The organism is Paenibacillus sp. P4_A9, from assembly GCF_056402415.1.
The window spans coordinates 1-57,671 of sequence record NZ_JBFUHL010000011.1; the positions used below are offsets into that span (position 1 = coordinate 1).

Sequence of the window (57,671 nt, forward strand, 5' to 3'; positions counted from 1 at the left end):
GTTGAACAACAGTCCGCTCATCCAAGAGGAGACCAAGGAGCGCATTCGTATCATCGCTGAACAGTTGGATTATACTCCGAATTATAATGCGAAGAGCCTAGTATTGGATCGTTCGTATAACTTGGGGCTATTCTTTACCACACTAAGCAATGGAACTTCTGCAGGCTTCTTTTATGAAGCTATTCGAGGGGTCAACTCGGTGATTAGAGATCGCTACCAGTTGATTGTCAAAGGGATTGATGATTACACAAGCTTTCATTCCATCACGAAAAAAAGCTTTGATGGTATCATCATTGTCAGCCAGAGTGATGACGATCAACCGATCATTGAGCACATTGCAGGCAAAGGGATTCCGCTCGTCGTATTGAATCGGCCAGTGGACACCGCTGGTGTACTAAATGTCCTTTCCGATGAAGAGCAAGGTGCTTTTCATGCGGGAGCCTTCCTGGTGAATCAGGGGCATAAGAAAATCGCCTTAATCGAAGGTCGTAAAGGCTTTAAATCCGCGCAGAATCGGAAGGATGGCTTTGAACGAGCTATGGGGCATTACGGGATCTCGATTCCACCTGCGTATTGCATGCCAGGACTGTATGATTTGGAAAGCGGTCATAAGGCGATGCAACAATTTTTGAGTCTTGAAGAGAAACCGACAGCTGTTTTTTGCTGCAATGATGAGATGGCATTAGGAGCCATTAAAGCGGTGTTTGAAGCTGGTTTGCAAGTCCCTAAAGATATTTCAGTTGTTGGCTTTGACGATACGGTTTTCGCAGCGTACGTGACGCCATCATTAACGACAGTACGAAGACCAATTGAACAAATTAGCAAAGAAGGCGCACTGCGTCTCCTAGGTAATATAGAAAACAAATTGAGTGAAACTGAGCAGCTGCTTTTGCGAACTGAACTTATTGTTCGTGAATCTGTGCAACCATTACAAGAATAAGGAAGTGGGAGAAGTCGATGAGTATTCTAAGAGAGCTGTTAAATGATATTCCGATTCCGCAAATGATCAAAATCCGTCAAAAATTTGATCGTTCCATTCTGGAAAATCCCTTGCAGGAGCTCGCAGATAAGCTGGAAAGCAGCGGCGTTATGCCCAGTATCCTTCCAGGACAGCAAGTTGCAGTTGCAGTTGGGAGCAGAGGTATTGCCAATATCGCAGGCTTCACGAAAACAACCTTGGATGCGATTAAGGCAAGAGGCGCACATCCATTTATCGTACCGTGCATGGGCAGCCATGGCGGGGCAACGGCAGAAGGTCAAACCGAGGTGCTTCAGCACTTTGGGATAACCGAAGAAACGATGGGAGCGCCGATTCGTTCTTCGATGGACGTGGTTAAAATCGATCAACTGCCGAATGGTTTGCCGGTTTATGTGGATCGCATCGCATCAGAAGCGGATGCCATTGTCGTGATTAACCGCGTGAAGCCACATACGGCATTCCGGGGACGAATTGAGAGCGGCATCATGAAGATGATCGCGATTGGCCTCGGTAAGCAAAAAGGCGCAGAAGCTTGTCATCAGCTAGGATTTAAATACATGGCTGAGAATGTGCCTGCGATGGCGAATTTGATGATCGAGAAGCTGCCGATCGTATTCGGTGTAGCCCTCGTCGAGAATGCTTACGATGAGACGTGTCAGGTAGAGGTATTGCCTGCAGCCGAAATTGAAGCGCGCGAGGAAGTTTTATTGGTAGAAGCAAAGTCGCGTTTGCCGAAAATTTTATTCGATGAAATCGATGTGCTCGTGATTGATTATATCGGTAAAAATATTAGCGGCGATGGGATGGATCCCAACGTGACAGGACGTTACCCAACGCCTTATGCACATGGCGGGCCAGAAGTATCGAAGATGGTTGTCCTTGATTTGACACATGAAACCAAAGGTAATGCCAATGGTGTGGGTACGGCTGATTTTACGACACAACGACTTGTTGATAAAACAAGCCTAGAGTTTACTTATGCCAACGGATTAACGTCAACGGTATGTGCACCAACGAAGATTGCTACGACTTTAGAGAATGACTTCTATGCCATCAAAGCAGCAGTGAAGACATGTAATATCTTAGATTACACAACCTGTAAATTAGTTCGTATCCAAGACACACTTCACCTTGGTGAAATTGAAATTTCAGTGAACCTCCTAGAAGCTGCTCGTCAGCATCCGGATATTGAGATTTTATCAGAGCCGTTTGAGCTATCATTCGATGCAGAGGGGAATATTTGCAAATGACGGAAAGTCAGAAGCCATATATCATTGCAGCCGATATTGGAACTACGAGCACCAAAACGCTTGTCATTGATCGGGACGGACACGTGCTTGCTTCCCATTCCATTGAGTATCCGTTATTCACACCTGCCGCAGATCGAGCAGAGCAGGATCCGGATCAAATATTTGATGCTGTGGTGCAGGGGATTGGCGCTGTCGTTCGCAAGCAAGGCATCGCACCTGAACAAGTGCTTTGCGTATCCTTCAGCTCAGCGATGCACAGCTTAATTGCCGTAGATGAGCACAATAAGCCGTTAACCCAATGTATTACATGGGCCGACAACCGAAGCAGCCAATATGCAGAGGATTTGAAGCTCAGCGGGCTTGGACAACAGATTTATGCGAGAACAGGCACACCGATTCATCCCATGTCACCGCTTCTGAAACTGAAGTGGTTCGGGGAGCATGAACCAGCGCTTGTTCGAAATACCTATAAATTTATTGGGATTAAAGAGTATGTGTTTGCCAAGCTGTTCGGTCAGTATCTCATCGACCATTCACTGGCGAGTGCGACAGGATTATTTAATCTGGAGCAGTTGGATTGGGATGCAGGAGCACTTGATTATGCAGGTGTAACACCGAAGCAGCTATCCACGCTTGTGCCAACGACGCATCGCGTTGAAGGGCTAAGCCCCGCCTATGCGGCTACGATGGGCTTGTCCATGGACACGCCGTTTATTGTCGGTGCTTCGGACGGCGTCCTTGCCAACCTTGGCGTAGGCGCTTTCGAACCTGGGGTTGTTGCCGTTACGATTGGCACGAGCGGAGCTGTGCGAAGCGTCGTTAACAAGCCGCAAACGGACCCAGAAGGGAAGTTATTCTGTTACGCGTTAACCGAAAACTTCTGGGTCGTTGGTGGACCGATTAACAACGGAGGCATCGTATTCCGCTGGGTGAGAGATCAAATCGCGACTGCGGAAGCGGAGGAAGCACGCCGCATAGGCATGGATCCTTACGATCATCTGACGGCTCTTGCTGCTGAAGTGGCAGCAGGCTCCGATGGATTGCTCTTCTTGCCGTTACTTTCCGGTGAACGAGCTCCTTATTGGAATGCCAATGCTCGCGGTGTCTACTTCGGTCTTTCACTCAGCCACCAGAAAAAGCATATGATCCGTGCTGCACTAGAAGGTGTCATGTTTTCCATTCAAGCCGTGGCCACATCGTTGGAGCGGATGATGGGACCCGCTACGGTCATTCGAGCTTCCGGCGGCTTCGCTCGCTCGGAGTTCTGGCGTCAGATGATGACCGATATGCTGGGTACGGCAGTTACCGTTCCAGACTCCATAGAGAGCTCAGGAATTGGCGCAGCTTTGCTTGGTTTACTAGCGATGGGCGAGATCGAAGACTTATCACATGCACACAAATGGATTCAAGTAGGCAAGGCTCACGAGGTGAATGAAAACGATTATCGCGTCTATCAACAATTGACATCTATTTATACGAGCGTATATCATCAGTTAAAAGATCAATTCGACGCGATCACCGCTTTTCAAGGTCAGCACCTTCGGAGTCCTCAATCATAATTCAGCATTTGCCAAGTAACAACAATCGAGAGGATGACGACAATGAACTTATTCGATCTTTCTGGGAAAACAGCAGTAATTATTGGCGGGAATAGTACACTTGGTGGCTCCATGGCATTAGCCTTGGCTGGACATGGCGCTAAAGTAGCTATTGTTGGGCGTAATCAAGAGAAAAGCGAGCAGGTTCGCGAGAGCATTGCTGCTATTGGCGGCGAAGCTCAGACCTTCCAAGCGGATGCCACGAAACGTGAGGATTTAGAGCAAGTTCTCCAGGATGTTATCGCTTGGTCTGGAAGTGCGGATATTCTTATGAATTGTCCAGGTAAAAATAGTGCGACACCTTTCTTTGACATTTCCATGGAAGAATGGGATTCTATTATGGAGGTTAATTTGAAAAGCGTCGTGCTAGCTTGCCAAGTGTTTGGGAAATACATGGTTGAACGCGGTGAAGGCGGAAGCATTATTAATATTTCATCCGTTTCCTCGGATCCACCACTTTCACGTGTATTCACTTACTCCGCTTCCAAAGYTGCTGTGAATAATATCACACAGAACCTAGCTCGTGAGTTTGCTCCGAGTCGCGTTCGTGTGAATGCGATTATTCCTGGCTTTTTCCCAGCAGAGCAGAATCGTAAGATCTTGTCGCCTGAACGGATCGAATCCATTATGCGTCATACGCCAATGAATCGATTTGGTGAAGCTGCAGAGCTTCAAGGTGCTGCGGTGTACCTGGCTTCAGAGAAAGCTTCGAGCTTTGTGACAGGAACAGTTTTGAGAGTAGACGGCGGTTTTGGCGCGATGACGATTTAAACTATTTATATATCGGAAGGGTGTAGAAGAGACATGTCTAAGCAACAAATTGGTGTTGTAGGTTTAGCAGTAATGGGGAAAAACTTAGCGTTAAACATTGAAAGCAGAGGTTTTACGGTATCCGTATTCAACCGTTCTGCTGAGAAAACGAAGGAACTTCTTCAAGAAGCACCAGGCAAACAACTTGTAGGTACATACACCGTAGAAGAATTTGTTCAATCCCTTGAAGTGCCGCGCAAAATTTTGATCATGGTCAAAGCGGGCGGACCAACAGATGATACAATCAACCAATTGCTTCCGCATTTGGATAAAGGCGATATTTTGATCGATGGCGGAAATGCATTCTTCCCAGATACACAACGTCGTAACAAAGAGCTTGAAGCACATGGTATTCGTTTCGTTGGAACAGGTGTTTCCGGCGGTGAAGAAGGCGCGCTTAAAGGACCTGCGATCATGCCAGGCGGCCAAGAAGACGCTTATAAATTGGTAGAGCCAATTCTTACAGCTATTTCTGCTAAAGTTGGCGAAGATGCTTGCTGTACTTATATCGGACCAGACGGTGCCGGCCACTATGTAAAAATGGTGCATAACGGCATTGAGTACGGAGACATGCAGTTGATTTGCGAAGCTTACCAATTGTTGAAGGATGTACTTAACGTAAGCACAGAAGAGCTTCATGAGATTTTCACAGAGTGGAACAACGGGGAGCTGGATAGCTACCTGATCGAAATCACACGTGATATCTTCACGAAATATGATGCTGAAACAGGTAAGCCAATGGTTGACGTGATCCTGGATTCCGCAGGACAAAAGGGAACAGGAAAATGGACCAGTCAAAGTGCTCTGGACCTTGGCGTGCCGCTTTCAATTATTACAGAATCCGTATTCTCCCGTTTCATCTCCGCGATGAAGGAAGAACGCGTAGCAGCAAGCAAAGTTCTCAAAGGACCTGATGCTCCAGCATTTACAGGGGATCGCAAAGCGTTTATTGAGGCTGTTCGTCAAGCTCTATATGCCAGCAAAATTTGTTCTTATGCGCAAGGCTTTGCTCAAATGAGAGCAGCTTCCGAAGAATATAAATGGGATCTGAAATACGGCAGCATCGCCATGATTTTCCGCGGCGGCTGTATCATTCGTGCTCGTTTCCTTCAAAATATCAAGGATGCGTATGATCGTAATCCTGAATTGAAAAACCTGTTGCTGGATTCCTACTTCACAGGTGTCGTTGATAACTACCAACAATCATGGAGACAAGTCATTGCAGAAGCTGTTACTCGCGGTATCGCAGTACCATCCTTCGCATCCGCGCTTGCTTACTATGACAGCTACCGTACAGAAAGATTGCCGGCTAACCTATTGCAAGCGCAACGTGATTACTTCGGTGCTCATACGTTCCAACGTGTGGACAAAGAAGGATCCTTCCACTACAACTGGATGGGTAACGAATAGGAATAGGCGTTAAGCCTCTTCCTCTAGGCCATAGGCGGCTTCTCTAAGCCACATCTTTAGTCGGTCAGCTTCTTGATCGAAGCCATTGCGACGATGGATGAGCATGAGAGAGACTTCGGCAAAATAACGAAAATTTCTTAATAATCGTGGTTGAGTGAGACCTTGCATCATCGGGTCTTCTTCAGCCACTTTTTTCTTAATAAATTCCAGAATCCAGACGACATCCTCTTTGCATAGCGTATAGCTTGGGTGCAAAATCTGCTCCAGTTTGCGTTGAGTGCGATTAGTAAAGGCGACAGTTTGGTTCAAAACAGAAGGGTTCAAAGCTCCATCTCTCCTTATCGGCGTGGTCTGTCTAAAATCTTTACTGTTTGTGCTAGAATTTATTCACACTACTATATGATTTTTGGATGGATTGTATTCATGTTGGAAGGGCTATGGTATGATGTTGGGAAAGTTTGTATGACTAGCATATGGGAAAAGGGGATTTGTGTGACAGTAAGAAATATAGTCCTTATAGGATTCATGGGTACTGGAAAATCAACCGTAGGCAGGAAACTTGCAGAGCGTTTAGGGTGGAGTTTTTGTGACTCTGATACTGTACTAGAAGAAGTGCAACAGACAAGTATTTCTGAGTTATTTCGGAATCAAGGTGAAGCTCATTTTCGCGCTTTGGAAACAGAGACATTGGCTCATATATTAGATAGTGAAGGACAAGTTGTAGCAACGGGCGGCGGGGCGGTACTTGCAGAGTCCAACCGATCGTGCATGCTGCAGCATGGCTTTGTCGTCGCATTGAACGCGACAGCAGAAACGATTATCCAAAGAGTAAGCGCAGATACTAATCGACCGTTACTGCAAGGTAATTTAGAAGAACGCGTACAAACACTTATGGAACAAAGAAAGCATGCCTATGATTTTGCACATATATCCATAGACACGACTGAACTAACTGAGGACCAAATTGCGGATCGTATCATACAGCAAGCTGGGCTTCATTAGAACGAGAAGACAAGCTTTTCAGCTTAGTCCTCCCACTCCAGCATGCCGCCAGTCATATTTTTGAGTCCTTTGATGCCATTGGCTTCTAAATAACTTAGTGCGCGTCCGCTGCGATTTCCACTGCGACAGACTAAGATGACTTCTTCGACTTGAGGGATCTCGCTCAGACGGTCTGGTAATTGGCCTAATGGGATATGGATAGCGCCTTGTATCATGCCTTCGGCTACTTCTTCATCTTCGCGAACGTCGACGAGCGTTAATTGCTCTCCTTGAGCAAGTCTTGCTTTGATCTCGGATGGTAGAATCGTATCCATGATGATGCCTCCATGTTTGTGATTTCGGAAGAATTCTCCTTACTTAGTATGATAGAAATATAACGCCCGGATGTCAAACGAAGCGTTGCTTTATCTAGCTTTTGTTCGATTGGCTTACAAGGGAAGTAGGTTTCCAAGTTAGATTTCGTATGGTACACTGTCAATAATCTTAGGATCTCTATCATCCCACTGATGATTGTTTTCTGACGTTCATCATGCCGGATACTACATATAAACTACTTGCGAAGGAGTTATCAAACGACATGAAAGCCATCGTAAAACCAACCTCCCAACTTCAAGGGGAAATTAATGCTTTATCCTCCAAAAACTACACAACTCGCTACTTGCTAATCGGTGCACTAGCGAATGGGACAAGCACAATCTATTATCCAGCTCATAGTGAAGATAGTGATGCCATGAGACGCTGTGTGCGAGATCTTGGCGCCATTATTGAAGAAGATGATGAAAAAATTGTGATCACAGGCTTTGGTAAGAATCCTAAGCATGTGTCTGAATTGAATGTAGGTAATGCTGGTGCGGTGCTTCGCTTTTTGATGTCTACGGCTGCCTTTTGCCCGGATGTGACATTCGTAAATACGTATCCGGAATCTTTGGGAAAACGTCCTCATGATGATTTAATTGATACTTTGCAACAAATGGGTGTGGAAGTACAACATAATAACGGCCGTTTACCGATAACTATTAAAGGTGGACAACCTCGCGGTGGTAAAATCACTGTTTCCGGTAATGTGAGCTCACAGTTTTTGAGTTCCCTATTGTTTATGACGCCTTTACTTGAAGAAGATAGCGAAATTGAAGTTCTGCACGATTTGAAATCTAAAATTATCGTTGGTCAAACGCTTGAGGTATTGGCGCAAGCAGGTATCGTTGTTCATGCAAGTGAAGATTTAATGCATTATCGAATTCCAGGAAGACAATCCTATGAAGCCAAAGAATATGTTATCCAAGGTGACTACCCTGGTTCCGCAGCGATTCTTGCTGCCGCTGCAGTTACCAATTCGGATGTGCGTGTGCTTCGTTTAGAGGAGAACAGCAAGCAAGGTGAGAAGGCTTGTGTGGATGTTCTGAAGGCCATGGGCGTTAATCTCACTCATGACAATGGTGTTGTTCATGTTCGTGGAAACCAACGTCTTGTAGCCGGTGAATTTGATGGTGATCATTTTACAGATGCTGTATTAGCTATGGTTGCAGCCGCTGTTTTTGCGGAAGGGACTTCGCGTTTCTATAATGTTGAGAACCTGCGGTATAAAGAATGTGATCGGATCACAGATTATTTGAATGAGCTCCGTAAAGCTGGAGCTGATGTAGAAGAGCGTCAGAGTGAAATTATTGTTCATGGTAAGCCACAAGGTGTTGAAGGCGGCGTAGAAATTAATGCGCACTTCGATCATCGCGTTATTATGGCATTAACTGTGGTTGGTCTACGCTCTGAAAAGGGTTTAACGATTCGGGATGCGCATCATGTGGCCAAGTCATATCCACAATATTTCGATCACTTGCGCTCGATCGGCGCACAGGTTGAGCTTGTGAGCGAGTCTTAGAATCTCAATTACAATGAATGGGTGAGTCAGCATGAGGATTATTTGGCAAGGATTGAAGGTGACGTTTGGATTATTTCTCGTAGCAGGTCTTACATTTGCAAGCAGTGTATTTGCTGTATTGCTGTATGCGAAGGCAACGGGGAAAGAGCCAGCTTTATTCGCGTCTGGTCCAGTAGTCTTAGCAGTTGATAAACCCGCCGCAACGTCGAAGGTCACTGTTAAGCCGACACCTTCGCCCACGCATGCACAAATAAAATCAGCGATGCTGGATGTCCCCATCTTTGAACAGCTGCCTGAATTGCCGGCAGGCTGTGAGATCACAAGTCTCACAATGCTGCTGCAGTTCTATGGTCTGAACAAAACGAAGATGGAGCTAGTCGCTGAAATGCCTACAGATAACACACCAGCAACAGTTGATTCCTCCGGTAACATCGTCTATTGGGGAAATCCAAACACAGGCTTCGTTGGTGACGTTACGCGACAGAAAAGAGGCTTTGGCATCTATCATGCCGGATTGTTTCCTCTTATGAAGAACTATATTCCCCAAGCTATTGATATAACGGGGGAGGCTTTTGAACTGTATGAGCAGCAAGTTGCGCATGGTATTCCGGTTATTGTTTGGACGACAATTGATTATAATCAACCATACAAATGGGTAACCTGGGATACACCAATCGGTCCACTAAAGACGACCTATTCCGAACATGCTGTTGTACTTGTTGGATTTGATGAAACAAATGTCTACTTAAATGACCCCTTGAGCGGGAAAAAGCAAGTGAAAGTGGGCAAAGCCCAATTTGTCGACACTTGGACAGCTATGGGCAAACAAGGTCTAACCTACTTGAATAAATAGGAGAGTGATCCACATGACATTTGAAAATCCGTCCAGGGAACATATCAAGGAATTGCTTGCTAAAGCAGGGAATATTGCAGTAGTTGGCTTATCGGATAAACCAGATCGCACTTCCTATATGGTTTCAGCAGCCATGCAAAGTCGAGGATACCGAATTATCCCTGTCAATCCGAATGCCGATGAAATTCTAGGCGAGAAATGCTATGCATCTTTATCGGACATCCCTGAGCCTGTGGATATCGTGAACGTGTTTCGTCGTGCCGATCAAGTTGTTCCTGTGGCCGAAGAAACTGTCAAGATTGGTGCGAAGGTATTCTGGTTGCAATTAGACATCGTGAATGAAGAAGCTGGGCGAATTGCAAGTGAAGCAGGCGTAGAGGTCATTATGGATCGTTGTATCAAAGTGGAAGATGCGATACTGAACCCGCGGAACAATTAATGCAGGACGAGGTCGTATAAATCAAATAAAACCGCTAATCGATATCCTTTGCAGGGAATCGATTAGCGGTTTTCTCATAAGTGGGAACTATGCCTTTAAAACATCGTGATCGACATAGCGCGCACCATTAAGCTCACTGATGACATTGATCGCAACTTTGGCGCCATCGCCAGCTGTAATGATCGTATGCATACTGACGCCAGCTGTCGTGCCGGCTGCCCATACACCTCTCAGACTCGTATTACCTTGCGCGTCGCAGTCGACAATCGCTTTGATTCGCGGTTCTGTTCCTGCTTTTGTCATGATGCCGGCTGCTTCAGCAAGCTCAACGGATAAACCTGTAGCTAGAATGACATGTTTCCCTGCATATGTACCATCTTCAGTAGAAACTTGGAAGCCATCATCGTTTTTGACGAGCTGAGTCGCTTGGCCTTGGACGAATTCCGTTCCAAATTTAGCGGCTTGTTTTTTACCAATTTCAACTAAATCAGGCCCGCCAATGGCTTCAACACCATAATGGTTCTCGATCCAAGCACGTTTCGTAACGCTTTGTTCGTTGTCGATCACGAGCGTCTTCTTGCCAGCTTTTGAAGTGAAAAGAGCTGCGCTTGCGCCGGTAGGACCTGCACCAATAATAATAACATCATAAGACATCAGAGTATCTCCTCCTAGGACCTTGAAATGGGGTACTCGTTTAGTATGACAGCATTTTAGTTACTTAGTCAACTTTTACGTTTACTATGTATGAAAACCCTGTTGGTATATGCGATTCGCTTATTTTTTTTGACAAAAGGACGAACAAGCTTTACGATTTGATAAGAGAATCTTATGATTAAGACGAAGATACTCTTCGAATTTGCTAAGGTAGATGCTTACGAAGTCAGTTTTCTAACGAAAACTTTAAGGAGGTAGCATTCGTTTGAACTGGATGGGGAACTTACAACAGCTTGGCCGCTCCTTAATGCTGCCTACCATTGCGCTTCCTATTGCTGCTGTGCTGCTTTGTCTAGGGGATTTACCTTGGGATGTCATACATGCTTCAGGCTTTGGGGAAATGCTGTCATTGGCTGGAAATACGATTTTTGATTATATACCCATTATCTTCGCAGTCGGTGTAGCATTGGGTTTAACAGAAAGTGCCGGTATAGCTGGTTTATCTGCCATGTTGGGGTATTTTATGTTTACCCGACTTATCGAGCATGGGCTAGGCCAACATTTTCAATTAGGCGTTTCTGGCGGGATCTTGATTGGCTTACTGGCCGCGATTATCTATCATCGCTGCAAGGAGATTAAACTCCCGGAGTACATACAATTTTTCGGTGGACCACGTATGGTACCGCTCGTCATGGGGCTATCAACGCTTATCGTCTCGTATATTATGATCGGTATTGGTCCTTATCTAGAGACGTTTATGGGTAAAATTTCAAGTGGATTGCTTGGATTAGGCGGCTTTGGTGCATTCATATACGGCATAGCTCATCGCTTGCTAGTACCTTCTGGCCTGCATCATATTTTGAATAACTTCCTTTGGTTTCAAGTTGGAGCTTACGAGACACCTTCAGGACAATATGCTTACGGGGATTTGCCAAGGTTTTTCGCAGGTGATCCGACGGCAGGAATGTATATGGCGGGCTTGTACCCGATAATGATGTTTGCTTTACCGGCCATTGCTTTCGCGATCATCGGAGAAGCTAGGGAAGATTTAAAGCCGAAAATCAAGGCTACTTTCTTAACGGCCGCATTAGCTTCCTTTTTAACTGGCGTGACAGAGCCGATTGAATTTGCATTTCTTTTTGTGGCTCCTTATTTGTTTATTATCCATGCCATCCTTTCAGGCGTGGCAATGTGGATAGCCTATGAGTTAAATATTCACCATGGATTCTCCTATTCAGCTGGAGCTATTGACTACATTATTAATTTGCACTTGTCGCACAATGGCTTATTGTTGATTCCGATTGGGTTGGTTTATGGTTTACTTTATTATTTCTTATTCCGATGGGCGATTCAGAAGTTTCGAATTCCTACACCTGGAAGGGAAGAAGGCTCATCGTTAGAAGAGTGGGCGGGGGACATTCCGTATCGTTCTCCGTTAATTTTGCAGGCACTTGGTGGGAAAGACAATATTAAGAAGATTGAGGCCTGTATTACCCGATTGCGACTTACGCTTGTCAATGATCGTTTGATGGACATCACGGCATTACGACACTTAGGAGCAGCAGGCGTCATACGTCTTGGAGGAGGCAATGTTCAAGTCGTGTTTGGAACATTTTCAGAGCTTATACGTGAAGAAATTATGAAAGTATTGCGTAAAGATATTCATGTTGTCTTGTTTACTTCTCCTATGCAGGGGCGTATGATCCCAATTGAAGAAGTACCTGATCGTATCTTTGCTTCCCGTTTAGTCGGTAATGGTGTTGCATTTATTCCTGAAAAAGGTGAGTTGGTTTCCCCTGTTGCAGGCACCATTATGCATATTTACCCGACTATGCATGCGTTAGGAATTTTAACGGATGAAGGGCTAGAAGTTCTGCTGCACATCGGAATCGATACGTCCAGCTTACCGGGTAAGTGCTTTAATGCGGTGGTGAAGGAAGGCGATCGCGTAGAAGCAGGGCAGCTCCTAGTGAAGTTCAATTTTAACAAAGTGAAGAAATTCGCTTCTTCTTTAGCGACACCCATGATTATTACAAATCCTGATATTGTGAAATCATGGAGTTTTGCTCCGTTTAAGCCAGTAAAGAAAGGCCAAGGCTCTGTTATKTCCGTAGTCCTTAAGCCAACCAAATCCGAGGGGGGGACGAACGGATGATTAGAGGTGTAGGTGCGTCATCAGGAATCGCAATGGGGCAAGCTTTTGTTATTCCAACATGGGAATGGGATTTTCCTGAGAAAATGATTGATGTGACGGATTTAGCTTATGAATTCGAGCGCTTATATGATGGCATTCGGCATTCAAAAGATGAGCTAGAACTAATCAAGCAAGAGATCAAAGAAGTCGTTGGGCAAGAACAAGCGTATATTTTTGATGCGCATTTAGCAATCTTGGAAGATCCCATTTTCATGAATGAGATTCAAGGAATTATAGAGCTGCAATATAAAGCCGCAGAAGTTGCGGTGAAAGAAGTCATTGATAAATTTGTAGGCATGTTTAATTTAATTGATGATGAATACATGAAAGAACGTGCGCTGGACATTAAGGATGTTGGGAATCGTCTCTTGAAGCATTTATTAGGGGATACAAGCACGACGGTGCCGCCAGTTGACCATCCGTACATTCTAGTTGCCAAAGAATTAACGCCATCGCAGCTTGCTCATCTGGACCCTACAAATGTGCTAGGACTTTTGACGATTCTGGGGGGCACCCACTCACACGTTTCGATTATGGCCAGAGCAATGTCTGTTCCTTATGTACTTGGTCTAGAAGGGAAGCTGCTGCGTCCTATTCAAAATGGGGATTTCCTGATTATTGATGGGCAAGAAGGCACTTTGTATATCAACCCTGACAAGATGACAATTGAACGTTATCAGGCACGTAAGAAAAACTGGTTGGAGTTTAGAGAAAGCTTACAAGGAATTGCTGATGTGGCTCCGCTGACTTTAGATAAGAGCTTTGTGAATTTGCATGCGAATATCAATTCTGTTATGGAAATTGACCAAGTGCTGCGAAATGGCGCCTCAGGTGTGGGGTTGTTCCGTACGGAATACCTCTACATGGATCGGGATTCATTGCCAAGTGAAGATGAACAATTCGAGGTCTATCGTCACGCGGCGATACAACTCAAAGGGCGTCCCATTGTAATCCGCACATTGGACATTGGCGGGGATAAGAAGCTCGACTATATGCCGCTAGCCAAAGAAGATAATCCATTCCTGGGTTACCGCGCCATACGTATCTCACTGGACCGCACGGATCTATTTATGACGCAGCTAAGAGCGATCTTGAGAGCTAGTCACTTTGGTAATGTGAAGATCATGTATCCAATGGTGACGTCCCTAGACGAAGTGCGTCAAGCGAAAGCGCATTTAGAAAGAGCAAAGCTGGAGCTTAGCAGCCTTGGTGTGCCTTTTAACGCCAATATTGAGGTTGGACTTACGATTGAAGTTCCTGCTGCAGCCATTATTGCGGATGTACTAGCAAGCGAAGTGAATTTCATGAGTATCGGTACGAATGATCTCGTCCAATATGTCTTAGCTGTGGATCGCATGAACGAGAATATTGCGCACTTATATAATCCATATCATCCGGCCATTATTCGATTACTTAAACTTGTGATCGACGCAGGTAAACGTGTTGGCATTCCTGTAGGCGTGTGCGGGGAAATGGCGGGAGATATTCGGGCGCTGCCTATTTGGCTAGGGCTTGGCATTGAAGAGCTGAGCATATCCGTCCAGACGCTCTTGCAGGTCAAGCATCGGTTACTTAGCAGTGATGCCGCGACATGCAAAGCATTAGTTGATCGCATATTAATTTGCAAAACCAGTGATGAAATCTTGGAACTACTTGCTCAAACGGAACAAACGGAATCTATTGTAGGAGGTAATTAGTATGGAATTAGCTGGCCAGAAGGTTCTTGCCTTTGTTGATGAAGAATTTGAAGATTTAGAAATGTGGTACCCGGTTTACAGATTGCGTGAAGCGGGCGCTATTGTAGATATTGTAGGACCTAAAGCCAAAACGGTATACCATGGGAAATATGGTGTTCCTATTACGACTGATTATGCTTTCGATGAAGTGAAGTCTTCTGATTATGTTGGCCTCTACGTACCAGGCGGTTGGGCGCCAGACAAACTTCGTCGCTACGCTGACGTCTTAAGACTCACTAAGGAGTTTCATGCAGACGTGAAGCCTATTGCACAAATTTGCCATGCAGGTTGGGTATTGATCTCAGCTAAAATCGTTGATGGCTACACCATGACGTCCACGCCAGGTATTCGTGATGATATCGAAAATGCTGGCGCAACTTGGGTTGATGAAGAAGTGGTTGTTGATCGCAACATCATTTCTGGGCGCAGACCGCCAGATCTTCCTGTGTTTTCCAAACGTTTTGTGGATGAGGTCATCGCGTTCAGTAAACAACAGGCAAAGTAACATTTCGCTCCAAAGGTGGCAAAAACTACTATGCATATTTCAGAAGGAAATCTGAAGGTATCGTAGAATAACATAGTACAAGCAATTTATGTACAGCCGCCTGTCAGTGAAGGAGTGTTAGAATGCAAAAGTATTGTAAGTGCGGACGCACGATGAACCTTCGTCTGCGTACGGTTATTTATCAAAGTAAAGTAGATATTGAGAATGTTCCTATCTATTCCTGTGAGGCCTGTGGACGAAGTGAGGTCGTACCTCATGTAAAGCCTGAACTTACCGGTCTGATCGGTAGGCTTGGTAGTAAGCCAGAGAAGCAGCAATTCTTCTTCCATGAAGTTTCGGAGGTTGCCTTTCTGCTATTGAAAGTAACAGAAAAAGAGCGTATGAATGATTCGATGGAGAAAATTGTTGAGGAACGAATCAATGAGCTTTTGGACATCTTATTATTAGCGCAATCGCTAGGCGATGAGCCATGGGCAGAGGAAATTCGTAAACGGTTATCCCAAATCACTCAAAGCGCAATTTCTACCTAAAAAATGGCGGCCAATCTCGTTACGAGGTTGGTTTTTATTCTTAATGTGAACCTTTTGAAAATAAAATGAAAATTATTTTCAAAGCATTTTCATTTTGCATTGCAAGATGGATTAATTTGTCGTATCATAACGATAATATACTAGGTTCGCAGAATACTTGTGAAAATGGAGAGAGTAACCGTGACCGTAACCATTTATGATGTAGCGAGAGAAGCAGGCGTTTCCATGGCAACCGTATCTCGGGTCGTCAACAACAACCCGAACGTGAAGCCGCAAACCCGCAAGAAGGTTTTTGAAGCCATTGAACGATTGGGTTACCGTCCAAATGCGGTAGCAAGAGGTTTGGCAAGTAAAAAGACGACGACTGTTGGCGTTGTCATTCCCGATATATCCAATTCCATTTTTGCTGAAGTAGCGCGTGGGATTGAAGATATTGCGAATATGTACCATTACAATATTATTTTGTGTAATGCGGACAAGAAGAAAGAGAAAGAAATTCGTGTTATCAACACGTTGCTAGAGAAACAAGTGGACGGGCTGCTCTTTATGGGTGGTGTTGTAACAGAAGAACATATTCAAGCTTTCCGTACTTCATCCGTTCCAGTTGTCTTGTGTGGCACGAAGGATGAGAACCAAGCGATGGCTTCCGTTGACATTGATCATGAAGCGGCAGCATTTGATGCAGTGAATGTTCTTATTGAAGCAGGTCATCGAGACATTGCTATGATTTCGGGAACATTGCAGGATCCTGCGAATGGTTTCGCCAGATATCAAGGCTATAAGCGTGCGCTTGAAACAGCTGGTATTCCTCTGCGTGATGAGTATGTACGGATTGGTAACTACCGTTACGAGTCAAGTGTAGATGCGGTGAACTACTTCTTGGAGCTTTCACCTAAACCTTCAGCGATTTTCTCTGCAACAGATGAAATGGCTATCGGGGCTATCCATACCATTCAAGACAATGGTCTTCGTGTTCCTGAAGATATCGCCGTGATCAGTGTGGATAATATCCGCATGGCATCTATGGTGAGACCGACATTGACGACCGTAGCTCAACCGATGTATGATATCGGCGCTGTGTCGATGCGACTTCTGACGAAGCTGATGAATAAAGAATCAACGGATAATATGCAAGTTATTTTACCGCATGAAATCATTAACCGTCATTCGGTTAAAGCCTAAGCTTAAGTGAAAAATAAACCTCTAATCGTGTCATTCCCATTGTGGAAGAGGCGCGGTAGAGGTTTTCTCATGTATGAAAAGAGAGAGAGGAAATCAATATGACGTGGAACAAAATAGCTCTAATCGGGGCAATGAATGAAGAAATTGAGCTGCTTGTAGCTCATATGACAGATATAAGAGAAACGGTAAAAGCCGGTATTACGTTCCGAGAAGGAATTTATTTTGGTAAAGATGTCGTAGTATGCCGTACGGGTGTGGGGAAAGTAAATGCTGCGGTTACAACGCAAATTCTGATTGATCAGTTCGGTGTTGAAGCTGTTATTTTCACTGGTGTAGCAGGGGCTTTAGATCCTGAGCTGCAAATTGGCGATCTCGTTATTTCCACGGAATGTGTACAGCATGATATGGATGTGACTGCACTAGGTTATCCGCGAGGCGTGATTCCATATGCGGATAATTCTGTTTATGCAGCGGACAGCAAGCTTGTTGATTTAGCCGTTGCTTCTGGCGAGAAATTGTTCGCGGGTAAAGTGAAGAAGGGTAGAGTACTGTCCGGTGACCAGTTCATTGCAAGCAGAGAAGTGGTTGCTAGTCTGTATCAAGAGCTGAACGGCGTTTGTGTCGAGATGGAAGGGTCTTCGGTCGCTCAGGTTTGTGCGATGAATGGAATTCCATATGTCGTATTGCGCTCTATGTCCGATAAAGCAGATGGCTCTGCGCATGTGAATTTCGCGGAGTTTACGGTGATTGCTTCGGAGAATTCGTATAAAATGGTAGAAGATATGGTTAAGCAACTGTAATTTTACTTGAAATTAATAAAAGCTCAGAGCATCGCTGATTCGGCGGGTTCTGAGCTTTTTATATCTAAGTTATTTTAAGTACATCATGGCGAGCTCTTTCGTCTGCCGATTCTTTTCGGTGATCACCTGGCGCCTTGGAATCGGCGCCCACGCTTCAACCGGGTCGAGCCACGTCTCCACGAGTGGGACGGGGCTCTTGCCCTGCCAGGCGTCCAGCCACGCTTGGGGCAGCCTCAGCTGGGGCTCTGCCTCCAGCTGACTCAAGATCGCCTGCTCGCTCATCACGAGCCAGAGCAGGCTCCAAGCCCGCGGTACGACACGCCAGATGTCGTACCCGCCGCCCCCGAGCGCGACCCACCGACCTTCGCACCATTGGTGCGCAAGTCGATGGATGAGCTCGGGCATGGCCTTGTACACGCGCATGGAGCAGTGCACATGCGCGAGCGGGTCGAAGGCATGGGCGTCGCACCCATGCTGCGAGATAATGACGTCTGGCTGGAAGCGGGCGATCAGCTCGGTCAACACCTCGCTGAAGCATTCCAGCCAGGAATCATCCTCGGTGTAAGGCTCCACCGGGATGTTTACACAAGTGCCGAACGCGTCGCCTTCACCGCGTTCGTTCACGGCCCCAGTGCCGGGGAATAAATATTTCCCCGTCTCATGAATGGAGAGTGTGCCGACCTGCGGATCTGCGTAGAAGCTCCACTGCACGCCATCGCCGTGATGCACGTCCGTGTCAATGTATAGCACCTTGGCGCCATACTTCTCTTTGGCGTAGGCGATGGCGGCAGATGCGTCATTATAGACGCAGAAGCCCGCGCCCTTGCTCTGCAGGGCGTGATGGAGACCGCCGCCTAAATGCAAGGCGTGCGGGGCTTTGCCGGACATTACTAAGTCTACGGCAAAGATTGAGCCGCCTACAACCTTGGCTGTGATGTCATGCATCCCAGGGAAGTAGGGGGTGTCATCCGTGTCGAGCCCGAACCTGGTCGCCTCACGCACCCAACGCTCTTCGGGCACAGGCGCACTAAGCGCCTTCACAGCCTCGATATAAGGGGCTGCATGCACGCGCAGCAGATCTTGATCTGTCGCTGAGTCAGCAGTGAGCACAGCGCTGTCTGGAAGAGCATTAGATTTGCGCAGCAGATCCACTGTCATGATAAGGCGATCCTGATTGAAGGGATGGTTATCATTAAATTTATACTGAATTTCTTGATCATCATATATAAACACAGGATGCGTTGACTTCATGTTCATTTTCCAAATTCCCCCGAATTGGCTAACAATTTCGATTGAAGTACTGCTTTTGACTCTATCTTCTGGAGCTAATACATAAATCGCTGCTGAAAACGCACACGATCGAACTGCTCGATCGACGAGATGGGTACTTGCTTTCCGATTCTCACCATGAGACAGTTGGCGGGATGTGAGCATATTTCAGGATCATCGGTTGCGAACCAGATCATATCGACGCTTTTCATGAGCTTCTCCATCATTTGACGATATTCCCAAACCGTTAATTTACTGGTTTCTAAATCCCAATGCCAATAATATTCCGTTGTGAAGCAAATCACATTTTCCATTTGATCGCTTTCGAAAGCGAGCTGGATCATCTTTTTGCCTAAACCAATCGCTCTGTAATCATCAGCCACCTCAATGGCGCCGAGTTCAATTAAATCCTTCATATTACCCTGTGACCAGCGCTCAATTTCGTCTGCATAATGGAAAGTGACGTAGCCGACTATGGTAGAACCATCCCTAGCTAGAATGATCCGTCCTTCAGGTAATTGCGAAATCTCGATAAGTGCTTCGAGTTGTTCCTTAGGCCTGCGAAAAGCATCGAGCTTCATGTGCATCGTGAGATCTTGAAGTTTTTCAGGTGAAACGGGACCTTCAATTATGATTTCGGGTTGATCGGGAGCAGTGCGCAAGCTTTGTGAGTGGTAGATTTTGATATGCTGCATAATCTTGGCTCTCCTTCTAAAAAACAGCATGATGGGCGTTTCCTTTGCGAAGATTCATAGTATTTATATACCAAACTTTCCATGGAAATCATAGCAAAACTTAAACATAGGCGAAATATTATGAGTATGTTATAATAGAACATGTCAAAAATCGATCACATTTTGCTCGAATTCATCAGTAAAGTGAAAGCGGTTTATCTCGTGAGGAGGGTTTTACGTTCATGGATCAAATCAAAGATGAACTCATTAAATCAGTATCCCTAAATCCTAACATGGGAAATTACGAACAAACACATGCGACATTTGATTGGACAGACATCGAGAAGAGCTTTTCCTGGTACGAAACAGGTAAAGTGAATATGGCATATGAAGCCATTGACCGCCATGCAGAAGGCGCGAAGAAGGATAAAGTTGCTTTATATTACAGCGACAGTACGCGAGATGAAGCGATTACATTTGGACAAATGAAAGAAAGATCGAATCAGTTCGGTAATGTGCTTAGAGGACTTGGCATTGGAAAAGGCGAGAGAGTCTTCATTTTCATGCCGCGGACACCTGAACTGTATTATTCTTTACTTGGATCTCTCAAAGTAGGCGCGGTGGTTGGTCCTCTTTTTGAAGCATTCATGGAAACAGCTGTAAGAGACCGTTTGGACGATAGTGAAGCGGTTGCGATTGTTACGACACCTAGTCAGTTATCGCGTGTACCTTACAACGAGCTTCCGCACTTGAAGCATGTGATCCTCGTTGGGGAGAACATTGAGCTTGGTGAAGGGCAAGTTGATTACCACAAAGAAATGGCAAACGCTTCAACGGAGCTTGAAATCGAATGGTTGGACCGTGAGGATGGCTTAATTATTCATTATACATCCGGATCAACAGGGAAACCGAAAGGTGTATTCCACGTTCAAAATGCGATGCTGCAGCACTATTATACAGGTCAAATTGTTTTGGATTTAAAAGAAGATGACATCTATTGGTGTACGGCTGATCCAGGTTGGGTGACTGGGACGTCTTATGGGATCTTCGCTCCATGGTTGAATGGCGCGACGAATGTGATCCGCGGAGGACGCTTCAGTCCACAGGATTGGTACAATACACTTCAAAAATATAAAGTAACCGTATGGTACAGCGCGCCGACTGCATTCCGCATGTTGATGGGGGCTGGTGACGATGTTTCTGCTGGGTACGATTTGTCAGCGCTTCGCCACGTATTGAGCGTTGGAGAGCCGTTAAATCCAGAAGTTGTTAGATGGGGAATGAAGGTCTACAACCAACGAATTCACGATACTTGGTGGATGACGGAGACAGGTGGACAGTTGATTTGTAACTATCCATCGATGACGATTAAACCAGGCTCTATGGGTCGTCCAATTCCGGGCGTTGAGGCTGCAATTATTGATGATGCTGGGAATGTTCTGCCTCCGAATCGGATGGGGAACCTTGCCATCAAAACACCATGGCCATCGATGATGCGTAAAATTTGGAATAACCCATCCAAATATGAAGAGTACTTCCGTTTGACAGGCTGGTACGTTTCTGGGGATTCCGCTTATCAAGACGAGGAGGGCTACTTCTGGTTCCAAGGTCGTGTTGATGACGTTATTAACACGGCAGGTGAGCGTGTAGGTCCATTCGAAGTGGAGAGCAAGCTTGTTGAGCACCCAGCCGTTGCAGAAGCAGGGGTAATTGGGAAACCTGATCCGATGCGTGGCGAAATCATCAAAGCGTTTATCGCTTTGCGTGAAGGCTATGTTGCTTCAGATGAACTGAAAGCTGAAATTTCTAAGTTCGTGAAGGAAGGGCTTTCTGCCCATGCTGCACCGCGTGAAATTGAATTCAAAGATAAACTGCCTAAAACGCGCAGTGGGAAGATCATGCGCCGTGTACTTAAAGCGTGGGAGCTTAACCTACCGACGGGTGACTTATCAACTATTGAAGATTAATTGGCTTAATCCCAAAGCTTTCTCCGCACCTCTCGTGGTGTAGAGAAAGCTTTTTTTATGTAACAGTGGATAAACAAAAGAACCTGGCCGCAGCCAGGTTCTTCAACATCTTTTATTTATTATAAGCGATTGTGGCAGAGAATTTAGACTCTCCGGCTTCATTGGTGGCTGTTATTTTGTAATAACCATTATATGCTGCCGCGAAGTAATGATACTCTGTTCCATTCGCAACGGTACCTAACTTTGTATAGGTGCCTTTTTCTTTATCGCTGTAATACACAATGTATTGCTTAACTTTGTCTTTGGCTTCGTTCGCTTTCCAAGAGAGGATTAACGAAGCGCCGTCTGCTTTCGCTTTAATGCCCGTTGGTGCAGCAGGTGCATCTTTCGAAATCGGCTTGCCAGTGCCAGTGCTGCCCGTTCCGCCATTCGGTGTCCCTGGTGAAGGGGACGTAAGCCCTGGCAGTGGATTGCCATTGCTATCGACACCTGGAATTAGCAAGGAATCTAGGGTACTTCCATCTGTATAAGAGGAACGGCTTGGCAGAGATTCTTTGCCTGCTACATCTACTGCAGTAACGTAGTACCCTGTTATAGCTGCCGTTTGAAGTTGGTCAACAAACTTCGCTTCAGCACCTGTTAGCACGACTTTTCCACCCATGAGCTGAAACTTTCCTTGGTTATCCGAACGATAAATGCGATAGCCAACGATATCTGCATCCGTGTTCGGCTGGAAAGTAATCGTCGCCGTGTCACCTGACTTGACCGTCACGACGTTGCTTGGTGCTGGTGGTACTTTCCCATCATCAACCCTTGGGTCCGCATCGGCTGGTGCATCTACGTCATAATCAGATGGCTTATAGAATTCGATTGGCTTTCGGGTTTTCTCTGGCAGCTTTTGCATAACCTCATCGATTTCTTTTAATAATTGGGTGATTGATTTTTGTCGTTTGATCACGACCTTTTCTTGCACGAAATCAGCAGGAGTAGTCTCTTGAGCTATGTAATTAAGCCCATTTAACGAACTGATTTTCATCTTTACCATGACATTATCTGTTTGCGTTGGTAAGTACTTTTTGTTGAAAATGTCAGTCACTAGTTTATCTGGACTTGTCGTTAATTCACTAGGCAACATACCAGATAAGTTGGAGACTGTTGCTGAAACGATTCCATCAGGCTTAGCAAATGTTTTGTTCGGGAAAAGGTCTGGTTTTTGTTCGATCGTTTTGTTCAAGATGAGAGCCCAGACATCTTTGGCATGATTGGTTTGACCTGTTTTGGACGAAAGTTTATTAATCGGTTGATCATAACCAATCCACACACCCACCGTGATATCAGGGGTAAAGCCCATAAACCATGCATCAGCATCATCTTGAGTGGAACCTGTTTTTCCTGAGATTTCGATTTTTCCATACGATTTAAATTTTTTCATAAGATCAGCAGCTGTGCCTTGGCTGGCATTACTGATGACCGTTTTCAGCATATCCGTAATGAGATAAGCAGTTTGCGGTGAGTACACCGTTTGTGGTTTTTGTTCATGTGCATAAATCGTTTTGCCATTCGAATCTTTAATTTCACGGATTAAGTAAGGTGCATTAAACACGCCTTTATTCGGAATGGAGGAATACGCCCCTGCTATTTCCTTGACAGAGGTACCTCGGCTCAAACCGCCAATAACGCCTGTTTGTGCTGCATTGTCTTCTTTGGTAAGTGATGTAATACCGAGCTTCTTAGCAAAGTCCCATGCTTGCGTAATGCCAACTTTATTGAGAAACACATCGATGGCGGGGATGTTATAGGATTGATTCAATGCGCGTCGAGCCGTCATCAGGCCATGGAACTTATGATCCCAGTTCTCAGGAAGATGGAAGCCTTTAACGCCGTCTTTTAGAATAATCGGAATATCATCCACGATGCTCGCAGGTTGCAAGACACCTTTTTCAAGAGCTGGAATGTAAGCTGCAATTGGCTTCATCGTTGATCCAGGCTGTCTGTAAGCTTGGGTCGCATGATTCAGCTGTTCATCGAAAAAGTCTCGGCCTTCAATCATACCTTTGATTGCACCCGTTTTAGAGTCAATCATAATGGCTCCAACTTGCTCGATGCCGCCTTTTTTCTCATCCGTTGGCGCGAAATTCTTCTCATTGCTTGAAATTTCATGCATCGAATCATAAATGGTTTTATCAATAGTCGTGTAAATTTGATACCCGCCTCTTAATAGCTGTGTATGTATGCTTTTGAGAGCTTCATTATAAGCGGTTTGATTCGTCTTCGGATCAAGCCCGGGCTGCTGAATCTTCAATAAGATTTCTGCTGCTTCCTGTTCGGTTTCGATCATCAGATAAGGGTAGGTTGTGTACGCTTTTTGAGCTGCTGAAGGCATCGATGCTTTTAGATCGAATTTCAAAGCATCTTGATATTGATCACTTGTAATTTTGTTTTCTTCCATCATCCGCTTCAATACTAACTGCTGTCGTGATACCGCTTTTTTGTAGCCTTCTTCATCGAAAGATGGCTTACTTGTAAATGCCGAGTATTGCGAAGGGGATTGTGGTAATCCAGCTAAATACGCGGCTTGCGCGATGTTCAATTTGTCCAAATCATCAATGTTGAATAGGCCTTTGGCGGCGGCTTTAATGCCATATAGATTATAGCCAGTTGCTCCGTTGCCATAAGGGATTTTGTTTAAGTACGCAAGTAAAATTTCATCCTTCGACATGATACGTTCCATCCGAAGTGCAAGCAGCAATTCTCTTGCTTTTCGACCGTCATCACGATCTAGTGTAAGAAAAACGCGTCTTGCTAGCTGCTGTGTGATTGTACTGCCGCCGGTTTGCACATCTTCATTAAGAAGCTTCTGCGTGACCGCACGGTAGAGTCCGCGAAAATCGATGCCGCGATGAATGTAGAAATCCTTGTCCTCAATTGAGAGGACTGCGTCTAACAGGGATTGCGGGATGTCGGCAAGCTGTGCAAGACGTCGATCTTCTTCTGTTCGTAATTGTCCAATGACAGCATCGTCATTGAAATAGGCGAATCCCGTGATCGCATTCTCTTGCATTTGCTGGCGAATCGCTTCTTCGCTGCGTATCGGATCTTTCTTAACAAGTGCACTGACGTATCCGAAAGCGGCGGATCCACCTAGCAGGCCAGCCAAAAAGACACAGATAATGGCCCATTTTAAGGTAATTCCAGTTACTTTTAGTGTCATTCTAACCCAGGGGCGATTCCATTTCGCGAAAAAATTGCGCATAAGTTCCAATATCCTCCTTACATGAACCCTAATAGTATACCATAACTGCACCTTTTGCGGTAATGCTGATGGGAGAAAGGTTCAGTTCAAGGTTTGACAAGCATCAGAATCCTGTGTTATAACAAGAACAAATGCGTTGATGGATCAGCAGTAGGTAGCTTGTGGATGCTTTCAGAGAGCCGGTGGAGGGTGCGAACCGGTACCTGCAGGTTAGTGAATTACGGTCTTGAGCAGTAAATGGGAACCTGCAGGAATGTGCCTGCACAAGTAGTATTTACCGATTAAACCCCGTTATCGGTTCTTGAGTGAAAATAGCATGCCGTGCCTACGACTTTCGTTATAGATGTACGTAAATGCTGTTTTAATTAGGGTGGTACCGCGAGTCAAGTCTTCTCGTCCCTTTGGGATATGAAGGCTTTTTTTGTTTTTATTTCATAACAAAGGATGGTTGAACATGAGTATTCTGAAGGATTTAGAGTTTCGTGGGTTGCTGCATCAAATTACGGATCGAGAAGGTTTGGACAAAAAGCTTAACGAAGAGCGCGTTGTCCTGTATTGCGGCTTTGATCCGACAGCGGATAGCTTGCATATCGGCAGTCTGCTGCCTATTTTAACCTTGAGACGATTTCAGCTTGCTGGACATATTCCATTAGCGTTAGTAGGCGGTGGGACGGGTCTAATTGGTGATCCTAGTGGTAAGGCGAATGAACGTACTTTGAATGGGCCAGAGGTTGTTGAAGCATGGTCGCAAAGTATCAAAAATCAGCTTTCTCGTTTTCTTGATTTCTCAACTGAAATTGAAAATAGTGCCGAGCTGGTGAACAATTACGATTGGTTAGGCTCCCTAAATGTGATTGAATTCCTACGTGATGTGGGCAAAAACTTTACAGTGAACTACATGTTGGCTAAGGATTCCGTGGATTCACGTATTACCAAAGGGATTTCGTTTACCGAATTCAGCTACATGATTCTGCAATCCTATGATTTCTTGAAGTTAAATGAAACGAAGAACTGTTCCGTACAAATTGGTGGAAGCGATCAATGGGGGAATATTACGGCAGGACTTGAGCTCATTGGAAAATCAACGGATCGACGCGCCTTCGGTGTGACGTTACCGCTAGTTACGAAGAGTGATGGTCAGAAGTTTGGTAAAACAGAAGGCGGAGCGATTTGGCTAGATGCAACCAAAACATCACCTTACCAGTTCTACCAATTTTGGTTAGGAACAGCGGATAATGATGTAATTCGTTTCTTGAAATATTTCACTTTTGAAACCCATGAAGAAATTGAGCGACTAGAAGCTGAAGTACAGAATGAGCCAGGGAAAAGAGAAGCACAGAAAGTCTTAGCTCGTGAAGTGACGAAGTTAGTGCATGGGGGGGAAGCCTTAGAGAGTGCGCTTAATATCACTTCTGCTCTGTTCAGTGGAGATATTCAGTCTCTATCACGTACAGAAATTGAAGAAGCTTTCAAGGATGTACCTTCAACAACTTTAGAGCAAGATGACGTCGCTTTAATTGATCTGCTAATTTCTGTAGGTGCTGCGCCATCCAAACGTCAGGCACGTCAAGATATTGAAAGCGGTGCTGTGACTGTGAATGGAGTTAAAGTGACGGAGCTTGAAGCGGCGACGAAGCAATTAGGCAGACTTGGAGATTCGTATCTCATTATTCGCCGCGGCAAAAAGAATTACTTCCTAGTCAAATTTGCTTAACCTATAAAGTAAAAAAATAACCCMCTTAGGGAATTCCCTAAGGGGGTTGCTTTTATTAACGGCTATAGAACTCGACGATTTGTTTTTCGTCAATTTCTTGTGGAAGCTCGGAACGTTCTGGTAGACGGATGTATTTACCTTCTACGCTTGCGTCGTTAAACTCAAGGTAAGTTGGAAGGTAGTTACGGTTAGCAAGAGCTTCTTTCACTGTGGAAAGGCCTTTGCTTCTTTCACGAAGTGAAATCACATCACCAAGGGATACAAGGTAAGAAGCGATATCAACTTTTTTGCCGTTCACAGTTACGTGACCGTGAGCAACGAGTTGACGTGCACCTGCACGGGAGTTGGAAAGACCAAGACGGTAAACCAAGTTGTCTAGGCGGCTTTCAAGCAATACCATGAAGTTCTCACCAGCAATACCTTTAAGCTTGGAAGCTTTGTCGAACAAGTTGCGGAATTGTTTTTCGTTCAAACCGTACATGTGACGAAGCTTTTGCTTCTCATTCAATTGTACGMCGTAACCGCTCATTTTTTTACGTTGTCCTGGGCCATGTTGACCTGGAGGGAATGGGCGTTTCAAGTCTTTACCGTTACCGCTCAAGGAAATACCAACACGACGGCTTAATTTAAATTTAGGTCCTGTATAACGTGACATTTAGGAAAAACTCCTTCTCATGACAATTAGTTTAGTAAATAGCATCTAGATGTCAGGGTGAAGACAAGTGCCCGATTTTGCTAATGAATCATAATGTGATTCCCTGTCAAGAGAGTTCAGCCGCTGTCTTGTCAGGAGCAAAAGCAGTGAGGGTGATCACAAATGGCATTCACCGAAATCATGGTGTTACTCGACTTCTAATTTTATTAAAAACAGGACCAAGTGTCAAGTCTCTCTCTGTCCCAATGAGAGGAAAATATCGTGCAATAGATGAAAAAAAATAGTATGATAGAATAAAGTAGTTTTAAATTGGTGCTTCAGGACTATTGTTAGTGAGTGAAGGAGAGCCTATGAGTGAACTTCGCAGTATACAAAAGCATAGTCGAGCAGAACACTTTGACGTGTTTCTTCGGCAAGGCTTTATACTTTCTGGCAACTTTTCTTACGAGGGTTTGCAAGTAAACCCAATTTTGCACCATGCCTTTGAAAACTGGAATCAGCAATTCGGCCCCAACATGCTGCCACCACAAACGGCTATGTTGTGCGCTAATGAGCATCTATCTGTGATCGATTCTTGTTCGAATGACACGCCTTCGATTGACAATTACCTGCAACCAGGTTTCTCATGGAAGGCTGCAGATCGTGTTGATAATCCGCTTTCTCGCTGTGAAAGTTCAGGTCATTTACAATTGCTGAATGGCGATGAATGGCATCTGCGAGAGTTGAAAGCATATCTGATTGCGGTTACGCCTGTTTTGGACAATCATGGCAAGGTTCAATTTTATTTAGGTCTTTTTACCCAATCTCGCATAAATATGAAAGATTTAGCACAATTGCTATACAGTCTTGCACTTTCCTTTCAGAGCTCCATTCTCCATGTGGAGGAACGCAGGAAGTTTGATCGCTTAAATAACCTTCACCATTTGAAGGAAATGGAATCTAAGAAGCATGTAATTCTTTTCGAAGCTTCTAAGAAGCTTCTCGCGAAGATTGATGTTCATTCTGTGTTGACAGAAGTCATTGAGTGCATGGGGCGTGTATATCCCAACACGCGAGTTGATTTATTACTCTCGCAAGATAATGATTCTACGAATTTATCTGTGAAGCCTTTGAATTTCCAACGGACTGAGTCGGATATTCGAACACGAGCTTTCATGGAAGGTCAAGTTATTTTTGAGCCGACCACAATAGGAAGCGCTTCGAGTTCAGGGAACATTGCGGCACCTTTATCAGGGAAGYAGGGCGTTTATGGTGTTCTGTACATGGAGTTTACGGATGAATTGATCGATTCATCAGATTTGCAATTTATTTCGCTGTTGGCTGACTCAGCTGGCACGGCATTTGAAAATGCGAAACTATACGAACAATCCAATCTCATGATTAATGAACTGCGACTCATTAATGAAATTACGAAGCAGCTTAATCAAAGTTTACGTCTAAATGAGATTTTCAATTCAGCTTCGAGCGAAATTTTAAGCATATTTGGTGCTGACTATAGCTGTATCCTTCAAAGCTCCAAAGAAAGTGATCAATTAATTGTTCAGGCGACCAATTTACCGGCCATGTTTCATGAGACATGTACGCTTGACCAAGGATTTTCAGGGCTGATCTATTCGTCTAAGGAACCGATTATTATATCCGATTATTGGAGTAATGATAAAGTAAACTCAAGCTTGATGCAACGAACGAATTCGCGCTCACTCATTGGATCACCTATCCTTGTGAACGGCAGCGTAGAGGGCGTCATCCTCATTGTGCATCGTTTACCCAACTTCTTCTCATATGACAACTATAAGCTTTTACAGGTGCTTTCAAGCCATATTGGACTGGCAATGACGAACGCCTCCTTACATGCAGAAGTGAAGCGAATGGTCATTACAGATAATCTAACGGGGCTATATGCTAGGCATTATTTKGATGAACAGGCTAATTTGATGCAGAAAAAAGATTTCTGCGGGTCCCTAATTGTTGTGGATATAGATAATTTCAAGAAGGTAAATGACACTTTTGGTCATCAAATCGGTGATAAGATTCTAATCCATGTCAGCCAGATCATTAAGTCCATTATTAGAGACATGGATATCGCGGCTAGATGGGGCGGAGAGGAGCTTGCTGTCTATTTGCCTCAAGTGTCCAAGGACCGGGCAATTCGGATTGCTGAACGGATTCGCAGGCGTGTGATGGAGGAGACACATCCACAAGTTACTGTATCCTGCGGTGTATCGGATTGGAATTGGGAAGAAGATAAAATTAGTGTGGAATCACTTTTTTACCGAGCAGATATGGCACTTTATCAGGCCAAACATAATGGCCGCAATCAAATTCAAATCGGTTGACGCATATTAAGTGCTTGTCTTCGGACAAGTACTTTTTTCATTCTTATGACTGGGCGAAGTGGAGAATTGGATAGGATAACGATCACTTGTTTGCTCTTCCTGAACCTGTTGTTACATGATACAATGATTTGGTCTAAGGGAGGTTGGTCGAATTTTGTCGGCATTAAAAAGTAAACGTACAGGTTTGATCATTTGTATTTTCATTGTGCTCGTTGGCATACTTTATTTCTTCTTCTATAATCCTGTAGGCATCAAACTTGCACATAGTAACATGCGGCAATTGTCCGAACATTTAAGAGACATTGGCTGGTCTGGTAAAATAATTGGCATGAGTTTGATTTTCTTTCAAACATTCTTCCCGTTTATTCCGTTCGTTCTTGTAGCGGGTACGAATGTTGCGATATTTGGGATTAAAATGGGTTTTCTTGTGAACTATGTGATGTCGTGTTTAGGCGCTATTGTTTCCTTCTATTTTGCACGTTATTATGGACATGATTGGGTAGAAAAAAAATTACAGCGGTTTCCGTTAGTTACGCAATTTAGCAAACGAATGGAGAGACACGGCTTCTTCTATGTATTAATTGGACGTCTGATTCCGATTCTGCCGTCTTCTGCAATTAACTTCGCCGCGGGCCTAACACGTATGAAATTTCGTCATTTCCTGTGGGGGACGTTACTTGGTAAGTTTCCAATCGTGTTCCTGGAGTCGATGATCGCTCATGATTTATTTCATTTTCAGAGGTATAAAGGTAGATTGCTCTTTTTACTTGGCATCTTAGTTTTGTTATTGATCCTTGGAAATAGTGTGAAAAGGGCGCTTGCGCCAAAGATAAAATAAAGAGCTTACATGGAGAATGCAGRAAATTTTCTAGTTGCTTTCCCTTCCTATTCCAAGTTATCATAGAGGAAGCAATACGACCAACTCATTTGTGACTATATTGGAGGAATGAAATATGCCAAGTGCTAATAATGCAGCAATTGTTGAGATTTCCCAAACAGCGAATAAATTCAGATCATCCATCGTTCTTCAATACGACAATAAGTATATCGATGTAAAAAGTATCCTTGGATTGTTTACGACACTACTTAGCTCCAGTAACTATGATTTGCATGTTCATGGACCAGATGCCGAAGAAGCGAAAGCAGCAATGGCTGAAGTATTCACAAAGCATAATTTGGGTGTAAACGTCGTTCAAGATTAGATTTGAAACAAGAGAAGGTATTCTCAGAATCTCTGAGGGTACCTTCTCTTGTATATTACGGCAATTTCGCTTAATATAGATCATATAAGGACGGATGACTTTGCGTATAGGGGGAAGTTGGGAATGTCTTCATCTGATTTATTGCTCGATATGAATCAAAAGGCGCTTAATCTTCTTCAAGAAGATGCAGATAAAATCGAAAAGCTGATCGAAGTACAGATGGAAAACTTGACGACACGTCAATGTCCACTTTACKAAGAGGTATTAGATACGCAAATGTACGGACTATCGAGGGAAATTGATTTTGCTATTCGGGCGGGACTGATCTCCGAATTGCCAGGTAAACAAATTCTCAATAAGCTTGAACGTAATCTTGCGCAGCTGTATGAAGCGTTGAACAATAAAAAGTAACCCCGAGGGGTTACTTTTTTTGTTTATTCCGGTATTTTCAGTTAAACGAGAAAGAATACAACACCGAGGATGATGTAGACGAACAGGAGAAGTAGTCCTTCATACCAGTTCGTTGATCCATCTTGTGTGATGGACTTCGTGATGAACACCGCGACTCCAATTGCTGCGATCTCATAAGTGGTAAAGACAATATTCATTGGTGTACCACTGATGAAGAAACTCAGAATGATAAGCACAGGTGCGACGAATAAGGCGATTTGCAATGAGCTTCCAATCGCAATTTCAACGGCTGCACCCATTTTATTTTTCATGGCCATCAGGACAGCAGCACTATGCTCAGCCGCGTTGCCGATAATGGCAATAAGGAATGCACCGACAAATAGATCGGATAACCCAAATTTATCTTTTACTTCCTCTAATGTTCCAACTAGCCATTCACTCGTAAAGGCAACCATAACAGTCGCCACGATGAGGAAAAGAATGGAGATCCCTTTGGACCAAGCAGCCTCACCATGTTCAATGGCTTCATCGGAAAGTACATTTTTGTGAGTGACCATGGAGAAGAATAACCAGAGTAGGTAAGCTACAATTAGGATAATAGCTACAATCAGACTCATGGAGGATGTTTCATTGGTTGTCAAACCGCCGGCGAATATAGCAGGGATGAAGAGGGCTACAACACCAAGAATCATCAGTGATGAATTGTGAGAAGCCAATTTAACATTAAAGGATTGTTCTTTGAACTTTAACCCACCTGCGAATAGGCTGAGCCCAAGTACAAGTAATAAATTTCCGATGATGGCACCAGTAAGACTGGCTTTGACAACTTCGAATAGCCCATCTCGGACTAAGAAGAAAGCAATAATGAGCTCTGCTGCATTCCCGAAGGTCGCATTAAGGAAGCCACCCATGCGGTCTCCTGCATAGTGAGCAACACTTTCGGTCGCTTTGCCTAAAAACCCAGCCACGAAAACGATTGCTACACAAGCGATAACGAATTGTAATGTTGTATTAAGGTGCAAGTAATGTGTGATGCCGGCTGCTACGAAAGAGAATAGCAACCCTATGTAGAACAATTTTCCTTTCAATGGGAACCCTCCGACTCTAATAGATTGGAACTTTTTAACTTCTTTTAATATACCTACTTTGTGTGCCAAAGTAAATTAAAATGGATATGTTCAGGCAGTTCTTGCTTTAAGCTTTTGTTCTTATTACAATAGATTTATACCAAGTTTAGGGAGTGATCCGTATGTCCGAAGACAATCAAACTGGCTTAATTCGAATTTCAGATGACGTAGTATCGACTATCGCAGGGCTTGCAGCCTTGGAAACAGCAGGCATAGCGGGCATGTCAGGTGGTATCTCAGAAGGCTTAGCTAAGCGTCTAAGCGGTAAAAATGTGCAACGCGGCGTCTCTGTAGAGGTAGGACAAGTTGAAGCTGCGATCGATTTACGAGTGATCGTTAAATATGGCTCCCGAATTCAGGATGTATGCAGGGATCTCCAAGAGAATGTCCGGGAAGCTGTTGAAAATATGACAGGTTTAAATGTTGTAGAAGTGAATGTGAAAGTGGAAGGTGTCGCATTTACGGAAGAAGAAACGGAAGATCAGCTCCGCGTCAAATGATTCCATAAAAAAAAGACCCGTTCGACGTTATATCATGTCGATAAGGGTCTTTTTTTATGTGTTTTCTGCGTTTTCTTCGCAGCTGGGAATTCTTTGTGCGATTGTTCGCGAGAAATCCCAAGGATAACTCCCATACTGATGAGGGATACCATCATCGAGGAGCCACCTGCCGAGATGAAGGGCAGCGTTACACCTGTTAGCGGTATGGTATTGGTAACACCGCCGATATTAACAAAGGCTTGAATGGCGAACATAACCATAATTCCGACACCAGATAACATCCCAAACATGTCTGGACAACGGACTGCAATGAGGATACCTCGCCAAATGAAGAGTAGATAGACGAGTAGGAACATAGAGCTGCCGATAAATCCTAGCTCTTCACCAATAATGGCAAAGATGAAATCGTTATACGCTAAGGGTAAATAGTGAAGCTTCTGAATCCCTTGTCCGAATCCTGCGCCAGTCAAACCGCCATGTCCAAATGCATACAAGGAATTCACAACTTGTAAGCCTGATCCTTGTGGATCATCGAAAGGATTCAAGAACGTATTTATGCGATTGAACCTAAAGTTAGAATCCGTATTCCCTAATTGCAGGTACAATAGAACGGCTATACTAGTAACAACCGTCAGAATAGCCCCAAGATAAAAAATGTGTTTGAGGTTAGAACCACCGACTATAATGACAATGGCTGAACACGTGAAGAGAATCATACAAGACCCAAAATCAGGCTGTAAGAGAATCAAACCGCACACGAAGCCAACGATCATGATAGCAGGGAGTAATCCCTTACGAAAACTCCTGAATTTCTCTTCTTTATTGCTAATCAGAGAAGCTAAATAGAGAATGACAATCAACTTGGCAAACTCTGTCGGCTGGATACCGTACTTTCCAAGATTGAACCAGCTGCTTGCACCATAGGCTTTACTCGTGAAGACGACGAAAATTAACCCGAGCACGATAAAGAAGAAAAGGGGGATGACAAGCTTCTTTAGCTTGGTGTAATGGATATTCATACAAAATAACATGCCAATCGTACCGATTCCAACAGCGAATATCTGCTTTCTAGTAAAGAACCAAGGATCATCCCACCGATAGGCACTTGTCATGGAACTTGCGCTGAAAACCATCACCAAGCCAAAACAGACCAATACAAAGGTTAATAAGAGCAGCAGAAAATCCGGCGTTCCTCTTCGAGGGGGATTCATGCTGATTCCCCGCCTAGTCTGCTAATAATTGTTGCAGTTGATCTAATTTTTGTTTGGAAATTTTGAGCACATTCTCAGGGATTGGTGAATTGTAATCCAAGCCATGTGGGAATGTTTCTTTGCCTATGTAAGCTTCTTCTAGATATAATACAGCATAGGGTGATTCTAGCTTGCCTGTTTCTACACGTGCATTTACACGCAGGAAGTAGACAGCCTTGCTTGCTTTATCTTCCATTTTAAAATCGTATGTAGCACGGGTGTATTCCCATTGCCAGCGAACGAAACCAAGTTTAGTTGTTACTTCGTCCAAATGAGCCAAATCGCTTTTTAGGCCCTTTAAGCCAGTTGCTTCAATAATCAATTTTAACGCCTCCATATTGTACGTATGCATTCTTTTCTCATGATAGTATGTTTCTATTGGTTCTGCAAGTCGATTACCGTGTGTAAATTCTAATATTTGATGGCACTTTAGAGATGAAACCATGGTTGATATTTGATAGAATAGGTTTCAAGAGATTATTTTAGATATATAGTTAGGTGATCACGCCTTAGGAGGTGGATGTATCTTATGAATCATTTTCATGAAGATCTCCAAGCCATATATGAAGAGATGGTGGGCTGGAGACGTTATTTACATCAAAATCCTGAGCTTTCCTACCATGAATATCAGACAGCAGAGTTTGTAGCGAAACATTTACTCAGCTGGGACATTGAAGTGCGTACAGGTGTAGGCGGGAATGGTGTTGTCGGTTTGCTTCGCGGCAGCGGCGAGGGGCCGACGGTTGCCCTTCGGGCAGACATGGACGCTCTTCCGATTCAGGATGAGAAGAACTGTGACTATACATCAACTAAGAATGGAATTATGCATGCCTGTGGACATGATGCACATACATCAACTTTGCTCGGAATTGCCAAGGTAGCTAGCCTGCATCGGGCGGAACTTAAAGGCAATTTGGTCTTTTTGTTCCAGCACGCAGAAGAAATTTCTCCTGGCGGCGCAGATTCGATGATTAAAGCAGGAGCGCTTGATGGCGTAGATGCTGTATTTGGTGTTCACTTATGGACACCGTTTCCGGTCGGACATGTTTACACGCGATCAGGGGCTTTCATGGCCGCGCCAGATGAGTTTACCATCCGGATACAAGGGAAAGGCGGTCACGGTGGTTTGCCGCACCAAACAATCGATAGTGTGTATGTTGCCTCTCAATTAGTTGTGAATATGCAATCGATTGTGAGCCGACAAGTAGACCCTGTTGAACCTTGTGTCGTTAGCATTGGCTCGTTCCATGGTGGTACTAGTTTCAATGTGATTGCTGAAACGAGTGTACTCAATGGAACAGTACGCACCTTTAATCCGGAACTAAGAAAAGATGTTAGAGAACGTATTGAAAGAATTGTGAACGCGACTTGTGATATGTCTCAAGCCACATACGAGCTGGAATATAAACTCGGCTATCCGACAGTAATCAATGATGCCAACGAAGCAGCTCGATTCTTTCAAGTAGGAACAGCTTTGTTTGGTGAAGATGCTGTTCATGAATCTCCTCTTATTATGGCCGGAGAGGACTTTTCCTATTATTTGCAAGCGAAGCCAGGATGTTTCATGTTTGTAGGTGCTGGTAATGTTGAAGCTGGTATTGTTTATCCTCATCATCATCCGAAGTTCGACATTGATGAAAGATCAATGCTAAACGCGGCGAGTTTGCTGCTTTCTATGGCCTTGGATTATATGGCATGAATGCTCGCGAAGCTTTGGTGAATGCTAATGTAGCATTAATTTGTTGCACAACATGACACCAAGGAGGATGRTGAAATTGCCTGACAAAAAAGTGAAGGACATCATGAGTAAAGATTGTGTGACCGTTACCTTATTGGATAATGTGTTCGAGATTGCCTTGAAAATGAAACAGCACGATATTGGATTTGTTGCGGTTCTCGATGGAGAGAAGTTCATAGGCGGAGTAACGGACCGGGATCTTGTTATTCGAGGTTATGCGGAAAAGCATTCGGGGTCTACAGCTGTCGAAACCGTAATGACGAAAAATATGACCACCGTGGATCCCAGTACGTCTGTTGATGAGGCTGCGAAAATCATGGCGCAAAATCAAATCAGGCGGTTACCCGTTCTCGAAAATGGTAAGCTTGTTGGTATTGTCGCTATTGGCGACTTGGCGATTAGAGGCAATTTTGAAGATGAGGCAGGAGAAGCACTCAGCCAAATATCTCAAGAACAAGAACGTACGCTTGTGGGTAGTCATTAAGTAAGCTAATCTTTAAATATAATAGCAGCTATTCCCGTTTTGAGGGAAGGCTGCTTTTTTTTGCTAAATCTCTTTACGGGGTGCGTCCATGTAAGTGATAATAAGAACGAAATGGGTGAAGGTGGTCCGTATACGAAAGATGAACAAGGTTGAAGACAGCGCTTCCATTTGTTTTATCATTTTAGATTCAAACTGATCAAGCTAATGGCGTCATATTGAAGTTTGTGGATCAAGGCCATGGCATCTCGGAGGAGAGGCTGCCGCGCATAGGTGAACCTTTTTACACGACGAAGGAAAAAGGAACTGGACTAGGCATGATGGTGAGCTTCACAATAATTGAGGAGCACCATGGGGGATTCGCTATCAAAGTAAGCTTGGGGTCGGTACAACGGTCAATATCCAATTACCAGCATCTTCATAGTAAATGTTGTCCTATGGGAATGTAACTGTCAAAGTTCGCATGAAGGTAGTCAATCTGCGACAAGATGCCTCCTCATAAATATGCTAAAGTGAAAACGTGCTTAATAATTGTGAATCTGACAAGAAAAAGGTGACGTACAGTGGAGAAAGTAAGGATTGGTATCGTAGGTCTGGGGAACATGGGAACCGGACATGCCAAATATTTGGTGAAAAATGAAGTGAAGGGCGGCGTACTTACCGCTATTTGTGAACCGAGAGCAGATCGTCTAGAATGGGCAAAAGAAAATCTAGGTGAAGGTGTTCAATTATTCGATAATCTTGACGATTTTCTGGCTTCTGGCTTGATTGACGGGGTTTTGATCGCAACGCCTCACTATGATCACCCTGAAACAGCTGTACGCGCATTCCAAGCAGGCCTGCATGTTATTTGTGAGAAGCCGGCTGGTGTGTATACCAAGCAAGTGCGTCAAATGAATGAAGCGGCAGAAGCTTCAGGTAAAGTATTCAGCATGATGTACAATCAACGCACTAATCCTTTATATAAAAAACTAAAGGATCTGGTTTCTTCTGGCGAGCTTGGTGAAATTCGCAGAACGAACTGGATTATCACGAACTGGTATAGATCACAAAGCTATTACGATTCAGGCGGCTGGCGCGCAACTTGGGCTGGTGAAGGCGGCGGAGTACTTATTAATCAGGATCCCCACCAACTTGACCTATGGCAGTGGACGATTGATATGATGCCGAAGCGTGTTCGCGCGTTCTGTTATTTCGGTAAACACCGTAATATCGAGGTTGAAGATGATGTAACAGCATTTGTTGAGTATGAAAATGGCGCTACAGGTCTATTCGTGACTACGACTGGCGAAGCTCCAGGAACGAACCGTTTCGAATTGTCTGGCGACCGTGGGAAAATCGTGATTGAAGACGGCAAATTGACGTTCTGGCGTTTACGCGTATCGGAAAGAGAATTCAATGAAACGTACAAAGGCGGCTTCGGTCAACCAGAATGCTGGAAATGTGAAATTCCAGTTGAAGGGACAGAAACAGGCCATATGGGGATCACGCAGAACTTTGTTGATGCCATCCTGCACGGAACGCCATTGATCGCACCAGGAGCAGAAGGTATTAAAGGTTTGATGATTTCCAATGCGATCATGCTCTCAACATTCACAGACAACTGGGTTGATTTACCGATCGATGAGGATCTGTTCGAACAGCATTTGCAAGATAAAATTAAAAATTCCAAAAACAATAAAGAGGCTGGCTCCTTTAAAACACTTGATGTCTAAGATTATGGGGGAAATTCAAAATGCAAAAGAATGATGGCATGAATTATGCTCCAAAAGGGATACCGAACCTTGTTGTTCAAAAAGGGGAGTTTACCTTCGCGGTCATCGCGCTGGATCATGGCCATATTTATGGCATGAGTAACGGACTTCTAGAAGCAGGCGCAGAGTTGAAATGGGTTTACGATCAAGATCCGGCGAAAGTAGCCGCATTTGTGGCGAAGTTCCCTCAGGCTCAGGTAGCTGCTTCCGAAGAGGAGATCTTTCACGACCCAGAAGTGAAGCTAATTGCTTCYGCAGCTGTTCCTTCTGAACGCAGTTCGTTAGGGATTCGTGCAATGGAGCATGGCAAAGACTATTTTACAGATAAAACACCATTTACCTCTTTGGAACAACTTGCAGCGGCTAAGGCTGTGGTTGCAGCAACGGGACGTAAATACGCGGTTTATTTCAGTGAGCGTCTTCACGTGGAAAGTGCCGTATTTGCGGGTCAATTGATCGAAGAGGGCGCAATTGGGCGCGTTGTCCAAGTCATTGGTCTAGGACCTCACCGTTTGAATGCATCAAGCCGTCCGGATTGGTTTTTTGAGAAGGATAAGTATGGCGGTATTCTATGTGATATCGGCAGTCATCAAATCGAGCAATTCCTCTTCTATTCGGGCTGTAAGGATGCGACAGTGGCTAGTAGTAAGGTAGCGAATTATCATGCGAAGGATTATCCGGAGCTTGAGGATTTCGGCGATGCGACACTTATTGGGGACAATGGGGCAACGAACTATTTCCGTGTAGACTGGCTGACACCAAATGGCTTGGGGACATGGGGAGATGGACGTACATTGATTCTTGGAACCGAGGGCTATATCGAGATGCGTAAATATATTGATATTGCTCGCGATCCGCAAGGGGATCAGCTTTATCTGGTCAACCAACAAGGAGAAAAGCACTACAGTCTGCATGGACAAGTAGGCTTTCCTTTCTTCGGTCAGTTGATTTTGGATTGCATTCATCGTACGGAAAACGCAATGACACAAGCGCATACGTTCAAAGCGGCTGAATTGTGCTTGCTTGCCCAAGAGAAAGCCGTTCGTGTGGAGTAGTTTGACACATCAATTGGATGAAGTTCTTTAACGGCACGGATAATTGCCGTTTGGCATGATAGCATAATTGCACATTTAACTTGAAATTCGGGTAGTTTAGCGGTAAGATCGCTAGCTGCCCGTTTTGTGTTTCCGTCGTCACCGTCGTTCTCGGCAGTAAGCATAAACCGAGCCCGTGCATGGCGCACTTTTTAATCGTTTCATAGTTATTGATCTCATACGTCAGTGTATATTGCACATTGTGCTTACGCAGCATCGTTTCGAATAACTTCCGGCAACGTCCCCCGGAGACGGACATCTGGATTTCAGAGCCATTGAGATCCTCCGGCACTATCACAGATTTCGCTGCTAAGGGGTGGTCAGGAGCTGACAAATTCCTCTTCTTGGATCGTCTTAAATATCAAATCAGGGTCGCTAAGCTCCCGATCGACGATGAACCCTAAATCGCATTCGCCTGCCTTCAGCGCGCGTGACGATCAAAGATTTCAATCCCGTATTCGAGCTCCAACTTTTGAATCTGAGAGGTCACACTGGACTGGGCATTGCCTAATTTTTCGGAGGCCAATTCCAACCACCACATTGGTACACCGAAGAGGAGGAAAAGGGTCTTCGCCCTGGCGTAGTTGCAAGTTGGGTGTCACTATTAGCTGTCCCTGTTATCGGATTTTTCACGGTTTATAAACTCTTTTGAGATACGTTAGCATGGAGTCCATGTTTAAATCAAGTACTTTCCCTTCATACTAAGGAAAAAGGAGGGAATACGCGATTGACTATGGATCCTTCAAGACCTCTGATCATTCAGAGCGATTTATCTATCCTCCTCGAAACGAATCATCCTGAATTTGAAAAGCTCCAGGGCAAGCTGGCTCGTTTTGCAGATCTAGTTAAAAGCCCGAAGCATCTTCACACCTATCGGGTTACACCGTTGTCCTTATGGAATGCAGCTGCTGCTGGTATGGGGCTGGAAGAAATGACAACTTGTTTGCAGCAATATGCCAAATTCGGTGTCCCTTCTGCTGTGCTAAGCACGATTCGTAAATATACGAAACGCTATGGGATTCTACGCATGCTGCATGTGGGGAAGGAGCTCTTCTTGGTAAGTGAGGATACCGTCGTTTTCAAAGAAATTTGTGCGTATGATTCTTTACAAAAATATCTCAAGGACACCCGTGGTGAACGGGCTATTGCTATATCACCGAGCTATCGCGGGATTTTGAAGCAAGAACTGATGAAGTTAGGCTATCCGGTGGAGGATTTGGCTTCGTACCGCAGCGGCGAATTTCTGAAGATTCCCTGGCGCGATGATGATCAGATGGAAGAGCCGTTCCAGCTGCGTGACTATCAAAAGCAAGCCGTAGAAGCCTTTCAGCAGGTAGGCCATGGTGGGAGCGGTGTGCTGGTGCTTCCTTGCGGAGCGGGAAAGACGGTAGTTGGTATCGCAGCTATGGCGAAAGCAAGCTGTGCGACACTGATCCTTACCTCCAATGTTACCTCGGTGAAGCAGTGGAAGCGCGAAATACTGAGCAAGACGGGCCTTACAAGCGATCAGGTAGGTGAGTATAATGGCACCACCAAGGAGATTAGACCGATCACCATTGCCACGTATCAAATTCTAACTCACCGTGGGAACAAGGAGGCCGAGTTCTCGCATTTGCGATTGTTTAGCGAGAGGGAGTGGGGCCTGATCATTTATGATGAGGTTCACCTTCTCCCTGCTCCTGTTTTCCGCGCGACTGCTGACATACAAGCTACACGCAGGCTCGGTTTAACGGCTACGTTGATCAGAGAAGATGGCCTAGAAGGTGACGTATTCTCCTTGGTCGGGCCCAAGAAATATGACATGGCGTGGAAGCAGCTTGAAACGATGGGTTGGCTTGCAAAAGTGACCTGCCAAGAAGTGCGCGTACCCCTGTCTATGTTGGACCGTGATCGTTATCAGGCATCAGAAGCAAGGCATCAGTTCCGAATTGCAGGGGAGAATGTAGCGAAGCTGGATGTTATTGATCATTTATTGAAGCTTCATCTAGATGAGCCAACACTAATTATCGGTCAATATATCGACCAGCTCGAACAGATAGCAGCCCATACAGGAGCACCTATGATATGCGGGAGTATCCCTCATGAACGCCGAGAGGAGCTGTATGAGAGATTCAAAAAGGGGCAGCTTCCGCTGCTGATCGTTTCCAAGGTGGCTAACTTCGCGGTGGATCTCCCAGATGCGGCGATCGCTATTCAGGTCTCAGGAAGCTACGGCTCAAGGCAAGAAGAAGCTCAGCGGCTGGGGCGTATCCTCCGTCCGAAAAGAAACGGCGAAAACACGGCCGTCTTTTATTCACTCGTTAGCTCAGATACGAAGGAACAGGATTTTGCGATGAAGCGGCAATTATTTCTCGTTGAACAAGGCTATCGGTATGAGATTACAAGCTGGCATCAAGCAGCAAGATGAGGAGGGAGGTACAGAATGAAGTACGAACAGGTGGAACGGAAAATGCCACTTTCGTTAAAGGAGCTCATTTTACAACAACCATGGTGCTCTGGACTTCGTACGCCTAGGGAGTCATTAGATGAGATTCTCACGCATCCCAATCATTTAAATGAACTCTATAGGGTACTCACTTCGGACGAGAGGCGCACATTACGTCTTGTGATGTCAATGTTCGGCTGCCTTCCTTTTACTAGTGAGAGGCTGGAGAAAGAAGCGGCACTTCAAATGGCTGGCTCTCAAGTAAACTTGGGGCTTTGGGGACTTCGTCGATATGGCGTCATTGTTGCTTTCCGAAAATCTTGGGGGGAACAGTTATTTATTTTGCCTGAGGATGCTTTTGCGGGTTGGCAGAGCATATTATTTTCTACTGTATTGAACCCCTTGAATGAGTCAGAAAGTCAGCTTATTCAAGTGGAATCAGGGGACATTGGCGATCATCACGTAGAAAAGGATGAAGGCATCGAAGTGAATCCAAGGGGACTAGCGCAGCAATTGTTTCATTTTATTGCAAACTGTTCGCGTCAGCCGGCACTTTCCCTTACGAATAAAGGAACCTTACATAAGAAGCAACTACAGAAGCTTACTGAAAATGTGAGTCTGCCCAAAAGAATTATCACAATGGCTGGACTTACTTACGCATTCACTGACGTGTATGAGGAGCCTGCCGCGCTGATACTTGAAATGGCCCTGCGGATGGGCTTTCTTTATAAAAAAGAAGCGGGCGACAGGTTCCTGATCAATCAGCGACCCTTTGATTCATGGCTTCAATGTTCTTACGAACACCAACAAGCTCAGCTATATCGTATTTGGCGACAAGCTGTAACTCCCGCGCCAGTTTGGCTAGAGCATGGTATAGCCTTCATGGAGAGGGGGGCGGCTTTGCAATGGTATAGCCTAAATGAGTTGACTCAAGCCATCTTTTCTTGCTGTTCAATCGTACGTAAACCTATGGACGAGGTCGTTCTTAAGCAGGAAATGATCTCTGTATGGTTCAAGCCGTTGACTGCTTTTCGCTTTATCGAACTGGCACAAGATCAAGAGGGGGGTCGTCTATGGTTCAGATGGCTCATCAATCCTCTGTTGGATGCAGATGTGAGGCCAGACTCACCTTACAATCTGTCGCTTAAGACTCCGCCTTCTCTCTACGTTCAGCCTGATTTCGAAGTGCTTCTGCCTCCTGATGCCTCACTTCACTTAGAGTGGAGGATTGCGGCGTTTGCTGACCTCCAGAACGCGGATATAGTACGAAACTATCGCTTGACCAAAGAAAGCTTTCAACGTGCGCTAAATCATGGGCTGAAGAGCGCAGATGTGATTCAGCTCTTGCAAGAGAATGCCTATTACGAAGTTCCAGAACAAGTGGTAATCACCTTGCAACAGTGGGAAGAGCAGAAGGACAAGCTCTATGTAGAGGATGTTACGCTGCTTCGCTGTCAATCCGTAGATGTTGCAGATGCCTTACTGCGACATGAGAAGTGCCGTACTTTGCTTGGTGAGCGCATTGGAGAAACCATTTTTATTATTTCTCGCGAGGATGTTAAACATGTGACGAAATGCTTGGAATCGATGGGGTTCCATCCCAACCGATGCTTAACACCGATTAACCCTACGGATGACGAAAGTGAGCTTAGAAATGAAGCAACCATAGGTCTATGTTATTCAAGAGATACGATTCAGCTCTATGAAATTGATCCTCATTTGCCGCATCGAGATGACTTGTATCCAGATATACAACAAATCCCGATGAGTTGGATTAAGGAGTTCCGCGACTATCATGCATCAACACGGAAAGATATGATTCGTAAAGCTATAGAATGGAAAAGTGTGCTGCAGCTGAGGAAAGAAGGGCGCGACTGCTTCATCATCCCTCGGATGCTGCGAGAAGATCGGACAGGTTGGATTCTGGAAGGTTGGGATGAATATCAGGAAATTTCTTGGACAAGCGAGGATTGGAAGGAAATGAAGCTCATATTACCAGGAATCAACGATGGATGTGTGTGAGAAAAGGAAGAAACTCTTGGCGAACTGTGATATGATAGAAGTGTTATAGACTTTTCGCTAGGAAGGATGGGGTTGTCATAATGTTACAAACAATGGAAACAGAAACACTGGATATGTCGGCTATCCTTATGCAGGCTTACGACATGGGTGACATGATTAATTCTTCTGCGGAAGTTGCAGATTATTTATATTGGAAGACCGCGGTTGAGAACAGTAAGGAAGTTAAAGATTTACAATATGTGTTTGCAAGGAAAAAAGATGCCTTTGAGGAATGCGAGCGTTTCGGGCATTACCATCCGAGCTATCACGACGCGCTTGCGGCTGTGAATGACGTGCAAGAGAAACTCTTAGCCGTTGAGGCTGTTCGCAAATATAAAGAAGCTGAGGATCGCTTGGACGACTTGTTGTTTACCGTCTCAACGACGATTGCTCACGCGGTGTCGGATTCAATTAAAGTGCCAAGCAACAATCCCTTGCCAACCGGCAARGGCTGCAGTTCCGGTGGAAGCTGCAGCGGGAATTGCGGTTAACACGCTCTTACAGTGCGTGTTCAAAAAGTCTAGTTTTCAGCACCGAGAAGATTGAAAGAAGCTAGGAAATGAGGAGCGGAGCGTAGTGGAAACTACGTGAGCACCGGAATTTCCGGCTGAATTCAATATTCGATGTCGAATAAGCTTCTTGGACTACTTCGTGATCAAAATTGGACTTTTTGAACAACCTCTTATAGGCAGAAATCGGGGAGGATTCGTCCGACCTCGGTTCCTTGCCAGTTTTGTACCACAGGCGTATGGAAAGCTGCCAGCTCGTTGACCTCATCTTCCGAGAGATAGCCTAGCTGCTTTAGCGCCTCAGTAACCGCGGGATACAGGGCACGAACATTTCCGTCAGCTACTTTTAAGACGAAGCCAATGGCTTGTTCTGGTATGGAAAGGGCGAAAATTCCTTCGGCACCCATTTTACCTACGACTCGACCCTTTGTTACCTCGATTAATCGCGTATCGAAGCGATCGCTTCCTGCGAGGAATTGAGGATATTTTCGAACAGCATCGACAATTCTCTGGCAAGCGTTTGCACGCTCTGCAGATAGCCCTTCAGGGCTGCCCAATCGGGCAAAGGCGAGTGCGAGATGGTTGATTGGCATTCCGAACACAGGAACACCACAACCGTCGATACCGAGCTCCATCTGCTCCTTAGGCACATCTGACATGGCGCTCACAGCATCCAACATCAATACCTGAACAGGATGATCTGGGCTCATGTAGGTTTCTGGCGAAGCGCCCAGATGGTTACTAAGGGATAGCATACCCGAATGTTTGCCCGAGCAGTTGTTGTGCAAGGTTGATGGGGACTCCCCTCGCTCGCGCATCGCTAGCGCGGTTGGGGCATGGAAAGGTTCATGCGCACCGCATTGAAGGTGACTGGCATGATAACCCAGCTTGCCCAGGATACCGCGGGCCGCGTCCACATGCTCAGCTTCCCCGTTGTGGGAAGCACAACACAAGGCAATTTCGGCCTCTGTTAGGCCGAAATGATCAGCGGCGCCGGATTCAATGACCGGCAATGCTTGAATCAGCTTCGCCGTCGAACGTGCGAAGGTGAGCAGGTGCGGATCGCCTGCGCTGTGCAGGAGGGTTCCCTGGGTGTCCACGACAGCAAGGTGGATACCATGTATACTTTCAGTTATGTTTCCGCGACATACGCGAACAATAGGGTCTGATGGCTTCATGTTGTGAAATCACTCCATACTAGGATTATTGAAAAGAGGTTGCAATCATGATGATTGAGCGAAGCGGATTAATCATTTGGGTGAACGATATCAAAGCTGCCAGAAATTTGGAGCGGTTTGGTTCCCTGCATTACATATCCAAGAAAATGAATTATGCAGTTTTATATATACATGCGAGTAAATTGGAAGAGACCACACGCAGTCTACTTAAGCTGCCTTACGTCAAAAAGGTTGAGAAATCGTACCGTAATGAAATTAAAACGGAATATAGTAGTGACGGTCCTGACAAAACTAGATTTTACACGCTTTGAGGCTGCAGTGCAAAATGAAAGCTTCGTGAGAAGCTTTTTTTGTTTTTTTAGGTCATATTAGACCGCGCTCGTTCATTCTTGGATGACATCGATATAAGTTTTCACAATTTTCCGAAAATTAGGCATAGTTTGTTATCTTCATAAATACTTATTAATAATTTTATATATTCTTACATGGGAAAATTAGTTATAATAAAGTAAAATATAACTTACAGAACTTCAATTAGTAGGTAGTAGGTCCCATTTAAATAGGAAAGGGGATGTGATCATGAAAGATAAGGTTATGGGGAGATGGAGTACTTATGAACCATTCTTCGTACAGCTAGGTGACAAGAAAGTGGCGGATATCGTGATCACGAATCATGCAAAGCTGAGATGGAGCGATCGTATTTCAAGCGATAACAACTCACTCGAGGAAATTTGCGCTTTTCTTTGGGAGAAGCTTAAAAATGATAGCATGGTCCCTTATTATCGAAATGAAGAAGACGTTTATCTAATTGACGATGATTTAGTGGTTGTAGCTGAATTCTCACATTTGGAACACGAGACGGATCTCGTAGGCAATCCGCTGCACAAAATGATTATAGTCACCTTTCTTGGTAAAATGTCAGAGACCATGGAGCTGCGCGATTTAAAGTCGTACTATTCCTGGTTAAGGCACTCTCGTCGTATGACCTTGATTAAGAATAGTCGCAAGCGTCGCTAATCATTCAATTGATCAGAGTATGTCTGGGGCAGACATACTCTTTTTTGGCGTCCTGATGGACTGTGCGTCTTCGATTTCATATAATGGAAGCAAAGAGAGGCGGTATACTATGGCACTTAATTTTCATCAATTACATATTTTCTATACCGTAGCGGAAAAAGGCAGTTTCTCACATGCAGCCGGTGCGTTACATATGACACAGCCTGCTGTGACGATGCAAGTACAGTCGCTCGAGGATTACTTTGGTGTGAAGCTGTTTCATCGCAGCACGAAGAAGATCGAATTGTCCGAGGCGGGACGAGCACTGCTGCCTTTTGCTAAGAATAGCATTGAGCTTATTCGTGACACCGATGTCGCAATGTCGAAATTTACAATGATGATTGAAGGACGGCTTCAACTAGGCGCCAGCTTAACGATGGGGGAGTATATTTTACCTCGCCTCTTAGGCCCATTTAGCAAGGATTATCCTAAAATTTCCGTATCGATGAAAGTGATGAATACGGCTCAGATCTTGGACGAGGTGCTCAGTCATCAACTCAATTTCGGTCTTGTTGAAGCACCCATTCATCATCCGGATGTTCACACGGAACCGATTCTCAGCGACGAGTTGCGTCTTATTGTACCTTCGGATCATCCGCTTGCGGATGTTGAAGTTGTTACCTTAGAGGAGCTATTGAAGTACCCTTTTGTGCTGCGTGAGCAGGGCTCTGGAACAAGAAGGGTCATGGAGGAAGAATTCGCTCGCTGCAACATGGATTGTTCCTCGATGAAGATCGTGATGGAGCTCGGAAGCACGGGAGCCATTAAATCTGCTGTTGAAGCGGGGTTGGGTATATCTATTCTTTCGCAATCGTCGGTGAAGCATGAGGTGACGCTAGGCCTCTTTAAAATGAAGAAAATCGAGAATATTGTGTTTGAGCGCAGCTTTTATGCGATTTACCTAAACTCGACCTTACTGCCCATTTCGGCTGTTAGCTTCATGACTTTCTTAAGACAAGAGGATTTAAGCCGTTTTCTATAAAAGGGATGAGATGGCCTGTTCTGCGAACAATACGTTCATTGATGGTTGTCTACGATAATTGGAGGAAATTATGGGGGATCGAATGGAAGCAGATTTACATTCACATACAACCGCTTCTGATGGGACGCAATCGCCGAGAGCGAATGTACAAATGGCTCTGGATGCAGGGCTGGGTGCGATTGCGATTACGGATCACGATACCATTTCGGGGGTAGCGGAAGCACTTGCTGCAGGCTCGGAACTGGGGATCGTCGTTGTTCCTGGGGTAGAAATCTCCACGGTTGCGAATGGCCAGGACATTCATATCCTCGGGTATTACATCAATATTGAGGATGAACGATTTCTACAGCGCTTGGCGTCTTTACGCGAAACACGGGACACCCGTAACGAGATGATTATAGCTCGGTTACAGGAGCTTGGCATCGAAATTACGATGGAGGAAGTCCTCAAAGAAGTTGCGAATGTAAAGCGAAAAGGGGATACGATCGGGCGACCTCACATTGCTGCTGTGCTCTTAAATAAAGGCTATGTGAGTACGATTACGGAAGCGTTTGATCGCTATTTGGCTACAGGAGCGGCCGCGTATGCGAATCCACCTCGCATTGAACCTGCGACGGCGATTACGTGGATTCATGAGGCTGGGGGCAGAGCGGTACTCGCACATCCAGGCATTTATCACGATGACGCGCTTGTTGAAGCCATTACCCTACAGGGGATAGATGGCATTGAAGTGTATCATGCCGATCATTCGCCAGAAGATGAAGAGCGATATAGGCTTCTTGCTCAGCGTACGGGTCTTCTAATGACTGCGGGCTCTGATTTTCATGGTGTACGAGATAACGTCGCGTTCCATGCGGCTATTGGTTCGAAACGAATAGGTATGGACGTCGTTGAGCGATTGAAGTCCATGAAGGAGGAGCATTCATGAAGAAAATTCGTAAAGCCATTATCCCCGCGGCGGGATTAGGTACTCGGTTCTTACCTGCAACCAAAGCGCAGCCGAAGGAAATGCTGCCCATCGTTGATAAACCGGCTATTCAGTATATTGTGGAAGAAGCGATCGAGTCTGGCATTGAGGATATCATTATTGTTACAGGGCGTAACAAGCGTGCGATCGAGGATCATTTCGATAAATCCGTAGAGCTGGAGATGATGCTTGAAGAAAAAGGGAGTACCCAGCTGCTTGAGATTGTGAAGTCTGTATCTAATTTGGCAGATGTCCATTATATACGCCAGAAGCAGCCGCTTGGTCTAGGTCACGCCATTCTCTGTGCGCGCAAATTCATTGGGGATGAGCCATTCGCAGTTCTGCTTGGTGATGATATTCTCCAATCTTCCCCGCCGGGACTTAAGCAGATGATGGATGTTTATGAGCAAACGGAAACCTCGATTATTGCGGTACAAGAGGTTCCTTGGGCTGATGTTAGCAAATACGGCATTATTTCTCCAGCGACGAGTTACGCCAACTACCGATTGATTGAGGATTTGGTTGAGAAGCCAGATCGTGATCAGGCGCCATCAAATTTAGCGGTAATCGGGCGTTACATCATCATGCCAGAAATTTTCCGCATTCTTGAGCGGCAAGAGCCTGGCCGCGGTGGCGAGATTCAATTAACGGATGCGCTGCGCGTACTGAATAAGGAACAGCAGATGGCTGCTTACCTGATGCAAGCGAAGCGGTATGACGTTGGGGACAAGCTGGGGTATATTGAAGCCACGATTGAGCTGGCTTTACAGCGTCCTGATCTGCAAGAACAAGTAAAGGCCTATTTACTTTCATTAATTAAACAATGGGATGAGCAGTAGTCTATTTATATGATAAAAAAACCTATCGAGATTTAGGATCCCGATAGGTTTTTTTGCATGTTTATTTAATCGTCACTTTCAACTGTTTGATCTCGTCCTCTTCCGGCGTCACATACAGTGTCTTTTGATTCACATAAATCACAAATCCGGGCTTCGAGCCGTTCGGCTTATGGACATGCTTAATTGTCGTGTAATCGACTGGAACTTGGCTGGAATTTTTGGCTTGACTGAAGTATGCAGCTAGCTGCGCGGCTTCGAGTAAGGTAGTGTCGGTGAATTCACCGCGTATGACGACATGTGAGCCAGGAATATCCTTCGTATGCAGCCACGTATCCATGGAAGAAGCAAGTCGATTTGTTAGATATTCATTTTGTGTATTATTTTTCCCGACATAGATAGGAACACCTTCGGTGGACTCGTAGCAGGCTAAAGCTGGCTTATCTTTTTTCTTTTTCTTGCGCTGCTTCTTGTTGCGGTCACGCACATAGCCTTGCTCCATTAGCTCATCGCGAATCTCTTCAATATCCGGCAGGGAAGCGACACTCAACTGCTGGAGCAGGGTCGTGAGGTATGTGATTTCTTGATGCGTTTGGGAAATTTGCTCCTCGACGATCGCCGTGCTGTTTTTCAATTTGCTGTACTTTTTAAAATAGCGCTGTGCGTTTTCCGCGGGTCCAAGGAGCGGGTCCAAGTTGATGTTGATCATCGCCTGATCCTCATCGTAGTAATTGATGGCTTGGACTTCCTTGTCGCCTTTCCTAATCGTATGAAGCGAGGCGGTCAACAGCTCTCCGAGAATTCGAAATTTATCCGCGTCCTTGGAGTCTTCGACGGTATCTTGGAGTTTTTCCAGTTTTTTAACATTTTTATTCACTTCATTTTGTAAAAATTTCAATAAATCGGACACACGCTGTTTAACCGTATCACGTTCAGCTTTGTCGCCATAGAACTGTTCCAAACACGCGCTTGGCGTTGGATACGACTTCGAAGTGCCGATGATATGCGTAAGTGGCGTCATTGCGAAGAACAGCTTGCCAGTCGTTTCTTGCTCCACAATTACCGGTTCATAGCGATCCTCACGCATGGCGGTCATTATTTCATTGAATGCCAGCCAAAGCGAAGAGGTATCGACTTCCGTTTTGCCTTGCAGACTGCGATACACAATTTCCTTCGCGATCAGAGGACTAAGTCCGCTGAATGCAGCAACCAATTGTTGCTCAGGTTTGACCGGAGTTGCGGAATCGGAATCCTCATTCGACGACGTTGGCCTCTCTAGCGCTTGCGCGAATGCTTCGGCATCCACTTCAAGTGGATTTTGCTTATCCTGCTCAGGCGGTGTCACATATTTGCTGCCTGGCATGACGACGCGATATGAGCTTATCGCTGGCGTGACATGATGAATGCCATCTAGGATCGTTCCTGTTTCAGGGTCTAGAAGAATAATATTGCTGTGACGTCCCATAATTTCCACAATAATATGCTTGAGGGAGACATCACCTAATTCATCACGATGACGAATTTGGAAACGAATCACCCGTTCCATGCCAATTTGCTCTACGGCCTCAATGACGCCACTCTCGCAATACTTGCGAAGCAGCATACAGAACATTGGAGCATCCATAGGATTTATAGATACCTGTTCTGTTGTTTGAACCCGTGGATAAGTAGGATTAGCAGAAAGCAGCAGTTTCACGTTCTGCCTTTGGGTGCGAATTTGCAGCACAATATCATTTTCGCTCGGTTGATGAATTTTATTAATGCGGCCTCCCACATACATTTGAAGCTCGTGAACAATTGCATGAAGGACGAGTCCGTCTAAAGCCATGATGCATACAACTCCATTCTTTGGGGCTAGCTGCCATTTGCGTCTTGATCGTGCAACCCGTTCAGTAGCCGACAACTTTGCTAATCTCTATGATGCCATACTTTTCACAAAAACTTAAGGGGCTCTGGGCAGGAAAGATGATTTCAGGGATATTTTCCTGCTTGTCTGAATACAAATACGTATAAGTGTGAGACAAGATCAAGTGGATGTGGGAGGGAGAAGGGCGGATGAGTCAGAATAAGTGGTACCAGTTGAACTCGGAGGATGTCTTGCAGGCACAGCAGGTGAATATGCAGCAAGGATTGCCCTGGGAAGAAGCTTGGAAACGGCAGGCTGAGGTAGGGCGAAACGAGCTCTCAGAGGGGCAGCGTGTATCACCAATCACACTGCTGCTGAATCAATTTAAAGATTTCATGGTGCTGGTACTATTGGGGGCGACTCTAATATCCGGCTTGCTAGGTGAATATTTAGATGCGATTACCATCGTCGTCATTATTGTGATGAATGGGATTTTGGGCTTTACACAGGAATTTCGAGCGGAACGCTCACTACGTGCACTGAAAGAACTGTCTGCGCCAAATGCGAATGTTTGGAGAGAAGGGGCCGTTCATCAAATTCCGGCTCGTGATCTGGTTCCAGGTGATATTGTATTTCTGGAAAGCGGCGACAGAGTCCCTGCAGATGTTCGGTTTCTGGAAACGAACGGCGTTTATATCGAGGAGTCCGCTCTAACAGGGGAGTCGATTGCCGTAAGTAAAATAACAGCTTCTATCCCGCACGAGGAAGTACCACTTGGTGATCAGCGCAACTTGGGTTTCATGGGTACGATGGTTTCTCGTGGAACAGCGAAGGCGGTTGTTGTTCGGATCGGGATGAGCACGGAAATGGGCAAAATCGCTGATCTGATTCAAAATACAGAATCCATGGAAACACCGTTGCAGCACCGTTTGGAGCAGTTAGGTAAAATTTTAATTATCGTTGCCATTGCGTTGACGATTCTTGTTGTTGTAGCAGGTATTATGCATGGACAACCACCGTACGCGATGTTCTTGGCAGGCGTAAGCTTAGCCGTTGCAGCTATTCCTGAAGGGCTCCCAGCGATTGTAACGATTGCTCTTGCTCTTGGTGTACAACGGATGATTAAGCGGAAAGCCATCGTCAGAAAGCTGCCTTCGGTTGAGACATTAGGGTGTGCTTCTGTCATATGCTCTGATAAAACAGGTACACTGACACAGAACAAAATGACGGTGACCCATTTGTGGGTTGGCGGTGACGTACTAGAGGTTACAGGGGATGGCTATGCGCCAGTAGGCAATATTCTTCTAAGCGGCCAGCATACGGACGTGCACAAGCATCCTTCTCTTACGAAGCTGCTCCATGTGTCTGCCCTTTGCAATAACGCAACCTTAATTGAAGAAAAACAAGAATCGAAGAGGAAGAAAGGCAAAGAGGGTACACAAGGACCTGCCTCGATTTGGCATATTAAAGGCGATCCAACCGAAGGGGCCTTAGTTGTTCTGAGTGCCAAGAGCGGGATTACCCAAGATTCGCTGCGGGAAAAATATAAACGGATCGCCGAGTTCCCTTTCGACTCGGAGCGTAAACGGATGTCTGTTCTGGTGTCCTCCGAGAATGGCCGCATGGCTTGTACGAAAGGTGCGCCAGACGTATTGCTGCAGCATTGCAGTTACATCTTGTGGGATGGTAAAGTCATTCCATTTACGTCAACCCTGAAACAAAAGGTCATCTCAGCGAATGAAGGCATGGCCAAATCGGCGCTTCGCGTGTTGGGTATTGCGTATAAAGAACTTAAAGTAAGTGATCGGTATGACGACCATGAGGATGTTGAAAATGGCTTAGTTTTTGTAGGCTTGACCGGTATGATCGATCCTCCGCGCAAAGAAGTGCGTGAAGCGATCTCCAAATGCCGTAAAGCCGGCATCAAGACCGTTATGATCACAGGGGATCACCAAACGACAGCAGAAGCGATTGCAAAGCAGCTTGGCATGATTCCAACTAATGGCGTCAGTATGAGCGGTCAGCAAATCGGACAGCTTTCGGATGATGAGCTCGATGCTAAAGTCAATGATACCTACGTCTATGCAAGGGTATCCCCTGAACATAAGCTAAGAATCGTGAAATCATTGCAGCGCAATGGACACGTTGTTGCCATGACGGGGGATGGTGTCAACGATGCGCCAGCGATTAAGGCGGCTGATATCGGGATTGCCATGGGGATTACGGGAACCGATGTATCCAAAGAGGCATCCTCTTTAATCCTTAGTGATGATAATTTCTCGACGATCGTTGCGGCGATTGAAGAGGGTCGTAGCATTTATGAAAATATTCGCAAATTCATTCGCTACTTGCTTGCTTCTAATGTTGGCGAGATTATGACGATGTTCATCGCCATGATGGCAGGGATGCCGCTTCCGCTCGTACCTATTCAGATTTTATGGGTGAATTTGGTCACAGATGGTCTGCCAGCGATGGCGCTTGGTGTGGATCAGGCAGAGAAAGACTTAATGCAGCACAGGCCGCGTTCGGCAAAGGAAAGTATTTTTGCAAGACGATTAGGTTGGAAAATTATTTCCCGTGGTATGCTCATTGGGGTATGTACATTGGGTGCCTTCTGGCTCATATTACGCGTCAATCCATCGGATGCGGAGACTTTATTGAAAGCGCAAAGTGTCGCGTTCGCGACCCTGGTTATGGCTCAGCTCATACATGTGTTCGATTGTCGCAGTTCACGTTCGATTTTCCATCGGAATCCTTTGCAAAATAAGTACTTAGTTCTCGCTGTTTTATCATCACTTATTTTAATGCTCGGCGTTATGTATGTGGATGCCCTCCAACCGATCTTCAAAACCGTTCCACTAGGCTGGAAAGATTGGATTCTTGTTCTAATTGCGGCTGGTATTCCGACATTCTTTATGGGGCTAGGCAGCGTGTTGTCGCCAAAACGGAGCAAAGGTTCAAGAGGTTCAAGCTCTTCTGTGTATAATAAATCATCAAAACCTAGCTTTAGATAAGCGAAGTGGAAATAGCTGCCGTTAGGCGGCTTTTTCTGTGTCTTTTGCCGGTAAGTAAGAATAAGGCGATTTGGCGACTATGACGTGCTGCGGTGGCGTAGGACTATGCATACTGTCGTTTTTACGCTATGATAATGGCTAAACCGCACATAGGGGTGCTTGACATGAATTTTACGAAAATGCATGGACTTGGCAATGACTTTATCGTCGTAGCCGGGGAGAAAGAGCTTCCTGTCGGGGCTGACCAGTTGGCCATCCAGCTGTGTAATCGATTTTTTAGCATCGGTGCCGACGGCGTTGTCTTTATTCTTCCTTCAGAGAAGGCTGATTTTCAAATGCGCATTATCAACTCGGATGGATCTGAGGCCGAGCAATGCGGCAATGCGATCCGCTGTGTTTCCAAATATGTGTACGACTATAAGCTCATTGATGCAACAGAGATTACCGTTGAAACCATTGGTGCTGGTGTACAGAAGGTTCAAGTACACGTGCAAGACGGTAAAGTTGTGACCGCTCGTGTGGATATGGGGGCGCCCATTCTACAAGGACTTCAGGTGCCAACGACGGTTGATGCTGATAAGGTGATTGATTACCCGATTGAGGTAGAAGGCAGAACATTTCGGTTCACAGCGGTTTCCATGGGGAACCCGCATTGTGTTATCTATGTGGAGGATGCTGTGAATTTTGACCTCGCAACTTGGGGGCCGAAGCTTGAAGCACATCCAATGTTTCCACGCAAAATAAATGTCGAATTCGCAACCGTTCGCGATCGCGCTTATACGGATATGCGGGTTTGGGAGCGAGGCGCTGGGCCTACGCTTGCATGCGGAACGGGAGCTTGCGCTACGCTGGTCTCCTCTGTGCTAAATGGTTTATCCGATCGTGAAGCAACGGTTTCACTCAAGGGTGGAGATTTGTTCATCGAGTGGCTGGAAGCGGACAATCACGTTTATATGACGGGACCTGCGGAAGAAGTGTTTACAGGGAAACTATAAGTCGGGTAGATAGGGGAAATGAGGCATGAAATTGGATCTTCGTGCAGCGCTGCAACGGGAAATTTTGACCGGTGACGGTGCTATGGGGACATACTTATATCAGATGGGATTTCCCGTCGGCATTTCATATGAAGAATTAAATTTGCTTAGACCGGAAACGGTCGCTGACGTGCACCGCCGTTATTTCGAGGCAGGTGCTCGTCTTATTGAAACGAATACGTTTTCGGCGAATCGCGAGAAACTGTCGAAATATGGTTTGGAAGGCGACGTTGAAGCCATTAACCGTGCGGGTGTTGAGCTGGCTCGGAAAGCTGTTGGAGACGACGCCTATGTTGTAGGTGCAATTGGCTCTATACGTGCTGGGAAACGTAAAAATGTACGTACTTCCGATGTGGAGGAGTCGCTGCGGGAACAAATCAGCGTTCTGTTAGACTCGCCTGTGGATGGGTTGTTGCTTGAGACCTTCTATGATTTGGAAGAGATGCAGCTTGCTTTACGGATTATCCGCAGCATGAGTCAGCTTCCCGTGATCTGCCAGTTTGCCAATGAGGGCACGGGCAGCACCCAAGACGGTGTTCCGCTGCAAGAAGCGTTCCTCCGACTGCGTGACGAAGGTGCTGATGTGATCGGCTTTAACTGCCGCGTCGGCCCGAACGGGATTCTGCGTTCGATGGAGAAGATCGCGCCGATTCCTGGTGTTCCGTTCTCGGCGTTTCCGAACGCAGGGTTGCCCGACTACATAGACGGGCACTATAGTTATACGGCGACGCCTCAGTACTTCGCCGAAAGCGCGCTGCGCTTTGCTGATCTTGGCGCGCGAATCATCGGCGGTTGCTGCGGCACGACGCCGGAGCACATCGCCGCTGTGGCGAAGGCGCTGCAGGGCTATGTACCAGCTGCTCCGGGCGCAGCCCCTGCGGAAGCCGCTGTGCTCGTGATCGAGCCCGAGCCGGCGCAGCCTGCCCCTCCAGCGGGTATTCCTTCGCTGCTGGACATCGTGAAGCAGCGCAAAACCGTCATTGTCGAGCTGGATCCTCCAAAGGATCTCGACATCGAGAAGTTCATGCAGGGGTCGAAGGCCCTGCAAGAGGCTCATGTCGACGCCATTACGATGGCCGACAATTCCCTTGCTGTGACGCGCATGAGCAACCTGGCACTCGGCTACCTCGTGCAGGAGCGTTTGGGCGCGCGTCCGCTCATTCACATCGCGTGTCGTGACCGCAACATGATCGGGACGCAGTCCCATCTCATGGGCTTGCACGCGCTTGGGATAGACCATGTGCTGGCCGTGACCGGCGATCCCGCCAAGTTTGGCGATCTCCCTGGGTCCAGCTCCGTATACGATCTCACCTCATTCGAAATTATTCGGATGATTAAACAGCTCAACGAAGGCATTGCCTTCTCCGGTAAACCTTTGAAGCAGAAGGCTAATTTCGTTGTAGGTGCAGCATTCAATCCGAATGTGAAGCATTTAGATAAAGCTGTGCAGCGCTTGGAGCGCAAAATCGAGGCAGGCGCGGATTATATCATGACCCAGCCTGTGTACGATGCCAAACTGATTGAACAGATTTATGAAGCGACTAAGCATCTGCAAATTCCTATTTTCATTGGTATCGCCCCGCTGGCTAGCGGCGGCAATGCCGAATATCTACACAATGAGGTCCCCGGCATTCGATTGTCAGATGAAGTTAGGGCGCGGATGGATGGATTGAAGGGTCCAGAAGGCCGTGCAATGGGTGTGGAAATTGCCAAAGAACTGCTGGATACCGCGATGCAATACTTTAATGGTATTTATCTGATGACCCCCTTTCTGGCGTATGAAATGTGCGTAGATCTGACCAATTATGTGTGGGAAAAGTCGAAAAGGCATGATTTCCACTTGTACCCACTTTCAAAATGAATTAAAATAGGGTAATGGATGTGATTAGAATGATTTGCAGTATGACCGGGTTCGGACAAGCGAATCGTTCTTTTGCGGGATACAACGTGTTTATCGATGTGAAATCGGTCAATCATAGGTATAGTGAAGTGTCGATTCGTTTGCCTAAGGAATGGGCGGCTTTCGAAGACGCTTTGAAGAAAACGGTATTGCAGGCTGTGAAGCGAGGACGTGTAGACGTCTTTATCACGGCGGAACGTGAAGCGGCTTCCCCGAAGAACGTAACGGTTAATTTTGCTTTGGCAGATGCTTATCTGGAAGCGGCTGAGCAGTTGAAGCAGCGGTATGGGATCACGGGTCAGGTAGAACTCAATGATTTATTGAAACTTCCTGAGCTGATTCAAATGAAGGATGTACGTCAGGAGCCTGATGACGAGATCGAACAGGAGCTATGCGCCTGTTTGCAGGAGGCTGTCGCTCAGTTATCCGCGATGAGACACCGCGAAGGGGATTTCCTAGAGCTGGATATTCGTGAACGGTTAACCGAGATGAAGCGAATTCACATTGAGTTGGAAGCGTTGGCTCCTCAAGTTGTTCAGGAGTATGCGGCGAAGATGACGAGTCGTATTCAGTCCCTTGTACTGGATGGGATTCCTGTGGATGAGCAGCGCCTTGCGACT

General features: G+C 45.5%; 52 protein-coding genes, 1 pseudogene and 1 other annotated feature (1 of these 54 running past the window's edge). Of the genes and pseudogenes, 39 read left to right on the forward strand and 14 right to left on the reverse strand.

Annotated features, from left to right (window positions below):
• From AC1DVJ_RS10670 to gndA, 5 genes are all read left to right on the forward strand, one after another.
• The coding region (locus tag AC1DVJ_RS10670; protein WP_477590556.1) for a LacI family DNA-binding transcriptional regulator at positions 1–940 on the forward strand (940 nt) is incomplete at its 5' end.
• Positions 941–957: 17 nt separating this feature from the next.
• Positions 958–2,229, forward strand: coding sequence for a nickel pincer cofactor-dependent isomerase, group 22 (locus AC1DVJ_RS10675; RefSeq protein WP_477590557.1), 1,272 nt, complete (start codon positions 958–960; stop codon positions 2,227–2,229).
• On the forward strand, positions 2,226–3,788 hold the full coding sequence (gntK, locus tag AC1DVJ_RS10680) for a gluconokinase (protein ID WP_477590559.1): 1,563 nt from the start codon (positions 2,226–2,228) through the stop codon (positions 3,786–3,788). The genes AC1DVJ_RS10675 and gntK overlap by 4 nt, the downstream gene beginning before the upstream one ends.
• Positions 3,789–3,830: 42 nt before the next feature.
• Positions 3,831–4,598, forward strand: a complete 768-nt coding sequence (locus AC1DVJ_RS10685) for an SDR family oxidoreductase (RefSeq protein ID WP_477590561.1) — start codon at positions 3,831–3,833, stop codon at positions 4,596–4,598.
• Between the two features lie 33 nt (positions 4,599–4,631).
• Positions 4,632–6,047, forward strand: coding sequence for an NADP-dependent phosphogluconate dehydrogenase (gndA, locus tag AC1DVJ_RS10690; protein WP_477590563.1), 1,416 nt, complete (start codon positions 4,632–4,634; stop codon positions 6,045–6,047).
• A gap of 9 nt (positions 6,048–6,056) precedes the next feature.
• On the opposite strand, the gene AC1DVJ_RS10695 is transcribed toward gndA, so the two are convergent.
• Entirely contained in the window at positions 6,057–6,371 is a 315-nt protein-coding gene (locus AC1DVJ_RS10695) for a hypothetical protein (protein WP_477590565.1), read from the reverse strand.
• A 138-nt stretch (positions 6,372–6,509) separates the two neighbouring features.
• Here AC1DVJ_RS10695 and AC1DVJ_RS10700 point away from each other — a divergent pair, with 138 nt between their 5' ends.
• The gene (locus AC1DVJ_RS10700) at positions 6,510–7,049 is read left to right on the forward strand and encodes a shikimate kinase (protein WP_477590566.1); all 540 of its coding nucleotides are present in this window, start codon (positions 6,510–6,512) and stop codon (positions 7,047–7,049) included.
• Between the two features lie 23 nt (positions 7,050–7,072).
• Here the strand turns inward: AC1DVJ_RS10700 and AC1DVJ_RS10705 are convergent, their stop codons facing one another.
• A complete protein-coding gene (locus tag AC1DVJ_RS10705) occupies positions 7,073–7,363 on the reverse strand; it encodes a rhodanese-like domain-containing protein (protein ID WP_477590567.1) in 291 nt (96 codons plus the stop codon).
• Between the two features lie 263 nt (positions 7,364–7,626).
• On the opposite strand from AC1DVJ_RS10705, the gene aroA reads away from it, so the two are divergent.
• Genes aroA through AC1DVJ_RS10720 form a run of 3 tightly spaced genes read left to right on the forward strand, consistent with a single transcriptional unit; the run spans position 7,627 to position 10,217 of the window.
• Positions 7,627–8,925, forward strand: a complete 1,299-nt coding sequence (gene aroA, locus AC1DVJ_RS10710) for a 3-phosphoshikimate 1-carboxyvinyltransferase (RefSeq protein ID WP_477590569.1) — start codon at positions 7,627–7,629, stop codon at positions 8,923–8,925.
• A gap of 31 nt (positions 8,926–8,956) precedes the next feature.
• Entirely contained in the window at positions 8,957–9,778 is an 822-nt protein-coding gene (locus AC1DVJ_RS10715; RefSeq protein WP_477590570.1) for a C39 family peptidase, read from the forward strand.
• 13 nt (positions 9,779–9,791) lie between these two features.
• On the forward strand, positions 9,792–10,217 hold the full coding sequence (locus AC1DVJ_RS10720) for a CoA-binding protein (RefSeq protein WP_477590572.1): 426 nt from the start codon (positions 9,792–9,794) through the stop codon (positions 10,215–10,217).
• Between the two features lie 87 nt (positions 10,218–10,304).
• Here AC1DVJ_RS10720 and AC1DVJ_RS10725 read toward each other — a convergent pair whose 3' ends face one another.
• Positions 10,305–10,871, reverse strand: a complete 567-nt coding sequence (locus AC1DVJ_RS10725) for an NAD(P)/FAD-dependent oxidoreductase (RefSeq protein WP_477590574.1) — start codon at positions 10,869–10,871, stop codon at positions 10,305–10,307.
• A 265-nt stretch (positions 10,872–11,136) separates the two neighbouring features.
• Here AC1DVJ_RS10725 and AC1DVJ_RS10730 point away from each other — a divergent pair, with 265 nt between their 5' ends.
• From AC1DVJ_RS10730 to AC1DVJ_RS10755, 6 genes are all read left to right on the forward strand, one after another.
• The gene (locus AC1DVJ_RS10730) at positions 11,137–13,026 is read left to right on the forward strand and encodes a glucose PTS transporter subunit IIA (protein ID WP_477590575.1); all 1,890 of its coding nucleotides are present in this window, start codon (positions 11,137–11,139) and stop codon (positions 13,024–13,026) included.
• A complete protein-coding gene (gene ptsP / locus AC1DVJ_RS10735) occupies positions 13,023–14,762 on the forward strand; it encodes a phosphoenolpyruvate--protein phosphotransferase (RefSeq protein ID WP_477590577.1) in 1,740 nt (579 codons plus the stop codon). The genes AC1DVJ_RS10730 and ptsP overlap by 4 nt, the downstream gene beginning before the upstream one ends.
• A 1-nt stretch (position 14,763) precedes the next feature.
• The gene (locus tag AC1DVJ_RS10740) at positions 14,764–15,306 is read left to right on the forward strand and encodes a type 1 glutamine amidotransferase domain-containing protein (protein WP_477590578.1); all 543 of its coding nucleotides are present in this window, start codon (positions 14,764–14,766) and stop codon (positions 15,304–15,306) included.
• Positions 15,307–15,428: 122 nt separating this feature from the next.
• Positions 15,429–15,836: a hypothetical protein gene (locus AC1DVJ_RS10745; RefSeq protein WP_056612481.1), complete on the forward strand. Its 408-nt coding sequence runs from the start codon at positions 15,429–15,431 to the stop codon at positions 15,834–15,836.
• Positions 15,837–16,016: 180 nt separating this feature from the next.
• Positions 16,017–17,018, forward strand: a complete 1,002-nt coding sequence (gene ccpA, locus AC1DVJ_RS10750; protein ID WP_310227204.1) for a catabolite control protein A — start codon at positions 16,017–16,019, stop codon at positions 17,016–17,018.
• A 98-nt stretch (positions 17,019–17,116) separates the two neighbouring features.
• Positions 17,117–17,818 (forward strand): 5'-methylthioadenosine/adenosylhomocysteine nucleosidase, encoded by a 702-nt coding sequence (locus AC1DVJ_RS10755; protein WP_477590580.1) that lies wholly within the window; start codon positions 17,117–17,119, stop codon positions 17,816–17,818.
• A 69-nt stretch (positions 17,819–17,887) separates the two neighbouring features.
• Here AC1DVJ_RS10755 and AC1DVJ_RS10760 read toward each other — a convergent pair whose 3' ends face one another.
• Together AC1DVJ_RS10760 and AC1DVJ_RS10765 are read right to left on the reverse strand one after the other, a co-directional pair.
• Complete coding sequence (locus tag AC1DVJ_RS10760) at positions 17,888–19,069, reverse strand: acetoin utilization protein AcuC (RefSeq protein WP_477590731.1); 1,182 nt, start codon at positions 19,067–19,069, stop codon at positions 17,888–17,890.
• A 74-nt stretch (positions 19,070–19,143) separates the two neighbouring features.
• Positions 19,144–19,782, reverse strand: coding sequence for a GNAT family N-acetyltransferase (locus tag AC1DVJ_RS10765; RefSeq protein ID WP_477590582.1), 639 nt, complete (start codon positions 19,780–19,782; stop codon positions 19,144–19,146).
• A gap of 221 nt (positions 19,783–20,003) precedes the next feature.
• Here AC1DVJ_RS10765 and acsA point away from each other — a divergent pair, with 221 nt between their 5' ends.
• Positions 20,004–21,728, forward strand: a complete 1,725-nt coding sequence (gene acsA, locus AC1DVJ_RS10770) for an acetate--CoA ligase (RefSeq protein WP_477590584.1) — start codon at positions 20,004–20,006, stop codon at positions 21,726–21,728.
• A gap of 112 nt (positions 21,729–21,840) precedes the next feature.
• Here acsA and AC1DVJ_RS10775 read toward each other — a convergent pair whose 3' ends face one another.
• Positions 21,841–24,981, reverse strand: a complete 3,141-nt coding sequence (locus tag AC1DVJ_RS10775; RefSeq protein WP_477590585.1) for a transglycosylase domain-containing protein — start codon at positions 24,979–24,981, stop codon at positions 21,841–21,843.
• 127 nt (positions 24,982–25,108) lie between these two features.
• Positions 25,109–25,385 (forward strand) — a binding site (T-box leader).
• A gap of 50 nt (positions 25,386–25,435) precedes the next feature.
• On the opposite strand from AC1DVJ_RS10775, the gene tyrS reads away from it, so the two are divergent.
• Entirely contained in the window at positions 25,436–26,695 is a 1,260-nt protein-coding gene (gene tyrS / locus AC1DVJ_RS10780) for a tyrosine--tRNA ligase (RefSeq protein ID WP_477590587.1), read from the forward strand.
• A gap of 55 nt (positions 26,696–26,750) precedes the next feature.
• On the opposite strand, the gene rpsD is transcribed toward tyrS, so the two are convergent.
• Positions 26,751–27,350 (reverse strand): 30S ribosomal protein S4, encoded by a 600-nt coding sequence (rpsD, locus tag AC1DVJ_RS10785; RefSeq protein ID WP_477590589.1) that lies wholly within the window; start codon positions 27,348–27,350, stop codon positions 26,751–26,753.
• A 350-nt stretch (positions 27,351–27,700) separates the two neighbouring features.
• On the opposite strand from rpsD, the gene AC1DVJ_RS10790 reads away from it, so the two are divergent.
• From AC1DVJ_RS10790 to AC1DVJ_RS10805, 4 genes are all read left to right on the forward strand, one after another.
• Positions 27,701–29,686 (forward strand): diguanylate cyclase, encoded by a 1,986-nt coding sequence (locus AC1DVJ_RS10790; RefSeq protein ID WP_477590590.1) that lies wholly within the window; start codon positions 27,701–27,703, stop codon positions 29,684–29,686.
• 154 nt (positions 29,687–29,840) lie between these two features.
• On the forward strand, positions 29,841–30,524 hold the full coding sequence (locus tag AC1DVJ_RS10795) for a TVP38/TMEM64 family protein (protein WP_477590592.1): 684 nt from the start codon (positions 29,841–29,843) through the stop codon (positions 30,522–30,524).
• Positions 30,525–30,639: 115 nt separating this feature from the next.
• A complete protein-coding gene (locus AC1DVJ_RS10800) occupies positions 30,640–30,888 on the forward strand; it encodes an HPr family phosphocarrier protein (RefSeq protein ID WP_477590593.1) in 249 nt (82 codons plus the stop codon).
• Between the two features lie 123 nt (positions 30,889–31,011).
• Positions 31,012–31,299 (forward strand): Fpa/YlaN family protein, encoded by a 288-nt coding sequence (locus AC1DVJ_RS10805; protein WP_477590595.1) that lies wholly within the window; start codon positions 31,012–31,014, stop codon positions 31,297–31,299.
• A 41-nt stretch (positions 31,300–31,340) separates the two neighbouring features.
• On the opposite strand, the gene cax is transcribed toward AC1DVJ_RS10805, so the two are convergent.
• Positions 31,341–32,387 carry a calcium/proton exchanger gene (gene cax / locus AC1DVJ_RS10810; protein ID WP_477590597.1) on the reverse strand — a complete coding sequence of 349 codons (1,047 nt, stop codon included), beginning with the start codon at positions 32,385–32,387 and terminating at the stop codon, positions 31,341–31,343.
• Between the two features lie 161 nt (positions 32,388–32,548).
• Here cax and AC1DVJ_RS10815 point away from each other — a divergent pair, with 161 nt between their 5' ends.
• Positions 32,549–32,926 (forward strand): Asp23/Gls24 family envelope stress response protein, encoded by a 378-nt coding sequence (locus tag AC1DVJ_RS10815; RefSeq protein ID WP_057314793.1) that lies wholly within the window; start codon positions 32,549–32,551, stop codon positions 32,924–32,926.
• Between the two features lie 32 nt (positions 32,927–32,958).
• Here AC1DVJ_RS10815 and ftsW read toward each other — a convergent pair whose 3' ends face one another.
• Together ftsW and AC1DVJ_RS10825 are read right to left on the reverse strand one after the other, a co-directional pair.
• Positions 32,959–34,137 carry a putative lipid II flippase FtsW gene (ftsW, locus tag AC1DVJ_RS10820; RefSeq protein WP_477590600.1) on the reverse strand — a complete coding sequence of 393 codons (1,179 nt, stop codon included), beginning with the start codon at positions 34,135–34,137 and terminating at the stop codon, positions 32,959–32,961.
• A 13-nt stretch (positions 34,138–34,150) separates the two neighbouring features.
• A complete protein-coding gene (locus AC1DVJ_RS10825; protein WP_056612435.1) occupies positions 34,151–34,498 on the reverse strand; it encodes a YugN family protein in 348 nt (115 codons plus the stop codon).
• 207 nt (positions 34,499–34,705) lie between these two features.
• On the opposite strand from AC1DVJ_RS10825, the gene AC1DVJ_RS10830 reads away from it, so the two are divergent.
• The 5 genes and pseudogenes from AC1DVJ_RS10830 to AC1DVJ_RS10850 all read left to right on the forward strand — a co-directional run bounded on the left by AC1DVJ_RS10830 (position 34,706) and on the right by AC1DVJ_RS10850 (position 39,204).
• A complete protein-coding gene (locus AC1DVJ_RS10830; RefSeq protein ID WP_477590602.1) occupies positions 34,706–35,875 on the forward strand; it encodes a M20 family metallopeptidase in 1,170 nt (389 codons plus the stop codon).
• Between the two features lie 103 nt (positions 35,876–35,978).
• A complete protein-coding gene (locus AC1DVJ_RS10835) occupies positions 35,979–36,398 on the forward strand; it encodes a CBS domain-containing protein (protein ID WP_477590732.1) in 420 nt (139 codons plus the stop codon).
• A 203-nt stretch (positions 36,399–36,601) separates the two neighbouring features.
• Positions 36,602–36,819, forward strand: a pseudogene (locus AC1DVJ_RS10840) (ATP-binding protein); the annotation flags it as partial.
• 139 nt (positions 36,820–36,958) lie between these two features.
• Positions 36,959–38,110 (forward strand): Gfo/Idh/MocA family protein, encoded by a 1,152-nt coding sequence (locus AC1DVJ_RS10845; RefSeq protein ID WP_477590603.1) that lies wholly within the window; start codon positions 36,959–36,961, stop codon positions 38,108–38,110.
• 20 nt (positions 38,111–38,130) lie between these two features.
• Positions 38,131–39,204, forward strand: a complete 1,074-nt coding sequence (locus AC1DVJ_RS10850; protein WP_477590605.1) for a Gfo/Idh/MocA family protein — start codon at positions 38,131–38,133, stop codon at positions 39,202–39,204.
• Here AC1DVJ_RS10850 and AC1DVJ_RS10855 read toward each other — a convergent pair.
• Together AC1DVJ_RS10855 and AC1DVJ_RS10860 are read right to left on the reverse strand one after the other, a co-directional pair.
• The gene (locus AC1DVJ_RS10855) at positions 39,149–39,577 is read right to left on the reverse strand and encodes a LysR family transcriptional regulator substrate-binding protein (RefSeq protein ID WP_477590607.1); all 429 of its coding nucleotides are present in this window, start codon (positions 39,575–39,577) and stop codon (positions 39,149–39,151) included. The genes AC1DVJ_RS10850 and AC1DVJ_RS10855 overlap by 56 nt on opposite strands.
• Before the next feature lie 87 nt (positions 39,578–39,664).
• Complete coding sequence (locus AC1DVJ_RS10860) at positions 39,665–39,784, reverse strand: LysR family transcriptional regulator (protein WP_477590609.1); 120 nt, start codon at positions 39,782–39,784, stop codon at positions 39,665–39,667.
• Positions 39,785–39,976: 192 nt separating this feature from the next.
• Between AC1DVJ_RS10860 and AC1DVJ_RS10865 the strand changes: the two genes are divergently transcribed.
• From AC1DVJ_RS10865 to AC1DVJ_RS10875, 3 genes are all read left to right on the forward strand, one after another.
• On the forward strand, positions 39,977–41,650 hold the full coding sequence (locus tag AC1DVJ_RS10865) for a DNA repair helicase XPB (RefSeq protein WP_477590734.1): 1,674 nt from the start codon (positions 39,977–39,979) through the stop codon (positions 41,648–41,650).
• Positions 41,651–41,665: 15 nt separating this feature from the next.
• Positions 41,666–43,690: a helicase-associated domain-containing protein gene (locus tag AC1DVJ_RS10870; protein WP_477590611.1), complete on the forward strand. Its 2,025-nt coding sequence runs from the start codon at positions 41,666–41,668 to the stop codon at positions 43,688–43,690.
• Between the two features lie 80 nt (positions 43,691–43,770).
• Positions 43,771–44,220 (forward strand): YlbF/YmcA family competence regulator, encoded by a 450-nt coding sequence (locus AC1DVJ_RS10875; protein ID WP_477590612.1) that lies wholly within the window; start codon positions 43,771–43,773, stop codon positions 44,218–44,220.
• 191 nt (positions 44,221–44,411) lie between these two features.
• Here AC1DVJ_RS10875 and AC1DVJ_RS10880 read toward each other — a convergent pair whose 3' ends face one another.
• Positions 44,412–45,416, reverse strand: coding sequence for an asparaginase (locus tag AC1DVJ_RS10880; protein ID WP_477590613.1), 1,005 nt, complete (start codon positions 45,414–45,416; stop codon positions 44,412–44,414).
• A gap of 47 nt (positions 45,417–45,463) precedes the next feature.
• Between AC1DVJ_RS10880 and AC1DVJ_RS10885 the strand changes: the two genes are divergently transcribed.
• The 5 genes from AC1DVJ_RS10885 (at position 45,464) to galU (ending at position 49,260) form a co-directional block, all read left to right on the forward strand.
• Positions 45,464–45,727: a YlbG family protein gene (locus AC1DVJ_RS10885; RefSeq protein WP_477590614.1), complete on the forward strand. Its 264-nt coding sequence runs from the start codon at positions 45,464–45,466 to the stop codon at positions 45,725–45,727.
• 268 nt (positions 45,728–45,995) lie between these two features.
• Positions 45,996–46,433: a hypothetical protein gene (locus tag AC1DVJ_RS10890; RefSeq protein WP_056612399.1), complete on the forward strand. Its 438-nt coding sequence runs from the start codon at positions 45,996–45,998 to the stop codon at positions 46,431–46,433.
• 109 nt (positions 46,434–46,542) lie between these two features.
• Entirely contained in the window at positions 46,543–47,454 is a 912-nt protein-coding gene (locus AC1DVJ_RS10895) for a selenium metabolism-associated LysR family transcriptional regulator (protein WP_477590616.1), read from the forward strand.
• 70 nt (positions 47,455–47,524) lie between these two features.
• On the forward strand, positions 47,525–48,382 hold the full coding sequence (locus AC1DVJ_RS10900) for a PHP domain-containing protein (protein WP_477590618.1): 858 nt from the start codon (positions 47,525–47,527) through the stop codon (positions 48,380–48,382).
• On the forward strand, positions 48,379–49,260 hold the full coding sequence (galU, locus tag AC1DVJ_RS10905) for a UTP--glucose-1-phosphate uridylyltransferase GalU (protein ID WP_477590619.1): 882 nt from the start codon (positions 48,379–48,381) through the stop codon (positions 49,258–49,260). Before AC1DVJ_RS10900 ends, galU begins: the two co-directional genes overlap by 4 nt.
• A 61-nt stretch (positions 49,261–49,321) precedes the next feature.
• On the opposite strand, the gene AC1DVJ_RS10910 is transcribed toward galU, so the two are convergent.
• Positions 49,322–51,085, reverse strand: coding sequence for an Rqc2 family fibronectin-binding protein (locus AC1DVJ_RS10910; RefSeq protein ID WP_477590621.1), 1,764 nt, complete (start codon positions 51,083–51,085; stop codon positions 49,322–49,324).
• Positions 51,086–51,312: 227 nt separating this feature from the next.
• Here AC1DVJ_RS10910 and AC1DVJ_RS10915 point away from each other — a divergent pair, with 227 nt between their 5' ends.
• From AC1DVJ_RS10915 to AC1DVJ_RS10930, 4 genes are all read left to right on the forward strand, one after another.
• The gene (locus tag AC1DVJ_RS10915) at positions 51,313–54,117 is read left to right on the forward strand and encodes a calcium-translocating P-type ATPase, SERCA-type (protein WP_477590624.1); all 2,805 of its coding nucleotides are present in this window, start codon (positions 51,313–51,315) and stop codon (positions 54,115–54,117) included.
• Positions 54,118–54,281: 164 nt separating this feature from the next.
• The gene (gene dapF / locus AC1DVJ_RS10920; protein ID WP_477590626.1) at positions 54,282–55,112 is read left to right on the forward strand and encodes a diaminopimelate epimerase; all 831 of its coding nucleotides are present in this window, start codon (positions 54,282–54,284) and stop codon (positions 55,110–55,112) included.
• A 25-nt stretch (positions 55,113–55,137) separates the two neighbouring features.
• Entirely contained in the window at positions 55,138–57,012 is a 1,875-nt protein-coding gene (locus tag AC1DVJ_RS10925; protein WP_477590627.1) for a bifunctional homocysteine S-methyltransferase/methylenetetrahydrofolate reductase, read from the forward strand.
• Between the two features lie 29 nt (positions 57,013–57,041).
• Positions 57,042–57,671 carry the 5' portion of a YicC/YloC family endoribonuclease gene (locus tag AC1DVJ_RS10930; RefSeq protein ID WP_477590629.1) on the forward strand. The gene runs 255 nt beyond the window's last position, so the window shows 630 of its 885 coding nt (coding positions 1–630); it begins with the start codon at positions 57,042–57,044; its stop codon lies beyond the right edge, outside the window.

What these genes read in the sequence shown, in the direction of transcription:
- AC1DVJ_RS10705 (WP_477590567.1), bottom strand. Translation starts at nt 7,363, where the DNA reads ATGGATACGATTCTACCATCCGAGATCAAAGCAAGACTTGCTCAAGGA.
- AC1DVJ_RS10910 (WP_477590621.1), bottom strand. Translation starts at nt 51,085, where the DNA reads ATGGCTTTAGACGGACTCGTCCTTCATGCAATTGTTCACGAGCTTCAA.
- AC1DVJ_RS10700 (WP_477590566.1), top strand. Translation starts at nt 6,510, where the DNA reads ATGACTAGCATATGGGAAAAGGGGATTTGTGTGACAGTAAGAAATATA.
- AC1DVJ_RS10870 (WP_477590611.1), top strand. Translation starts at nt 41,666, where the DNA reads ATGAAGTACGAACAGGTGGAACGGAAAATGCCACTTTCGTTAAAGGAG.
- aroA (WP_477590569.1), top strand. Translation starts at nt 7,627, where the DNA reads ATGAAAGCCATCGTAAAACCAACCTCCCAACTTCAAGGGGAAATTAAT.
- AC1DVJ_RS10715 (WP_477590570.1), top strand. Translation starts at nt 8,957, where the DNA reads ATGAGGATTATTTGGCAAGGATTGAAGGTGACGTTTGGATTATTTCTC.
- gndA (WP_477590563.1), top strand. Translation starts at nt 4,632, where the DNA reads ATGTCTAAGCAACAAATTGGTGTTGTAGGTTTAGCAGTAATGGGGAAA.
- tyrS (WP_477590587.1), top strand. Translation starts at nt 25,436, where the DNA reads ATGAGTATTCTGAAGGATTTAGAGTTTCGTGGGTTGCTGCATCAAATT.
- ftsW (WP_477590600.1), bottom strand. Translation starts at nt 34,137, where the DNA reads ATGAATCCCCCTCGAAGAGGAACGCCGGATTTTCTGCTGCTCTTATTA.
- AC1DVJ_RS10765 (WP_477590582.1), bottom strand. Translation starts at nt 19,782, where the DNA reads ATGCAGCATATCAAAATCTACCACTCACAAAGCTTGCGCACTGCTCCC.
- AC1DVJ_RS10740 (WP_477590578.1), top strand. Translation starts at nt 14,764, where the DNA reads ATGGAATTAGCTGGCCAGAAGGTTCTTGCCTTTGTTGATGAAGAATTT.
- AC1DVJ_RS10745 (WP_056612481.1), top strand. Translation starts at nt 15,429, where the DNA reads ATGCAAAAGTATTGTAAGTGCGGACGCACGATGAACCTTCGTCTGCGT.
- AC1DVJ_RS10880 (WP_477590613.1), bottom strand. Translation starts at nt 45,416, where the DNA reads ATGAAGCCATCAGACCCTATTGTTCGCGTATGTCGCGGAAACATAACT.
- AC1DVJ_RS10800 (WP_477590593.1), top strand. Translation starts at nt 30,640, where the DNA reads ATGCCAAGTGCTAATAATGCAGCAATTGTTGAGATTTCCCAAACAGCG.
- AC1DVJ_RS10675 (WP_477590557.1), top strand. Translation starts at nt 958, where the DNA reads ATGAGTATTCTAAGAGAGCTGTTAAATGATATTCCGATTCCGCAAATG.
- AC1DVJ_RS10860 (WP_477590609.1), bottom strand. Translation starts at nt 39,784, where the DNA reads ATGTGGTGGTTGGAATTGGCCTCCGAAAAATTAGGCAATGCCCAGTCC.
- AC1DVJ_RS10865 (WP_477590734.1), top strand. Translation starts at nt 39,977, where the DNA reads ATGGATCCTTCAAGACCTCTGATCATTCAGAGCGATTTATCTATCCTC.
- AC1DVJ_RS10720 (WP_477590572.1), top strand. Translation starts at nt 9,792, where the DNA reads ATGACATTTGAAAATCCGTCCAGGGAACATATCAAGGAATTGCTTGCT.
- gntK (WP_477590559.1), top strand. Translation starts at nt 2,226, where the DNA reads ATGACGGAAAGTCAGAAGCCATATATCATTGCAGCCGATATTGGAACT.
- acsA (WP_477590584.1), top strand. Translation starts at nt 20,004, where the DNA reads ATGGATCAAATCAAAGATGAACTCATTAAATCAGTATCCCTAAATCCT.
- dapF (WP_477590626.1), top strand. Translation starts at nt 54,282, where the DNA reads ATGAATTTTACGAAAATGCATGGACTTGGCAATGACTTTATCGTCGTA.
- ptsP (WP_477590577.1), top strand. Translation starts at nt 13,023, where the DNA reads ATGATTAGAGGTGTAGGTGCGTCATCAGGAATCGCAATGGGGCAAGCT.
- AC1DVJ_RS10890 (WP_056612399.1), top strand. Translation starts at nt 45,996, where the DNA reads ATGAAAGATAAGGTTATGGGGAGATGGAGTACTTATGAACCATTCTTC.
- AC1DVJ_RS10885 (WP_477590614.1), top strand. Translation starts at nt 45,464, where the DNA reads ATGATGATTGAGCGAAGCGGATTAATCATTTGGGTGAACGATATCAAA.
- galU (WP_477590619.1), top strand. Translation starts at nt 48,379, where the DNA reads ATGAAGAAAATTCGTAAAGCCATTATCCCCGCGGCGGGATTAGGTACT.
- AC1DVJ_RS10900 (WP_477590618.1), top strand. Translation starts at nt 47,525, where the DNA reads ATGGGGGATCGAATGGAAGCAGATTTACATTCACATACAACCGCTTCT.
- AC1DVJ_RS10755 (WP_477590580.1), top strand. Translation starts at nt 17,117, where the DNA reads ATGACGTGGAACAAAATAGCTCTAATCGGGGCAATGAATGAAGAAATT.
- AC1DVJ_RS10815 (WP_057314793.1), top strand. Translation starts at nt 32,549, where the DNA reads ATGTCCGAAGACAATCAAACTGGCTTAATTCGAATTTCAGATGACGTA.
- AC1DVJ_RS10775 (WP_477590585.1), bottom strand. Translation starts at nt 24,981, where the DNA reads ATGCGCAATTTTTTCGCGAAATGGAATCGCCCCTGGGTTAGAATGACA.
- AC1DVJ_RS10925 (WP_477590627.1), top strand. Translation starts at nt 55,138, where the DNA reads ATGAAATTGGATCTTCGTGCAGCGCTGCAACGGGAAATTTTGACCGGT.
- AC1DVJ_RS10760 (WP_477590731.1), bottom strand. Translation starts at nt 19,069, where the DNA reads ATGAAGTCAACGCATCCTGTGTTTATATATGATGATCAAGAAATTCAG.
- AC1DVJ_RS10895 (WP_477590616.1), top strand. Translation starts at nt 46,543, where the DNA reads ATGGCACTTAATTTTCATCAATTACATATTTTCTATACCGTAGCGGAA.
- AC1DVJ_RS10835 (WP_477590732.1), top strand. Translation starts at nt 35,979, where the DNA reads ATGAGTAAAGATTGTGTGACCGTTACCTTATTGGATAATGTGTTCGAG.
- AC1DVJ_RS10725 (WP_477590574.1), bottom strand. Translation starts at nt 10,871, where the DNA reads ATGTCTTATGATGTTATTATTATTGGTGCAGGTCCTACCGGCGCAAGC.
- AC1DVJ_RS10915 (WP_477590624.1), top strand. Translation starts at nt 51,313, where the DNA reads ATGAGTCAGAATAAGTGGTACCAGTTGAACTCGGAGGATGTCTTGCAG.
- AC1DVJ_RS10830 (WP_477590602.1), top strand. Translation starts at nt 34,706, where the DNA reads ATGAATCATTTTCATGAAGATCTCCAAGCCATATATGAAGAGATGGTG.